Origin of the sequence: Microcoleus sp. AT8-A3, from assembly GCF_036705675.1 — a bacterium.
GTDB lineage: Bacteria > Cyanobacteriota > Cyanobacteriia > Cyanobacteriales > Microcoleaceae > Microcoleus.
Genome location: NZ_JAUBVD010000003.1, coordinates 57,672 through 115,342, shown reverse-complemented (window position 1 = coordinate 115,342; position 57,671 = coordinate 57,672). Strand labels below are relative to the sequence as shown.

Annotated in this window: 41 protein-coding genes, 1 other RNA gene and 5 pseudogenes (2 of these 47 cut by a window edge); 28 read left to right on the top strand and 19 right to left on the bottom strand. The window is 45.7% G+C overall.

Translation table 11 applies throughout. From position 1 onward, the window contains the following. Together QUB51_RS03095 and QUB51_RS03090 are read right to left on the bottom strand one after the other, a co-directional pair. Positions 1 to 97: the beginning of a polysaccharide biosynthesis tyrosine autokinase gene (locus tag QUB51_RS03095; RefSeq protein WP_333053700.1), read on the bottom strand. Its footprint begins 2,135 nt before the window's first position; only the first 97 of its 2,232 coding nucleotides appear in the window; the start codon lies at positions 95 to 97; the stop codon falls past the left edge of the window. 21 nt (positions 98 to 118) lie between these two features. Beyond that, a complete protein-coding gene (locus QUB51_RS03090) occupies positions 119 to 1,549 on the bottom strand; it encodes an SLBB domain-containing protein (RefSeq protein ID WP_333053699.1) in 1,431 nt (476 codons plus the stop codon). Between the two features lie 33 nt (positions 1,550 to 1,582). Here QUB51_RS03090 and QUB51_RS03085 point away from each other — a divergent pair, with 33 nt between their 5' ends. Further along, positions 1,583 to 2,938 (top strand): O-antigen ligase family protein, encoded by a 1,356-nt coding sequence (locus QUB51_RS03085; protein ID WP_333053698.1) that lies wholly within the window; start codon positions 1,583 to 1,585, stop codon positions 2,936 to 2,938. Between the two features lie 120 nt (positions 2,939 to 3,058). Here QUB51_RS03085 and QUB51_RS03080 read toward each other — a convergent pair whose 3' ends face one another. Together QUB51_RS03080 and purD are read right to left on the bottom strand one after the other, a co-directional pair. Beyond that, on the bottom strand, positions 3,059 to 5,224 hold the full coding sequence (locus QUB51_RS03080) for an ATP-binding protein (RefSeq protein ID WP_333053697.1): 2,166 nt from the start codon (positions 5,222 to 5,224) through the stop codon (positions 3,059 to 3,061). Positions 5,225 to 5,394: 170 nt separating this feature from the next. Further along, the gene (purD, locus tag QUB51_RS03075) at positions 5,395 to 6,675 is read right to left on the bottom strand and encodes a phosphoribosylamine--glycine ligase (RefSeq protein WP_333208178.1); all 1,281 of its coding nucleotides are present in this window, start codon (positions 6,673 to 6,675) and stop codon (positions 5,395 to 5,397) included. Between the two features lie 338 nt (positions 6,676 to 7,013). Here purD and QUB51_RS03070 point away from each other — a divergent pair, with 338 nt between their 5' ends. Both QUB51_RS03070 and ssrS read left to right on the top strand, forming a co-directional pair. Next, complete coding sequence (locus QUB51_RS03070; RefSeq protein ID WP_333259187.1) at positions 7,014 to 8,276, top strand: 5-(carboxyamino)imidazole ribonucleotide synthase; 1,263 nt, start codon at positions 7,014 to 7,016, stop codon at positions 8,274 to 8,276. A 50-nt stretch (positions 8,277 to 8,326) separates the two neighbouring features. Continuing rightward, a non-coding RNA gene (gene ssrS / locus QUB51_RS03065) (6S RNA) lies at positions 8,327 to 8,514 on the top strand. A gap of 73 nt (positions 8,515 to 8,587) precedes the next feature. Here the strand turns inward: ssrS and QUB51_RS03060 are convergent. From QUB51_RS03060 to QUB51_RS03050, 3 genes and pseudogenes are all read right to left on the bottom strand, one after another. Continuing rightward, positions 8,588 to 8,722: pseudogene (locus QUB51_RS03060) on the bottom strand (IS630 family transposase); the annotation flags it as partial. Positions 8,723 to 9,150: 428 nt separating this feature from the next. Then, a complete protein-coding gene (locus QUB51_RS03055) occupies positions 9,151 to 10,740 on the bottom strand; it encodes a hypothetical protein (RefSeq protein WP_333259190.1) in 1,590 nt (529 codons plus the stop codon). A 128-nt stretch (positions 10,741 to 10,868) separates the two neighbouring features. Next, a complete protein-coding gene (locus QUB51_RS03050) occupies positions 10,869 to 11,825 on the bottom strand; it encodes a hypothetical protein (protein ID WP_333053692.1) in 957 nt (318 codons plus the stop codon). Positions 11,826 to 12,079: 254 nt separating this feature from the next. Here QUB51_RS03050 and QUB51_RS03045 point away from each other — a divergent pair, with 254 nt between their 5' ends. From QUB51_RS03045 to QUB51_RS03030, 4 genes and pseudogenes are all read left to right on the top strand, one after another. Beyond that, positions 12,080 to 13,063, top strand: a complete 984-nt coding sequence (locus QUB51_RS03045) for an AEC family transporter (RefSeq protein ID WP_333259193.1) — start codon at positions 12,080 to 12,082, stop codon at positions 13,061 to 13,063. Positions 13,064 to 13,227: 164 nt separating this feature from the next. Continuing rightward, positions 13,228 to 16,056 (top strand): annotated as a pseudogene (locus tag QUB51_RS03040) (ATP-binding protein); the annotation flags it as partial. Positions 16,057 to 16,512: 456 nt separating this feature from the next. Continuing rightward, positions 16,513 to 18,309, top strand: a pseudogene (locus QUB51_RS03035) (GAF domain-containing sensor histidine kinase); the annotation flags it as partial. A 355-nt stretch (positions 18,310 to 18,664) separates the two neighbouring features. Then, positions 18,665 to 20,335: a calcium-binding protein gene (locus QUB51_RS03030; protein WP_333053689.1), complete on the top strand. Its 1,671-nt coding sequence runs from the start codon at positions 18,665 to 18,667 to the stop codon at positions 20,333 to 20,335. A 67-nt stretch (positions 20,336 to 20,402) separates the two neighbouring features. On the opposite strand, the gene QUB51_RS03025 is transcribed toward QUB51_RS03030, so the two are convergent. Further along, a complete protein-coding gene (locus tag QUB51_RS03025) occupies positions 20,403 to 20,765 on the bottom strand; it encodes a hypothetical protein (RefSeq protein ID WP_333053688.1) in 363 nt (120 codons plus the stop codon). A gap of 401 nt (positions 20,766 to 21,166) precedes the next feature. Between QUB51_RS03025 and QUB51_RS03020 the strand changes: the two genes are divergently transcribed. After that, positions 21,167 to 22,009 (top strand): photosystem II manganese-stabilizing polypeptide, encoded by an 843-nt coding sequence (locus QUB51_RS03020; protein ID WP_333053687.1) that lies wholly within the window; start codon positions 21,167 to 21,169, stop codon positions 22,007 to 22,009. A gap of 462 nt (positions 22,010 to 22,471) precedes the next feature. Continuing rightward, positions 22,472 to 23,245, top strand: coding sequence for an RNA polymerase sigma factor SigF (locus tag QUB51_RS03015; RefSeq protein WP_333053793.1), 774 nt, complete (start codon positions 22,472 to 22,474; stop codon positions 23,243 to 23,245). A 123-nt stretch (positions 23,246 to 23,368) separates the two neighbouring features. Here the strand turns inward: QUB51_RS03015 and QUB51_RS03010 are convergent, their stop codons facing one another. Then, a complete protein-coding gene (locus QUB51_RS03010) occupies positions 23,369 to 24,535 on the bottom strand; it encodes a pyridoxal phosphate-dependent aminotransferase (protein ID WP_333259196.1) in 1,167 nt (388 codons plus the stop codon). Between the two features lie 237 nt (positions 24,536 to 24,772). Between QUB51_RS03010 and QUB51_RS03005 the strand changes: the two genes are divergently transcribed. The 11 genes and pseudogenes from QUB51_RS03005 (at position 24,773) to nrdJ (QUB51_RS02960) (ending at position 39,552) form a co-directional block, all read left to right on the top strand. Next, the gene (locus QUB51_RS03005; RefSeq protein ID WP_333040475.1) at positions 24,773 to 25,285 is read left to right on the top strand and encodes an adenine phosphoribosyltransferase; all 513 of its coding nucleotides are present in this window, start codon (positions 24,773 to 24,775) and stop codon (positions 25,283 to 25,285) included. A 232-nt stretch (positions 25,286 to 25,517) separates the two neighbouring features. Continuing rightward, positions 25,518 to 26,558: an ABC transporter permease gene (locus QUB51_RS03000; protein WP_333259200.1), complete on the top strand. Its 1,041-nt coding sequence runs from the start codon at positions 25,518 to 25,520 to the stop codon at positions 26,556 to 26,558. A gap of 96 nt (positions 26,559 to 26,654) precedes the next feature. Beyond that, positions 26,655 to 27,617 (top strand): annotated as a pseudogene (locus tag QUB51_RS30360) (leucine-rich repeat domain-containing protein); the annotation flags it as partial. After that, a pseudogene (locus QUB51_RS30355) lies at positions 27,597 to 28,676 on the top strand (DUF6745 domain-containing protein). The pseudogenes QUB51_RS30360 and QUB51_RS30355, both read left to right, overlap by 21 nt. Positions 28,677 to 29,344: 668 nt before the next feature. Next, positions 29,345 to 30,298, top strand: coding sequence for an ABC transporter ATP-binding protein (locus QUB51_RS02990; RefSeq protein ID WP_333053682.1), 954 nt, complete (start codon positions 29,345 to 29,347; stop codon positions 30,296 to 30,298). A 193-nt stretch (positions 30,299 to 30,491) separates the two neighbouring features. Beyond that, positions 30,492 to 32,186 (top strand): hypothetical protein, encoded by a 1,695-nt coding sequence (locus QUB51_RS02985; protein ID WP_333053681.1) that lies wholly within the window; start codon positions 30,492 to 30,494, stop codon positions 32,184 to 32,186. A gap of 822 nt (positions 32,187 to 33,008) precedes the next feature. Further along, on the top strand, positions 33,009 to 35,171 hold the full coding sequence (locus tag QUB51_RS02980) for a DUF4394 domain-containing protein (protein ID WP_333231790.1): 2,163 nt from the start codon (positions 33,009 to 33,011) through the stop codon (positions 35,169 to 35,171). A 422-nt stretch (positions 35,172 to 35,593) separates the two neighbouring features. Then, positions 35,594 to 35,881, top strand: a complete 288-nt coding sequence (locus QUB51_RS02975) for a hypothetical protein (protein WP_333053679.1) — start codon at positions 35,594 to 35,596, stop codon at positions 35,879 to 35,881. A gap of 208 nt (positions 35,882 to 36,089) precedes the next feature. After that, positions 36,090 to 37,334: a ribonucleoside-triphosphate reductase, adenosylcobalamin-dependent gene (gene nrdJ / locus QUB51_RS02970; protein ID WP_333053677.1), complete on the top strand. Its 1,245-nt coding sequence runs from the start codon at positions 36,090 to 36,092 to the stop codon at positions 37,332 to 37,334. A 104-nt stretch (positions 37,335 to 37,438) separates the two neighbouring features. Continuing rightward, entirely contained in the window at positions 37,439 to 38,473 is a 1,035-nt protein-coding gene (locus QUB51_RS02965; protein ID WP_333053676.1) for an NUMOD3 domain-containing DNA-binding protein, read from the top strand. Between the two features lie 5 nt (positions 38,474 to 38,478). Further along, positions 38,479 to 39,552: a ribonucleoside-triphosphate reductase, adenosylcobalamin-dependent gene (gene nrdJ / locus QUB51_RS02960; protein WP_333208161.1), complete on the top strand. Its 1,074-nt coding sequence runs from the start codon at positions 38,479 to 38,481 to the stop codon at positions 39,550 to 39,552. Between the two features lie 82 nt (positions 39,553 to 39,634). Here the strand turns inward: nrdJ (QUB51_RS02960) and QUB51_RS02955 are convergent, their stop codons facing one another. Next, positions 39,635 to 40,921, bottom strand: a complete 1,287-nt coding sequence (locus QUB51_RS02955; protein ID WP_333259203.1) for a Glu/Leu/Phe/Val dehydrogenase — start codon at positions 40,919 to 40,921, stop codon at positions 39,635 to 39,637. Positions 40,922 to 41,236: 315 nt separating this feature from the next. Here QUB51_RS02955 and QUB51_RS02950 point away from each other — a divergent pair, with 315 nt between their 5' ends. Continuing rightward, on the top strand, positions 41,237 to 41,848 hold the full coding sequence (locus tag QUB51_RS02950) for a DUF4126 domain-containing protein (RefSeq protein ID WP_333259206.1): 612 nt from the start codon (positions 41,237 to 41,239) through the stop codon (positions 41,846 to 41,848). Between the two features lie 201 nt (positions 41,849 to 42,049). Here the strand turns inward: QUB51_RS02950 and hemH are convergent, their stop codons facing one another. Continuing rightward, positions 42,050 to 43,213: a ferrochelatase gene (hemH, locus tag QUB51_RS02945; RefSeq protein WP_333259209.1), complete on the bottom strand. Its 1,164-nt coding sequence runs from the start codon at positions 43,211 to 43,213 to the stop codon at positions 42,050 to 42,052. 173 nt (positions 43,214 to 43,386) lie between these two features. On the opposite strand from hemH, the gene QUB51_RS30350 reads away from it, so the two are divergent. Further along, positions 43,387 to 43,707: a hypothetical protein gene (locus QUB51_RS30350; protein ID WP_445299455.1), complete on the top strand. Its 321-nt coding sequence runs from the start codon at positions 43,387 to 43,389 to the stop codon at positions 43,705 to 43,707. After that, positions 43,700 to 43,957 (top strand): hypothetical protein, encoded by a 258-nt coding sequence (locus QUB51_RS30345; protein WP_445299456.1) that lies wholly within the window; start codon positions 43,700 to 43,702, stop codon positions 43,955 to 43,957. The genes QUB51_RS30350 and QUB51_RS30345 overlap by 8 nt, the downstream gene beginning before the upstream one ends. Before the next feature lie 276 nt (positions 43,958 to 44,233). Here QUB51_RS30345 and QUB51_RS02935 read toward each other — a convergent pair whose 3' ends face one another. The 3 genes from QUB51_RS02935 to QUB51_RS02925 form a co-directional block, all read right to left on the bottom strand. Further along, positions 44,234 to 45,355: a hypothetical protein gene (locus QUB51_RS02935; protein ID WP_333259212.1), complete on the bottom strand. Its 1,122-nt coding sequence runs from the start codon at positions 45,353 to 45,355 to the stop codon at positions 44,234 to 44,236. Positions 45,356 to 45,721: 366 nt separating this feature from the next. Next, positions 45,722 to 46,420, bottom strand: coding sequence for a GDYXXLXY domain-containing protein (locus QUB51_RS02930; RefSeq protein ID WP_333259215.1), 699 nt, complete (start codon positions 46,418 to 46,420; stop codon positions 45,722 to 45,724). A gap of 98 nt (positions 46,421 to 46,518) precedes the next feature. Further along, positions 46,519 to 47,919, bottom strand: a complete 1,401-nt coding sequence (locus QUB51_RS02925; RefSeq protein ID WP_333259218.1) for a DUF2157 domain-containing protein — start codon at positions 47,917 to 47,919, stop codon at positions 46,519 to 46,521. 191 nt (positions 47,920 to 48,110) lie between these two features. Here QUB51_RS02925 and QUB51_RS02920 point away from each other — a divergent pair, with 191 nt between their 5' ends. Next, positions 48,111 to 48,704, top strand: coding sequence for a Uma2 family endonuclease (locus QUB51_RS02920; protein ID WP_333259221.1), 594 nt, complete (start codon positions 48,111 to 48,113; stop codon positions 48,702 to 48,704). A gap of 310 nt (positions 48,705 to 49,014) precedes the next feature. Here QUB51_RS02920 and QUB51_RS02915 read toward each other — a convergent pair whose 3' ends face one another. Together QUB51_RS02915 and QUB51_RS02910 are read right to left on the bottom strand one after the other, a co-directional pair. Next, a complete protein-coding gene (locus QUB51_RS02915; RefSeq protein ID WP_333259224.1) occupies positions 49,015 to 49,974 on the bottom strand; it encodes a leucine-rich repeat domain-containing protein in 960 nt (319 codons plus the stop codon). Positions 49,975 to 50,440: 466 nt separating this feature from the next. Further along, the gene (locus QUB51_RS02910; protein ID WP_333259227.1) at positions 50,441 to 50,818 is read right to left on the bottom strand and encodes a hypothetical protein; all 378 of its coding nucleotides are present in this window, start codon (positions 50,816 to 50,818) and stop codon (positions 50,441 to 50,443) included. Positions 50,819 to 51,157: 339 nt separating this feature from the next. On the opposite strand from QUB51_RS02910, the gene QUB51_RS02905 reads away from it, so the two are divergent. Continuing rightward, a complete protein-coding gene (locus QUB51_RS02905; RefSeq protein WP_333259230.1) occupies positions 51,158 to 51,355 on the top strand; it encodes a hypothetical protein in 198 nt (65 codons plus the stop codon). 77 nt (positions 51,356 to 51,432) lie between these two features. On the opposite strand, the gene QUB51_RS02900 is transcribed toward QUB51_RS02905, so the two are convergent. After that, positions 51,433 to 52,143, bottom strand: a complete 711-nt coding sequence (locus QUB51_RS02900) for a DUF547 domain-containing protein (protein ID WP_333259232.1) — start codon at positions 52,141 to 52,143, stop codon at positions 51,433 to 51,435. A 148-nt stretch (positions 52,144 to 52,291) separates the two neighbouring features. Continuing rightward, a complete protein-coding gene (locus QUB51_RS02895; RefSeq protein ID WP_333259235.1) occupies positions 52,292 to 52,540 on the bottom strand; it encodes a pentapeptide repeat-containing protein in 249 nt (82 codons plus the stop codon). A gap of 255 nt (positions 52,541 to 52,795) precedes the next feature. Between QUB51_RS02895 and QUB51_RS02890 the strand changes: the two genes are divergently transcribed. Next, positions 52,796 to 54,274, top strand: a complete 1,479-nt coding sequence (locus tag QUB51_RS02890) for a bifunctional orotidine-5'-phosphate decarboxylase/orotate phosphoribosyltransferase (protein WP_333259238.1) — start codon at positions 52,796 to 52,798, stop codon at positions 54,272 to 54,274. 154 nt (positions 54,275 to 54,428) lie between these two features. On the opposite strand, the gene leuB is transcribed toward QUB51_RS02890, so the two are convergent. Then, positions 54,429 to 55,514: a 3-isopropylmalate dehydrogenase gene (leuB, locus tag QUB51_RS02885; protein WP_333259240.1), complete on the bottom strand. Its 1,086-nt coding sequence runs from the start codon at positions 55,512 to 55,514 to the stop codon at positions 54,429 to 54,431. A 119-nt stretch (positions 55,515 to 55,633) separates the two neighbouring features. On the opposite strand from leuB, the gene QUB51_RS02880 reads away from it, so the two are divergent. Beyond that, positions 55,634 to 56,455 carry a Uma2 family endonuclease gene (locus QUB51_RS02880; protein ID WP_333231829.1) on the top strand — a complete coding sequence of 274 codons (822 nt, stop codon included), beginning with the start codon at positions 55,634 to 55,636 and terminating at the stop codon, positions 56,453 to 56,455. A 126-nt stretch (positions 56,456 to 56,581) separates the two neighbouring features. After that, positions 56,582 to 57,671 carry the 5' portion of a DUF4336 domain-containing protein gene (locus tag QUB51_RS02875; protein WP_333259243.1) on the top strand. Its footprint extends 116 nt past the window's final position, so the window shows 1,090 of its 1,206 coding nt (coding positions 1-1,090); its start codon is at positions 56,582 to 56,584; its stop codon lies off the right edge, out of view.

Below are 57,671 nucleotides of genomic sequence, written 5' to 3'. Positions count from 1 at the left end.
CCTCTGCTGGGGTACTAGCTAGGTAATTAGCGGAGGGAGCAGACAAATATTGACCATTAAGGTCATTTTTGATGGAAGACAACAGTTTTTTATCCATAGCAAGAATCTTATTTAATTCCTAATTTCCGAATAGTCTGAGTAGCTCTATCAGTCTGGTGGGAACGAGAATTCCACCAATAATATTACTAGCTGGTGAGAAAACAGTATTAATGTTGTCTACGAATATAGCAGTCCTCGATCGTGCCACTATAATTATGTCATTATCTTGAATCAGTGGGTTGCTTTGAGCGTCGATTCCTTGATTAAAGTTAATTGATACTTGCGATCGAGATATCGTGCCATTAGGATTTAGCCTGATCAGTTCCACATATCTAGAGTTAGCGCGATTTGGTCGAAAACCTCCCGCACTCATAATTGCTTGATTTAAGGTAGTATTAGGAGGTAATTTGAGTCCACCCGGAGCATTGACTTCTCCGATAACACTTACTTGCAAAGTCGCCGGAGCAAAGCTAGCAGTAGCTAGAACAGAAACTTCTCCGGGGTCGATCGCCGTCGCTGTCGGGACAAAGATGATATCCCCTTCTTGTAGTATAGTATCTTGAGAGGTATCTTGTTCTTGCAAATATTGCCAGAGGTTAATAGTTCTAATTTGTTGTTGGCCACTTCTAGTATAACGTTGGAGTTGGATTTGCCGAATATCAGCGATTGATGTTATGCCACCAGCTAGTTGTAGAGATCGAATGATGGTCGGTTGTCCGCTGGTTCTTTCACCATTTCGGGTATCACCACCAATGGCTACATATCTACCCGGACGCTTCACCTCTCCGAATACTGAGACAGTACGGGGTTGATCTGCTGGTATAGAAAAATTAGATTCACTAAGTTGATTTGTTTCTGCTAAATTAATGGTTTCTTGAGGGGGAACCAAGATTTGATCTCCATCTCGCAACGTGATATCTTGGCTGCTCTGACCAGTTTGTAAATAATCCCACAGATTATAAGTGATAGTTATTTCTTTGTTAGCCGTAAGCCGACGCCGCACAATTACTCGTCGAATATCAGCGCTAGCTCGAATACCCCCAGCTTTTTCTAAAGCTTGAGGAAGCGTGGGAAACTGAATCGATGGTCTAGTTCCACCTCCATTAGCTAGGGGTAATAAGTAAGAGCCCGGACGACTTATTTCACCCGATAACCAAATATTAAGCGGGCGGGCAGCTTGTAAGCTGATTGTAACTAAAGGTCTTTTTACGACCTTACCATAAGCTCTAGTGATAACTTGGGCTGCCTGTTCTAAAGTTAATCCTTGAAGGGAAACACTACCAATAATGGGGATTTGAATAGCTCCCCCAGCGGGAATTTGATACTCCCCACTAAGCTGAGGCAGATCGTAGATATCAATTTTAATATTGTCTCCACCACCTAGATAGTAATCAGTATTAATACTTGTTGCGGGGGCTGGCGACTGAGCGAGGTTGGTTTGAGGGTAGGAGAGAGTGAGTACCAGCGCCAGCAGTGGCAGTTGTAAAGCACGGAGAGTAAGCCATTTCATAGGTAGTAACAAATTTATGATAGAGGTAAAGCCATGAAAGATATTTTAAGAATGCCGATGTTTGCGTTGATGCTATTGTGTTTAACGCTTATCGTGTTTGTGACTATTTATATTTTAGCTGCACGCCATCCGAAATTGAGTGGCACATTAGAAAAGATTTTTGTGGGCATACTTTTTTTTACCATCACTGGTGGTTCGGGGATCACGGCAATGCCCTTTACCAAACTCCATCCTAACGTTTTCTACAACTTAGAAACTACACCCCCAACGATGATTGCTCAAATTGCCATTTATGGGGGCATGATATTAATGCTATTTCCCCGCTTAACTAAAACTACCCAAAAAACAGTTTCTATGTGCATTAAATGGATAGCAGGAGACATTTTTTTAGGTTTGTTTTTGTTGATTATGACTTTATCGGGCTTGTGGTCACAAACTCCTGAAATTACTTTTAGGGCTATTTTTGCTATTTGGGTAGTAACACTGGCTTCTATTTATGTAGGGAAAGTGTATAGTTGGTTAGAAATTTATGGATTATTGAGATGGCTAACTGGTTTATTAGCTTTATGGTCACTTGTGAAAACAAATGCAGCGCCAGACGGTTGTTGGACAGGAGTTTTAGGTCATAAAAACCCTTTTTCTTTTCAAATGGCTAATACAGCTTCTTTATGGCTTTTATATGCTTTTAAGGATCGTAAGTATCGATATTTATCATTATTTATAACTTTAATAGCTTTAGTAGGATTGCAAAAAGGTTGTAGTGGTGCTAGTCGGATTTTGACAGTGGTATTAATCAGTTTGTGGAGTTATTTAGCCCTCTTAAAAAAATTACCTGTAAAATGGGCTTTTCTCTGCTTTATCTTATTTTTGGTCGGTAGTATAGGTATAAGTATTTTGGTATTAAATAATTTAGAGGCTATTATTGTGGATGGTTTGAAAAAAGATATGACTTTAACAGGTAGAACCGATTTTTGGCCTTTAATTATTGATCGAATTAATCAAAACAATCCCATATTTGGTTATGGAATACAAGGATTTTGGCAGTGGTGGCGTCGCTCGGAAAATCCCGCTTACGGAATTGTAGTAGCTAAAACTGGTTTTGTGCCACCCCACTCTCACAATGGTTTTATTGATATACTTTGCGAACTGGGTTGGGCCGGACTCTTGTTGTTTATTGGGTCATTTTTGAATAATATATTTAGAGGTATAAAGTACCTAGTTAAAGGACCTTTTCCAGAGTCAGGTTTGCCTTTGTATTTATTAACATTTATGCTAATGACCAATTTGACAGAGGGGGGACTATTGGGGGTTGGTACTTATTGGTGTTGGTATGTAGTTTTATCGGTAAAATTGAGCTTAGATAGGACAGCTAAGGATAATCCACCCTGATGATGTCAGCGTTTGGTCAGGCCTATTAGGAGAATCTTTACAAAGAATAGGCATATCCCCCACTTCTTAAAGAAGTCGGGGCTTTAACACCGATCGCGTTTTACGTTTAATTAAGTGGGCTCACTTAATATGACTCGCAATTGTTTCACTCTCCACCGTTGCTTCCACGGGCCAAGAATTTTCCATCTCTACTGTTTGTTGCGGCTGATAAACTGCCAAGTCGAACCAGAAAGTCGTACCCACATTAACTTCGCTAACTAAATTAATTTTAGTGTGGTGCTTGTCAATAATGTTTCTGACAATAGAAAGACCTAATCCCGTTCCTTCTAAAGTGTGTACTCGGTTTTCTACCCGGAAAAAGCGATCGAATATTGCTTGTTGGTCTTCAGGATCTATGCCAATCCCAGTATCAGAAATTTCGATCCGCACTACCGGAAAATGTTTAGCATCCGGTGACAAGTTTTGGTTGACGGATTGACCGTCTTTGTAGGTGGGCGTCTCCGACTCTAGCAAATACGCTCGAATTGCCACCTTGCCGCCGGACTCAGTAAATTTTAAGGCATTTCCTACTAAATTTGCAAATACTTGCAGCAGCAAATCGTAATGACCTAAAGCAGGCGGCAAATACGGGTCAACTTCTTGCTCTAATTCAATGCCTTTATCCTTAGCATTTAACTGATAAGTCCGCAGGGTTTGTTCCACAGCTTGCGGTAGGTCAACAGCTTCCAAGTGATAAACTCGACAGGATTCCAGTCGCGACAAGTCTAACACGTCGTTTACTAAACGAGTTAGTCGATCGGTTTCTCGATTGGCAATTTCTAGGAATTCCCGGCGCTCGCTTTCTAGAAGGTCTTCTCCGTACTCGTGCAGAGTCTCGATAAAAGATTTGATATTAAATAAAGGCGTTCTCAATTCGTGAGAAACATTGCTGATAAAATTGCTTTTAGCCTCATTTAGTTCTACTTCCCGAGTAATGTCCTGCACTGTCATTGCAATGCCTTTGAGACTTTCTCGGTAATTTCCGGAACCTTGATGCTTGGAGGTTTGCTCGTAGAAAGTACACTCTACAGCTACCGGGCGTTGTGGTTCGGTACAGGTATTTTGCTCGTGGCGGATGCAGCTTCTGCACAGCGGTTCGGCACCGGGCGCTTTGTGCAGAATGACTGTAGTTAAAACAATGCGAATTGTACGGTTAACTGGTTCGCTCATGGAGATGCGAAATTCGCCGCCGTCGCGATCGCCCGCAGCTATTTCCTGCAAAGGTCTAGCCAACTCCTGCTGCACTTCCGAAGGCAAAATGTTGAGAACATTTACTCCAAGCGCATTTTTGCCTTCCCATCCAAAAATCCGCATTCCCGTCGGATTAACTAAAATCACCTGCAAATTTGCGTCTAATAAAAGCGCGCCATCAGCAATCGTTGATACCAAAGTTTCTAACTTAGCTTTTTCCGCTGTCAGTTCTTCAATATTTTGTTCTTCATAACTTTCGAGTTTCTGGGCCATTTCATTAAAACTGCCAATTAACTCGCCCAATTCTCCGCCTAAAGGCAGGTCAACTCGCTGCTTAAAATTCCCGCTGGCAATGTTTTTGACCCCGAAGACTAATTGTTTTATCGGCTGAGTAATTGTCAGGGCATTAAATACAGCCCCCAAAATGACCATCACCCAAATAGTCACAAATACTGCTAAAGTGACATCCCTAGTCAGATTTGAAGATATAACTGCTGCGGGATTTGGGTTAATGCCGATCGCCAAAACTCCCAAATATTTGTCTTCATGAATTAACGGCACAAATACATCGGTAACTTCTCCATCGGGGGTCAAATGCTGCCGCACCAAAGGCAAAGAAGTTAAATTTCTCGCCTCAATATCGGCGAGAAAATTATCGGGAAGTTTGATCTGGCGGCGCAGTGTCAGGGAAGTCTCCACCTCGGATTCCGAAAAGGGTATCCCCAGAAAAATATCTCCCGCTTCGTCTGCGTAAAGCATATAGCGGACGCTGGAGGTGCTGCTGTAAAATTGGCGGGAAAAGCGGGCGACTTCGGAGCGATCGTTGTTGGCAATCAGCGGCGCCACATTTGCTGCCAACAGCAAGCCGAGGTCGCGGCCGTAACGAGTATCGTTAAGTCGGGCGTCTTGCTGGATAGTATTCACGGCCCAGAATGTCAGGCCACTCATAATTAACGACACTACGAGGGTAGCAGCGGCCATCAGGCGGGTCTGGAGGGTAAAATCCGACCACCAGCGGGCAATAATTTCTCCGATTTTGTTTAGTATGGCCAGCATTTCACCAGTTCACCCGTTCAATATTAAAAGCAAGATAAATTCAGTTGGCTTCAGATAAAATTTTCTGATGCGACTTGTCCGCTACCGCCACCGCAGAGATACCAAACTTCATTGTTACATTTCTACATTGAGATTGCTTGGCTTTCGGATGGCGGTCGATGTCGCAATTCCTAATTTTTATCGCCCAGAGCTCGGCGACCGATGTCCCGACGGCAGTAGACGCCTTCAAATTGGATGCAATCAACTGCTGCATAAGCTGTGGAGATAGCTTGTTCCAAAGTTTCTCCCGCTGCGGTGACGCCCAAAACCCGGCCGCCGTCGCTCACCAACTGCTGGTGCTTCAACTGGGTGCCGGCGTGAAAGACTTCTGCTCCTTTGGCTTCAGCTTCCTCGATACCTGTAATAACTTTGCCTTTTTGATAACTTCCAGGATAGCCCCCAGAAGCCAAAACTACGCAAACAGAGGCCCCCGACTTCCAGCGAATAGAAGATTCACCGAGACGCTGCTGACAGCAGGCGAGCACCAAATCTTCTAAAGGCGTTTCCAGCAGTGACAAAACCGCTTGAGTTTCGGGATCTCCGAAACGGCAGTTGAATTCTAAGACTTTGGGTTCTCCGTCGGGGGTAATCATTAAACCTGCGTAGAGTACACCCCGGTAGTCGATTTTGCGTTTTTGCAGTGCGGAGAGGGTGGGTTCGAGAATTTCTTCTTGAATCCTTTCCATGAGTTCCGGGGTGACAATGGGCGCTGGGGCGTAGGCTCCCATACCGCCGGTGTTGGCTCCCTGGTCGCCTTCGCCGATAGCTTTGTGGTCTTGGGCCGGCAGCAACGGTTCCACTGTGATGCCGTCGGTGAGGGCGAGAATCGAGACTTCTTGACCGGTTAAGAATTCTTCGACGACGACTCGGATGTTGTCGGTGCCGAATTCGCCTCGGAAAATGGTGTTGATGGCGCTGTGAGCCATTTTGACGGTGGTGGCAACGGTGACTCCTTTGCCTGATGCGAGTCCGTCTGCTTTAATGACTATTGGGGTTCCTTGTTCCAGAACGTATGCTTTGGCTGCTTCTGCGTCTGTAAATACGGCAGCTTTGGGTGTGGGGATGCCTGCTTCGAGCATCAGTTCTTTGGCCCAGGATTTGCTGGATTCAATTTGGGCGCCGGCTTTGGTGGGGCCGAAAATCATCATTTTTCGCTGTTGGAAATAGTCGGCGATGCCTAGCGATAGGGGCAATTCGGGGCCGACGATGACTAATCCGATGTTGTTGACCATCGCAAAGCGTTCGATGCCTTGGAAGTCGTCGATGTTGAGCGACAGATTTTGACAGCCTGGGGTGGTAGCTGTGCCGCCGTTCCCAGGCACGCAGAATACTTGTTTAATCCGCGTAGATTCTAGCAGTTTTTTTGCGATCGCGTGTTCGCGACCTCCGTTTCCCACAACTAAAACTTTCACAGTATCCTCACCTATAAATTGTGTTCCCTGAATGTCTGATTTTCAGTGTTGGCATCTGTCTATCTGCTTTTTGCAGTGCTGTCAATTATGCCATGCTTGGCGCTAGGGAATTGCTAGATGTGGCACTTTTCTGGAGGGGTGGGCTTCGACCGCTGTTTCTCAATGGCTGGGAGCGTGCAATAATTAAAGACTTTAGCTGCCCAATTTTTCTAGGTTCTGCCTCGATTTAATCCTGCAATTAAAACTATTTTCTGGCTTTTAACTCTGCAATTACTGTAATTCATCCGGCGACAAATAGCGATAAGATAGGCAGGTTGACTCTGCGGAATTTTACTCACATGAAATCAAATCAAACCGCTGCGAGTTCGTCTGCAAAATTTAAGCGGGTGGGCGTTGTCGGCGGCGGCCAGCTAGCTTGGATGATGGGGGATGCTGCTAGGGGGATCGGTATTGAATTGGTAGTACAAACTCCTAATGCTACTGACCCGGCAGTTTCTGTTGCTGCTGGTGCTGTTTTGGCTGCTGTTGATGATGTTTTGGCTACGGCTCAATTGGCGGATGACTGCGATGTTATTACTTTTGAAAATGAGTTTGTGGATTTGGATGGTTTGCGGCCGCTAGAAGAGCAAGGTGTGTTATTTCAGCCGAGTTTGTCGTCGCTTTCTCCTTTGTTGGATAAGTACGTTCAGCGCTGTTATTTACAAGGTTTGGGTTTGCCAACTCCGAGGTTTTGGGAATGGGATTGCAGCGCGGATTTGCCCCCAGAATTGTTTAAGGCGGTGGCGATCGACTTTCCGGCAATTTCTGTTTCCGACAGCGTGCAGATTGCAGGAGACTCAGATGCTGGATCGATCGACTTTCCCTTTGTTGTCAAAGTTCGCCGCCACGGTTATGACGGCCAAGGTACTTTTATTGTTAAGGATCGGGGGAGTTTTGAGTCAATTCGTGCTAAACTCCAAGGTCAGTCTTTGCTAGTGGAAGAGTTTGTGCCGTTCGATCGCGAGTTGGCTGTGATTGCAGCTCGATCGGCAAATGGGGAAATTGCTATTTATCCGATCGTGGAAACTCAGCAACAAAATCAGGTTTGTCATCTGGTGATTGCGCCCGCTGATATTAGTTTAGAGGTGAAAAATGAAGCTTGTGCGATCGCCCGCACTCTCCTCAACAGTTTGCAAGCTGTCGGCGTATTCGGCATTGAATTATTTTTAACCGCCGACAATAAGCTGTTAGTCAATGAAATTGCACCCCGCACTCACAACTCGGGACATTTTACGATCGATGCTTGCGAAACTTCCCAATTTGAACAGCATTTGCGCGCAGTTTGTCAACTGCCTTTAGGTAATTCGGCTCTGAAATGTGCAGGCGCTGTGATGGTAAATTTGCTAGGCTACGAGTCTGCCCAGTCCGATTATTTAGCAAAAAGACAACAACTGGCACAAATTAGTGGTGCTTTTGTCCATTGGTATGGTAAGGAAGTATCGCGTCCGGGCCGCAAACTCGGTCACGTTACAGTTGTGCTCGACGCGGACTTGGTGGCTCAGGGGCGATCGCAAGCACTGGCGATCGCTCAAACCGTAGAATCCATCTGGTATGCAAGTTAAATTGCTCGAAGCTTGCCAAAATCGGGTTAGTTGGTATATATTTAATAAAGGTTCTACTGCGACGTTGGTGACTGCCAATAATGTTTTTTTGATCTATAACTCTTAACTCTCGGGAATCAAGATGTTTGGACAGCAGTAAACTGGGCTTGTACCCAGAAACTTTAAGTCCGAGCCAACGGTACCCACCTGGTAAAATACCAGGTCAAAAGCTGAGGTAAGACGGCGTTGCGGGGAACCATTAAAATTTGGATAGAGATAGGCGCTGTGAAATATGGCTAGCCTATTTTTTTTTGAGATAAGCTGTTGCATATTTAAACTATACAAGCATTACCCTTGTTTTTGATTTGGCGACCCCATTTAATTATTAATTGTCCTTCATTTAAGAGGATCTGCAATAAATACTCCAGCTCTTCAATAGATGTAAAAAGTCGATTTGCAATATATTTTATCGAAAAATAACGGATATGGAATGAGAATTAAATAACTTAGAATGCGTGATGGTTCTTGTGGGTTAGGCGTCCCGCCCGCCCTGAATATACAATTTAAATGCGCGACAGCTTAGCAGTCTATTTGCAAATTTGAGATGTTCCCAATCATCTTGCGATCGCCCTGGTAATAATTTCCACAAACTGATGCAGTAAAGCAGTCATTCTATTTTAGATTTTAGATTTTGGATTTTGGATTGAACCCACGGATAAATTCGGGGGCTTGAGGATTTTAGATTTGAGATTTTGGATTGATTCCACGGATAAATTACGTGGCGGGTACCACCTTTGAAATTCTTGGTCAACTCTCAGCAAAATCTCCGGCGTGGAATCGATCGCCCTTCCAATAAAAATATTTAACCAAGGTGGGCAAAAGCCCACCCTAATTCCTACTTCCCTACAGTGAAATACTCATTCTTAGCATACACGCTAATAATGCAGTCTCCCACTTCAAAAAACATCCCCTCTTGCTCATCTTTAGAAAATTGCAAGTTGCCGTATTTAGAATTAATTTCCTCAGCAGTCGCCGCTTTTGCCTCCATTTCATCCGGGATAAGTCCAGTAGAACCGATATAGAAAACCAGCGGTGAAACTTTTTCCCTGTACACTTTTTCAGCATAAGCTTCCAGTCGCTCATTCGCATTAGCTAAAGCAGCGACAAATTCGTCTCGCTTGACATCTTCTCCCTGCCATTTCGCTTGCAAAAGGCGCAGCAAACTATCTGCACCCACTTTGGCTAAAGTAGCGCTAACAATTCCGTTATCCTCCAACCCCAAAAACTCATCAAAAATCAGTTTCATCAAGTCGTCAACTTTGGTGATTTTTGTTCGGGATGACAGCGTTTTGTGGGCGAAGACAACAGGCTCATCTAAGGTGATGTCAAATGTCGGTTTTGCTAGCTTTTCGCCCGTGTTTTTGTGGTAAACTTCATAAAGGCGATCGAGAAATTTGTTGGCCGAGTGCAACTTGCCGAAGTTGAGGATGTTTTTGCTGCCGATGTCGATTTTGTAGCTGACTCGCGAATCTACTGAACCGTTGGCGATCGCACTTTTTAAATCTGTGTATTCTGTCGTCGTCGGAAAGTTGATGTAAAGGCTTTTTGACAGATAATGCTGTTTCACTTCTTCCAATTGTTCCGCAGTGTAAGCCTCAGATTCCTCCTTCAAATGAGCCGAGAGAATGCTAGAGAGAATTTTGATTTCTGCTAGTTCCTCAAACACTCCGTCAATGCTGCCGTAACGCCCGTCAAAAGGCACGAGGGGCAAAGTATCTAACTTAATATCGTACTCGGAACGGAAGTCAAATTCTTGCACGGGCGAACCGTTTTTTTCAAGGAGACCGCATTTTTTGAGCAAATCAAACACAGGTTTGCTGCTGATTTTGGTTCGCAGCGACTTAATATTAACTTCGCCGTCGCTGACAATGGTATAATTGTTGAAAGTATTGAGGTCTGTAACTAGAATTCCCGCCACTTCGGCGATTAAAGTTTCATCCTCAACTTTTACCAGCTTAGCTTTTCGGGTAATCAGCATATTGATGGTAGCGGTATTTTGATTGATGGCAAATGAACCCATTTGCACGTATTCGCCACCATCTAAGAATTCAGTTTTCAGCCAAGGCTTGACAAGGTTGCCGTTTTCGTCTCGCTTTCCTTCAATTCGCTTCAAACCTTTTCGCTGATAATTTTCTTGCAAGTGTTTCAAGTTGATGATGATGCTGTTGCTGTTTTCCTCCAATATCTTGATTAACTCCAGCAGGGAAATTTTCTCGCTAACTTTTACCCGATCGCCAATTTCATGATTTTTCAACACATCAGGCGCAAAAACAGCCTGTTCCAAATCTTCCGTAAACTCGGCTATTTGGGCATTTGTCAAAGCTTTCGCGTGTTTTTCCGTCAAAGTAGCATCGAAGGTGCTCGCCAGCGCATACTTAGCCGTATTTAAATTGCCGTCAGCGAGGTTAGCTTTCGCAAAAGCCAACACCGACCACGAATTTCTTCATGTGGTACCCGCCACGTGATTTATCCGTGGAATCAATCCCAAATCGAAAATCGAAAATCACTTATTGCCCCCGCATTTATCCCTGGGGTCAATCCAAAATCTAAAATCTAAAATCTAAAATCGAATGACTCATCAGTTTGAGCAACGGGAACATCTAATTTGTCATACTCATCTTTGGCGACTTTCTGATATTTGTAAAACAGTCCGCGATCGTCTGCTTTCAGCCCGCAGATTTTCAGCGTACTCGATGAACCGTTGATTTTCTTGCCACTTTTGGAAACAAAAACTTGATAATCATATTCCTTAATTAACGGTTCTTCCAGCGGCGGTGCAACGGAACTGCCTAACAGTTTTGTGCTGTCGTAAAGAGCATCATAAACCATTTTAACTTCGCCCGCGCGGATGCAATTTCCCGATAATGTGTTGGCGATTTTGGAGAGAAGTTTGAAGTCAGCAGAGGCATAGGATATGGTGTTGGCAAACACATCCATGTCTTTGAGTTCTTCGCAAATTTCCCCTAGTTTTGCAGCTTCCGAATTGGCACTTGGGTCATTTGCATAGCCGTCTGTGTGCAAATTTATCGCTGTCATTTCTCCCGCTTTAACCAGAGATTTAGCGAGTTGCATCGACTGCGATATGCAGGTAGAGCCAGCCGTGTGGATTTTTTGAATTTCTTTGATGTATGGAGAGTCAAACTTCAGCACTTCTTGAATGGGAATTCGCTGGAAATGACAAATTACGTCCCCATTGCCAGCATAGGAAATCAGGCTGACGATTAGCTTGTAATTGTTGTACTCGTCTAAGGTCAAAAGCTTGATTAGGGTTTCTTTCAGCGGTTCTAAGTCATAATACATTGAGCCGGAACGATCGATGATGATGATGCTGTGAGCGACGGATTTTTCTGGGATATCGCCTGGTGTTCTCTCTAAATTAATGCGATCGACTAGATAGAATGCCTTGGCGTTTCCGGCAAAATTGTAGAGGGTAAACTTGGTGCGAGTATTGGAGGCTGCTTGGCTGCTGGAACGTTTGACTTGAGATGATTGTTTTGCTTGCCGTGCCATAGTTTTCACCTATGTTGACTTATTCATCAACTTAATCATGACACGCGCTTCTGTGGATGTCAAGGCCTGTGTGGAAAATTATCTGCAAAGCTGAATAAGCATTAATATTTAGCAAAGGTTGCCAAAAGTAGTGGATGTGCATCAAGGCCACAGAAACCGGGTTTTTTACCGAATCTGCGGGTAACAACGAAATATTTTCGTAAAAAAACCCGGTTTCTGACTATCGGCGCCAGTCCTAAAATATTTAGTCAATCATGGTTTATTTAGAAAATCCGCTGCTCAAACTTTATCTAAATGTAATCGGATGGGTGACGTTGGGATTCATTCTCGGCCGCCTGCTACCGAGAAGCTATTCTACATATTTAGCCAAGTTTCTTTTCTTCTGTGGCACGCCATTGAGCATTGTTGCTTTCATCCGCCGCGCCAATTTGTCGGGCGCTATTTGGATGGCGCCGCTGATAGCTTGGGCGGCAATTCTAGCAGGTGGAGGACTCGCTGGGATTTTGATAAATTTCGGTGTCGGCGAGGAACGTTTCAAGAGTCTTAATCCGGCCCAAAATAGCCCGGAACACACCAGCGCTTGGAGTTTGCCCACTAAAGGCAGCTTTTTATTGGCAACGATGCTGGGTAATACGGGTTTTTTAGGCATTCCCGTCACCTTGTCCTTATTAGGTTCGGAACACTTTGCCTGGGCGTTGTTTTACGACTTGCTAGGCACTACGATGGGAATGAATATACTGGGAGTTGCTATTGCTTCTCACTGCGGTAAAAGCGATCGCCGTCAGGGTTGGTTAACACCCCTGCTGGCAATCTTTCAGAATCCGGCACTGTGGGCTTTTGGTTTAGGATTTATCTCGCGCAGCTTGCCGCTGTCGGCACCAATCGCAGAATTGTTAACAACAGGTGCTTGGACGGTAATTACTTTAGCTTTAATTACGATCGGGATGCAGTTGAGCAAGTTGAATTCCTTGCACAACCTCAAACCAGTTTTGGCTTGTCTGGCGATTAAAATGCTGTTTATTCCCTTGGTAATTGGCACGGGATTAACGTTTTTTGGCATCGCAGGCGCGCCGCGACTCGTGCTAGTGCTGCAAATGGCGATGCCTCCTGCTTTTGGTACTACGTTGTTGGCAGAAGCTTTCAATCTCGATCGCGAATTAGCCGTAACTGCGATCGGTCTCGGCTGCGTTAGTTTATTATTCACTATTCCCCTATGGATGAGGCTATTTAATTTTTAATAAAAATAGCATTTGGTAAGTTTAAAAAGTGTATTATTTCAGTGATACCCATCACAATTTTTGAGCGCTATATGTCATATTAATTTAACAATCACTGGACAGGGAAAGTGTATTGGCTTCTCCTAATGTGGAAATAGCCCGTGGAGGACGGGAAGAATATAAGTATGGCAAGTATAAATTTTAGATTGACAGGTTATCAAATTCTCGATCGCATTTACTCAGGAACTCGCACCCTAGTTTATCGAGCTTTCCGTATTGACGACAAACAGCCAGTCGCCATCAAAGTCTTGCGGAGTCAGTATCCCAGCTTCAGCGAACTGGTGCAATTTCGCAATCAGTACACGATCGCCAAAAACCTCAACTTGCCCGGAATCATCGAAACCTACAGCTTAGAAACCTACCACAACAGCTATGCGTTGGTAATGGAAGACTTTGGGGGAATTTCTATAAAAGAATGGACGGAAGAAAGGGAAACTGGGCCGTCTCTGATGGAGTTTTTGCAAGTTGGGATCGACCTGAGTGATACATTAGATATACTCTATCGCCACCGGATAATTCACAAAGACATTAAACCCGCCAATATTTTAATTAATCCGCATACAAAACAAGTCAAACTCATTGACTTTAGTATTGCATCTTTGCTGCCGCGAGAAACTCAAACCCTGATGAATCCTAACGTACTGGAAGGAACACTGGGTTATTTGTCTCCCGAACAAACGGGAAGGATGAATCGCGGCATAGACTACCGCACAGACTTTTACTCTTTGGGCGTAACTTTTTACCAATTGCTGGCGGGACAATTGCCGTTTCAATCCAACGATGCGATGGAATTGCTACACTGTCATATTGCCAAGCAACCACCATCACTGCATCAAATCAATCCTGAAATCCCGCCCGTACTTTCGGAGATTGTCAGCAAATTAATGGCGAAAAATGCCGAAGACCGCTATCAGAGTGCGTTGGGGCTAAAATTCGATTTAGAATATTGTTTGGAGCAACTTGAAGAAAACGGTAGGATAAAGAGTTTTGCGATCGCGCAGAGGGATGTTGGCGATCGATTCACTATACCAGAAAAACTTTATGGTCGCGAAACAGAAGTAGAAACCCTACTCGAAGCCTTCGATCGCGTCAGTAGTGACCGAACTGAAATGATGCTAGTAGGTGGTTTTTCTGGCATTGGAAAAACTGCAATTGTAAATGAAGTTCAAAAACCAATTGTCCGCCAGCGCGGCTATTTTATCAAAGGTAAATTTGACCAATTTAATCGCAACATTCCTTTCTCAGCTTTTGTGCAAGCATTTCGAGACTTAATGGGACAATTGTTGAGCGAAAGTGACGAGGAGTTGAAAAAATGGCAAACTCAAATATTGCAAGCACTGGGTGATAACGCACAAGTCATTATTGAAGTAATTCCCGAACTCTAAAAAATTATTGGCCAACAATCACCTGCACTAGAATTATCAGGAACAGCGGCAAAAAATCGGTTTAATTTGCTGTTCCAAAACTTTATTAAGGTGTTCACAAAACCCAAACATCCCCTGGTGATGTTTTTGGATGACTTGCAGTGGGCAGATTCCGCCTCGCTGCAGTTAATGGAAATGCTGGTGGCCGATGCGACAATCGGCTATTTATTAGTAATTGGTGTCTACCGAGATAATGAAGTGTTTGCAGCACATCCGTTGATGCTGACACTGGATGCAATGGCAAAAGCTGGGGCGACGGTGAATACTCTGACGCTGGAACCGTTGAGTTCAGAAAGTCTCAATCATTTGGTTGCTGATACGCTCAATTGTGCTCCATATTGGGCAAAACCGTTGGCGGATTTGCTGGCACAAAAAACCCAGGGAAATCCCTTTTTTGCAACGCAGTTTCTCAAAGCACTGCATCAGGATGGGCTGATTGAGTTTGATCGGCTTGCTGGTTATTGGCAGTGCGATATTGTGCGAGTTAGGGAGGCAGCGCTGACGGATGATGTGGTCGAGTTTATGGCGTTGCAGTTGCAAAAATTGCCGCCAGCGACTCAGAATGTGTTGAAGTTGGCTGCTTGTGTTGGTAATCAGTTTGATTTGGGGACTTTGGCAGTTGTTTCCGAGCAATTGGAAACGGAAACGGCGGCGGATTTGTGGAAGGCTTTGCAAGAGGGGTTAATCCTGCCTGAAAGTGAAGTCTACAAGTTTTATATGGGGCGAGAAAGACAGGAGGACGCCGAAAATTCGGAGGTGGTGAATTACAAGTTTTTGCACGATCGCGTTCAGCAAGCTGCCTATTCTTTAATTCCCGAACAAGAGCGATCGCGCGTTCACTATCAGATTGGACAATTGCCGATCCAGCAAATTTCACCCGCAGCTATAGAAGAGGAAATTTTTTCAGTTGTCAATCAGTTGAATTATGGTATTGCGCTGATTGAAAACCAAACAGAACGATCTGAATTGGCGCAACTCAACCTCACGGCTTGCCGCAAAGCCAGAGGCGCTACTGCTTATCAAGCTGCTCGCGATTATGCTGCGATCGGGCTAAATTTGCTGGGAGAGAGCGCTTGGCAACGACAGTACGAGATGACCTTGAACTTGCACGACATAGCAGCAGAAGTGGCTTCACTCTGTGGTGATTTTGACCAGATGAATCAGTGGATTGACACTGTGATTTATCATACCAGAACTCCCCTAGAGCGAGTGAGCGTTTACATCGTCAAAATTCAGGCATTATCGTCCCAGAACAAGTTTTTAGAAGCAATTGCTATCGGTTTGTTGAGTCTAAAAGAACTAGGAGTTGAGTTGCCCGATCGCCCTACATCAGAAGATATTCAGCAAGCAGTGCAGGAAATTAATAGCTCGATCGGCGATCGACCGATTGAAGAGTTATTCGAGCTGCCAGCGATAGTGGATGCCCAAAAACTGGCCACCATGCAAGTGGCGGCAAGTATGGTGTCAGTTTGTTATGTGGTCGGTTGGTCTTTGTTTGCGTTGGTGACTGCCTTACAGGTAAATTTATCAAAAATTTGGGTTTAAAACCCTGTCCTTCTAGGACGGCTTTAATTTCTTAAAACTTCTTTCAACAAGTCCAGTAAGTTCCTATATTTGTGATATACTATAAAAGTCAAGGTTTAATTCCTTTACCATCGTAAAACAGTTAAGACACACTTTTAGGTATAAACCGGGGGACGCAGAGCAGCGAAAACTCTTTAAACAGCTAGAGGTTGAATTAAACCTTAAACCAGTTAAAACAAACTATTCTTTTAGGATTGTTAAGTAGGGTAGGGCATACCCAAACTCTAGGTAAATATCCTAGTACGCTTTTGGAGATAGACCCGCTGGGGTGGCTGCGAATCAGGCTCGTTAATTGGTAGTTTTCTACGGTTAAAAGGTCTGAATATTGCCTTTCATGACGCAACACTTAAAGGTTAGTCGCTGAATTAAGAATCCTCGCACTTTTAGGTCGGGGAGTGTCAATTGCATAAGTGGCAGTTGGTAGAAGCAGAGAAATACCGAGTTGCCAGACAGAGGGCAGAAGCTATTGAAATGTACGATCGCGCTATTTCTGGAGCGAAAGAAAACAAATACATCCAAGAAGAAGCCCTCGCTAACGAACTAGCAGCTAAATTCTACCTCGACTGGGGCAAAGAAAAAGTGGCCCAAGCCTATATGCAAGAGGCTTATTACTGTTACGATCGCTGGGGTGCAAAAGCCAAAATCGATGACTTAGAAAAACGCTATCCCCAACTTCTTGCTCCCCTATTGCACGCAATAGAAAACCGTTTGGCAATCAGCGAAACTCGCCTCCACCCAATCAATAAATCGTCAATCTTACCTCAAACATTCCCACGAATTTTATCGAGGTGCGACAGTATTTACGAAACCCTCGATTTCGCGGCTATTCTCAAAGCCTCCCAAACTCTATCGAGTGAAATTAAATTAGAAAAATTGCTAGCTGGACTGATGTCTGTGGTGATGGAAAATGCCGGAGCAAAAAAAGCAGTTCTCCTGTTGCTTAAGGATGGGAATCTCGCGATCGAAGCTGTAGCCTCCTTCCATCAAGATGTCATCTCAATATCTGTACCGCTGTCAGCCAGCGACGAGGTTCCCGCTGCTGTGGTCAACTATGTTAAGCGGACTTGGAAAACTGTGGTTTTGGATAATGCTGCAGTACAAAACGATTTTATTGCCGATCCGTATTTGATGCAGAAAAAGCCCAAAAGTGTGCTGTGCGTGCCAATTTTAAATCAGGGTAAATTAATCGGGTTGCTATATCTAGAAAATAACTTGACAATTGGTGCATTTACAGAAGATCGCACTGATCTCATCCAACTTTTGTGCGCCCAAGCGGCTATCTCTATAGAAAATGCTCGCTTGTACCAACAATCTCAAGCTTATGCACAAGAATTAGAGCGATCGCTCTTTGATTTGCAGCAAGCACAGTTACAGATCGTGCAAAGCGAAAAAATGTCCACATTGGGCAATCTAGTCACAGGAATAGCCCACGAAATAAATAATCCTGTCGGCTTTATTAGTGGCAATATTGAGGAAGCAACCACCACGATCAAATATCTGATTGGCCACTTAAAATTATATCAAGAAAAACTGCCAGATCCCGGCGAGGAAATTGAAGAAGATGCTGAGGATATTGATTTAGAGTATGCCTTAGAAGATTTGCCAAAAATGCTGTTGTCGATGAAAGTCGGGTGCGATCGCATTCGCGGCATTAGCACCAGCCTCCGCACCTTCTCCAGAGCCGATAAAGACTACAAAGTTCCGTTTAATATCCATGAGGGCATTGACAGCACTATCTTAATTTTGAAACACCGGCTGAAAGCCAACGAACACCATCCTGCGATCGAAGTCGTCACAGACTACGGCAATCTCCCTCAAATCGAATGCTTTCCCGGTCAACTGAACCAAGTCTTTATGAACCTGCTTGCTAACGCGATCGATGCTCTAGAAGAATCAAGCCAAGGAGGTAGTTTCGAGGCTCTGAAAGCCTATCCCCACTGTATCACAGTTCGTACCAGTCAGTCGGGCGATCGACACATCAAAATTCAGATTGCCGATAACGGGGCGGGCATGACCGAAGCAGTGAAACAGCGGATTTTTGACCATCTGTTCACAACGAAGGCAGTAGGAAAAGGCACTGGGTTAGGATTGGCGATCGCCCGCCAGATTGTAGTCGAAACCCACGGCGGAACAATTGAGGTGAATTCCCATCAGGGAGAGGGAACTCAATTTGAGATAGTGTTACCTGTTACCGAATAAAAGTTGACTGTTGACTGTTAACTGATGACGGTTGACGGTTGACGGTTGACTGATGACTGAGGAGTGTTGACTGTTAACTGATGACGGTTGACTGTTGACTGTTGACGGTTAACCGTTGACTAATGACTAATGACTAATGACTAATGACTAATGACTGATGACTAATGACTAATGACTAATCGGGCCTTATACCAGCCCCGATCGCAACTCCGAACAGGGACAAAACTTCCCGCGCCCCTTCGCCTGATCCCCACAATCTCAACTATGCTAACGTAGGCAAGCAGCAATCCCTTGTCACGAAGGTGATTAATATAATTTCAAACAATTTATTTGATTTAGGAGCGGTGTATCCCGTATGGCAAACCTGATCGGCACAGACAGCAACGACTTTATTCTAGGAACTCCGCTGAGCGATCGAATTCGCGGCTTAGATGGCGATGACACGGCCCTGGGTGCGGGAGGAGATGACACCCTAGAGGGCGACGGCGGCAACGACCAGCTTCTGGGAGGTGACGGAGCAGATTCGCTGATTGGCGGTGAAGGAAATGACGAACTTATTGGCAACCAAGGCCGCGATTTTGCTTCCGGCGGAAACGGCGACGACTCAATTCGCGGTGGTTTGGGCAACGACATCCTCGAAGGCAACGACGGGATAGACAGCGTGTTGGGAGACGCCGGGGACGACTTAGTTTTTGGCAACGGAGGCTTTGATGTAATTGCCGGCGGTACTGGTAACGACACCCTCACAGGGAATGACGGCGACGATTCCGTGTTCGGCAATGCTGATGACGACTTTCTCTACGGGAATGCGGGGAACGATTCTCTCAACGGCGGCAGTGGTAGAGATCAAATGTTGGGCGCTGAGGGCAACGATTATTTGACCGGCGGCGACGGCGACGACACTTTGTACGGCAATGCTGACAACGATTCGCTTTTCGGAGATGCTGGTAATGACCAGATATTCGGCGGCAAGGCTGACGATACAGTTTTTGGCGGCACCGGTTCCGATACCCTTCGCGGCGATGAAGCCGACGACTCGGTACTGGGAGATGAAGGCAATGACTTTTTGTTTGGTGGCAAAGGTAATGATGGTATCGACGGCGGTTTTGGCGATGACTCCTTGGCTGGAGGTATCGGCGACGATACAATTTTGGGCGGTTTCGGCAATGACAATTTATTTGGAGCAGAGGGTAATGATTCTTTAATCGGAGGCGAGGGTTCGGATACTCTGACTGGCGGCAGCGGCAGCGATGTCTTTGGATTGGGAGCCGGGCCTGGCAGTCTGGCTTTAATTACTGATTACAATGACACAGAGGATTTCTTTGGACTGCCGAGCAATTTATCTTTCGCTCAACTGCTAGTTACCCAAGGCAACGGTGCAAATGTCAGGGATACAGTAATTACGACGCTCGACGGCAAGCTTTTAGCAATTTTGATCGACACTCCGGCGGCGCTAATCGAAGCGAATGATTTTATCGCTGTGACTGGGACGGCTACTCCCAGGCCAACCACCATTACCACTACAACTACAACTACAGTTACAAGCACAATTACAGATCCAACTCAACCTCAAACTTCAACTACAGAATCACTTCCAACTCCGTCTCCAACTCCCACGGAAGCACCGACTCCAACTCCCACGGAAGCACCGACTCCAACTCCCACGGACGAAGCGACGCCTACTCTCACGGAAGCACCGACTCCGACTCCCACGGAAGCACCGACTCCGACTCCCACAGCAGCGCCGACTCCGACGCCAACTGCTGCGCCGACTCCGACTCCCACAGCAGCACCGACTCCGACTCCCACAGCAGCACCGACTCCGACTCCGACGCCAACTGCTGCGAGGATTCCTACTGCACCGACAGTTAGCCCGCCTGATGATTCGCCTCTGGTGTCAATGAGTTCTCTGGCCCCGACTCCGACTCCCGGACTATTGCCAATGCCGGGCCAGACGCCGATATTCCCGACGGTGCCGAACCTGATACCTTTTCCTACACCTGTCCCTCCACCTTTCGGGTTGTAGGTGCGATCGCGCAGTTTAGTGATGAGTTATGAGTTAATGTAAAACTCACTAAACTCATAACTCAAAACTATTTAACGTCCTGGGGAGTTTCGGCCGAGTCTTCTGGCGACTCGGCTGGAGAATCTTCTAGGGGAGATAATTGTTGGCTATACTCCAAGAGCGATCGAAGTTTCATGCGGTGGATGTAAGGCCAGCCGCCATTGGCTTCAATATTCCTGAGCAGTTTGTAAAGTGCTTGGCGGTTGTCGGGAAAAGACGCTTGAAACAAACCGTCCCGAATTTCCCGGTGCGAAGCTTCCAGCCTCCGCAGCAGGGCCAAAAGCAGCAGACTGTCTCCCTGACAACTTTCGCCTAAAGTCCGAATCGCCTCTGTCAGCGATTGCATTTGAGACTGCAACTTTTCTGACTCTAAATCTTTGCCGTTGTCCATACTGCTGCTTCCTTTGAAATCTACAAGGCCTTTGTCCCCAGCCTTTTGGTCAACCGACTAATCGAGCTAGTCGCGATCGCCATTCGGGGTCATAAGCAAAGTAACTTAAGTAGGTTGACTTAAGCAATATTAATTTGCAGTCCAAGTCAGGAAAAGAGCACAACCCGTCGTACCATGTGTATTGGGCTGCGATCCGAACATGATTGAGAAATCATAAGTTCATGCTTATTTTCACGACGCACTAGCTTGATTTTTTGAGTCAATGCCGGTCTCGGTGAAGCGAGGGATCAGGATCTAAATGCTACCCTAAGCGCTGGCCTAGCCTGCCGGCGGGCAATTATATTTTGCTCGAACTAGGGCTTTTTCTTAATATAATCCGATGTTGGATATTGAGGTTTGCAATGAAATATCGTGCTTTAATTGTTGCACTTTTAGCTTTTTGCATGAGTGCGCTGGTTGCTTGTTCTTCTGCTTCTGACACGACGGTGGCAACTACTGAGTTGCTCACCTACGACCAGATTAGAGGTACTGGCTTGGCTAATAACTGCCCTAGCTTGGCAGAAACTTCTCGGGGATCGATCCCCATCGAAGCGGGCGCCACCTATAAACTGACTGGTTTGTGTTTGCAGCCCACAACTTATTTTGTGAAGGAAGAACCAGCAAACAAACGCCAAGAAGCGGAATTTGTGCCTGGTAAATTGCTGACCCGGTTCACGTCGAGCATTGACCAAGTTCAAGGTACGCTCAAGGTCGGTACTGATGGAACTCTGACTTTCACAGAAGAAGACGGCTTGGATTTTCAAGCTATTACGATTCAATTACCGGGCGGAGAGCAAGTACCTTTCTTGTTTACCATTAAACAGCTAGTGGCAAGTTCCGAACCCGGAGTGGTTGCTATCAATACTTCCACCGATTTGAGAGGGGAGTTTAACGTTCCTTCTTACCGCAGCGCAGGCTTTTTAGACCCTAAAGCCCGCGGGGTATCGACTGGCTACGACAATGCTGTAGCGCTTCCGGCTAGTGACAATTCCAAACGGGTGCGGGCTAATGTTAAGGTTGCTGACACTCGCACCAAGGCCGGCAAAATTTCTCTCCAAGTTGCTAAAGTCAACAGCGCCACAGGCGAAGTTGGCGGGATTTTTGAGAGCACGCAGCCTTCTGATACTGATTTGGGAGCTAGACCGGCTCTGGACGTGAAAATTCGGGGTTTGTTTTACGCTCGCATTGAGCCTTCTGTGTCATAAAATTGGCTTTCAGGATCGATCGAATTTGAGCAGTTTCTGGCCGTAAAGCTCCTGCTCCCTCTTCATTAGCCAACAGTCTCGAGCAATATAACTTAGGACTGTTGACTAATGACTAAATTTATGGTTAAACTGTGGTCATTCGCAACTTATTAAGTTGGAATTTTTAATTAATTAAAGTATTGTATTAAAACCGCTTTCAGATTATAATATACTTGGGCAAAATCCCGGTTTAATTCTGGCTTGTCTCGAAAGTCTTCTACCTGATAAAGTTCTGCCTTATGCGGAAAACCTTCGGATAATTCAGCTAAATCCCTGCACCTTCGGAAAGTTAAACGGGTGTGTCCGCTATCACACCGATTAAGTGCTAGGATTACACTACCTAAAAGTGAATTTTTTTAGACTAGATTGGAAACTATATCTAAAGCAACTTCAGTCCTCTGCTCTACCAACCCTTATGTCACCATGTCTACCACAGTGCCGAACGAGCTAAAAAGCGAAAATTTGCAATTGTTGCGCGAGTACCAACTTTCTGGATCGAATGAAATCCGCAATCAGTTAGTTAAACTGAATGTTGGACTGGTCAGAAAAGAAGTTTACCACTGGCTCAACCAGTGCGGTGAAAGCTACGACGATTTGCTGCAAGTCGGATGTATTGGGTTGATCAGGGCGATCGAGCGGTTTGATATCGCCAAGGGACACGCTTTTAGTTCCTTTGCAATTCCCTACATACGGGGCGAAATTCAACACTACTTGCGCGACAAAAGCCCTTCGGTGCGCTTTCCCCGCCACTGGCAGTCCCTGGAACGCAAATCAGTAGCAGCGATCAAGGAGTTGCAGGTGCAGTTAAACCGGAAACCTACGGATGCTGAAGTAGCAGCAGCCCTTGAGGTTTCTGTACAAGAATGGCAAGAAATTAAGTTGGCCCATCTCAACAGATCGCCTCTGAGTTTGGACGCGCCGATGCAAGATGAAGACGAGGGGGCGACTTGTCTGGGAGAATTGGTACCCGATAGCAAGTATCGGAGTTTTCAGTTGGCGCAAGAGGATCAAATTCGCGTACAGCAAGCTTTGGCTATGTTGGAACAACGGACTCGCGAGATATTGGAGTTTGTTTTTCTCTACGATTTGACTCAGAAGGAAACGGCTGAACGCTTGGGTATCAGTGCGGTGACAGTTTCTCGGCGAGTTAAGAAGGGGCTGGATTTGCTCAAAGAGATTATGACTAAACAGCTTTAGTTATTATTAGTCAGTTGTTGGTTGTCAGTTGTCAGTTGTTGGTTGTCAGTTGTGAACAGTTAACAGTTAACAGTCAACCGTTAACAGTTAACAGTTAACCGTTAACAGTCAACAGACTAATTTTTAGATGCTGCGGACAAATTTATCGAGCCTTTCTACGGCTTTTTTAATGGTGCCTAAATCGGTAGCGTAAGACAAGCGAATGTGGTCATCTGCGCCAAAAGCAATCCCCGGAATAACTGCTACTTGCTGCTGTTCTAAGAAAGCGTCGCAAAATTCCAAAGAATTCATTCCAGTCTTGCTGATGTTGACAAACATATAGAAAGCACCGTCTGGTTTAATACAGCTAATTCCAGGGACAGCATCGAGTAATTCAAATATTACCTGACGCCTTTCGGCAAAAGCTAGACGCATTGTTTCGACAGACTCTTGACTGCTTTCCAAAGCTGCGATCGCACCGTACTGTGCAAAGGTACAGACATTTGAGGTACTGTGACCTTGAATGGTGTTGGTGGCTTTGATTAATTCGATCGGCCCGGCCAAATAACCGATTCGCCAGCCTGTCATCGAGTAAGCTTTAGCAAAACCGCTGCTGATCAGGGTGCGATCGAAGATTTCTTTGCCCAGGGAACCGATGCTGACGTGCTGGGCGTCGTCATATATAATTTTTTCGTAAATCTCGTCAGCAACGACTAAAATATCTCGATCGACTATCACCTCGGCCAATGCTTTGATTTCCGCCGGAGTATACACCATTCCCGTCGGATTAGAAGGCGAATTCAGTACAAATAACTTGGTTTTGGGAGTAATCGCTCGACTCAGTTGTTCCGGTGTAATTTTATATCCTGTAGAAGCATCAGTCCGTACAATTACTGGCTTGCCGCTAGCGAGTTTGACCATTTCTGGGTAGCTTAGCCAGTAGGGAGCCGGAATAATTACTTCCTCTCCCGGCTCGATCAGAGCCATCATCAGATTGTAGAGGGAATGCTTGCCGCCGTTGGTGACAATGATATTTTCCGGTTGATAGTTGAGATTGTTGTCGGATTGGAGTTTGCGCGCGATCGCAGCTTTTAACTGCGGTTCCCCAGCCACAGGGCCGTACTTAGTCTTCCCCGCGTCTAAAGCTTGTTTTGCCGCTGCTTTAATGTGTTCGGGGGTATCAAAGTCGGGTTCTCCCGTACTCAAACTACAGACATCAATCCCTTCGGCCTTCATGGCTTTAGCCTTAGCGGCGATCGCCAAGGTTATAGAAGGAGTAACCTCACCCACTCGTGCTGCCAACTTAATCATTGGATTTTAGATATTAGATTTTTGACTTTAGATCATAGGGCGACAAATCGTGATATTCAACCCTGTTGTTAGGGAATTATGACATTTGTTTACATAGTACGTAAAGGATTAAGCAATTAAAGAATAAAAATTAAAAAAGCTCTTAGTTTTAATTTTTATTTTTTAATTTTTCAATTTTGACGTTATTATTGTAGCATTTTTGATGCCTCGTTACCCTCAACGCCGATCTGCAAGCTTATGGATCTCAAATCTCTGATTCGCGACATTCCTGATTTCCCCAAGCCGGGAATTCTGTTTCGAGACATTACAACTTTGCTGCGCGACCCGCAAGGGCTGAGCTACACCATTGACAGCTTAGCGGAAAAATGCTCTGCAATGTCTGTTGACTATGTGGTGGGCATGGAATCGCGGGGCTTCATCTTTGGCGCGCCGTTGGCTTATAAAATGGGAATAGGCTTTATTCCTGTCCGCAAGCCGGGGAAACTGCCAGGTGCGGTTCATTTTGCTGAGTACGAATTGGAGTACGGTGTCGATCGACTGGAGATGCACCGAGATGCCATGACATCCGGCAGCCGGGTGCTGATTGTGGACGATTTAATCGCCACTGGCGGAACAGCAGCAGCGACGGCTAAATTGTTAGAGCAAGCTGGCTGCGAGCTTGTCGGTTTTGCTTTTATCATTGAATTGCAGGCCTTGGGCGGCAGGCAGAAATTGCCCGATGTGCCGATCGTCACGCTAGTGGAATATTAGTTAGTTAACTGTTGGCAGTTGACAGTTGACAGTTGACAGTTGACTGCTGACAGTTGAATAAAAACTCCTGACAAATAATATCCTTGACCTTTGCATCGCAATTATTTATTTCTCTCTTCTCTTTCTCTGCGTTCTCTGCGTTCTCTGTGGTTAAATCATTCCGATGCAACCGGCATTAATATCATTCACAATTCTTCAAATCTAAAATCTAAAATCTAAAATCTAAAATCCTATGACTTCTCTTAAATTGAATCAAAATTGGCGAGGGTTGAGTTCTCTGTTTAGCAGCGAGACATTTACTTATATTTTCAAGCGACTGTTGCAGGCACTTTTAACCCTATTTTTGGCATCGATGCTTTGTTTTGCAATTATTGAGCTAGCACCGGGAAATTACTTGGATACATTGAGCCAAAATCCCAAGATTTCGCCGGAGACACTCAAGCAACTCGAACAGCAGTTCGGCTTAGATAAACCAGCTATTGTGCAGTATTGGCTGTGGCTGCAACAAATTGTGACGCGGGGGAATTTTGGCACGAGTTTTGTGTATCAGCGATCCGTAGCTTCGCTGCTGTGGGAACGGGTACCGGCGACGTTATTAATGGCGATCGCATCTTTGATTGTAACTTGGGCGATCGCGATTCCCTTGGGAATAGTCGCCGCCGTCAATCAAAACCGCACAGTCGATCGAGTTTTGCAAGTAGTCAGCTACACCGGACAGGGATTTCCGAGCTTTATTACAGCTTTGTTGCTGCTATTTTTCGCACAAAATACTTCGCCTCTGTTTCCCGTCGGAGGAATGACGAGTATTGACCACGCAGACTTACCTTGGTGGGGTCAAATCCTCGATTACGGCTGGCACTTAATTTTGCCAACAGTCGCCCTCAGCCTTACTGGTTTTGCGGGTTTGCAAAGATTGATGCGCGGGCAATTGTTGGACGTGCTGCGTCAAGATTACATCCGAACAGCACGGGCTAAAGGTTTGCCGGACGATCGAGTAATTTACGTTCACGCTTTGCGGAATGCTGTTAATCCGTTGATTACGCTATTGGGTTTTGAGTTTGCTAGTTTGTTGAGCGGTGCGTTTATTGCGGAATTTTTCTTTAATTGGCCTGGTTTGGGAAAGCTGACTTTGGAGGCGGTGAACAATCAAGATTTGTATTTAGTAATGGCAAGTTTGATGATGGGTGCAACCATGTTGATTGTGGGGAATTTGTTGGCAGATTTGCTGCTCAAAGCTGTCGATCCTCGGATTAAGCTGGAAGATTTGAAATAGAAGACTTAATTGAGTAACAGAAGGTACGCAAGGGCGATTTGTAATAGTCAACAGTCAACAGTCAACAGTCAACAGTATTCCGATTATCCATGCCCCATGCCCCATCCCCCATTACCCATCTCGGAGTGTTTTATGTCAGAAAAACAACCAAAGGAGCCAATTAGTTTTAGCAGCTTTGCCGACTGGTGCAGGCATATTGACAGTCTTTCAGAATCGGCAAGGCACACAGTTAAAGTGTTGTTAAAAAAGGCTGGCACTGATGACCCACAAGGAGCGGAGCAGATACTTTCAAGCATGACAGAACTGGATCTGGGCAGCAATCAAATTACCGATATCAGCTTCATCAGCTTCCTCGGCTCGCTCACCAATCTGACAGAACTGAATCTCTACAACAATCAAATTACCGACTTCAGCTTTCTCGGCTCGCTCACCAATCTGACAACACTGTATCTGGACTACAATCAAATTACCGACATCAGCTTCCTCGGCTCGCTCACCAATCTGACAACACTGTATCTCAACTGCAATCGAATTACCGATATCAGCGCCTTGCGCTCGCTCACCAATCTGACAACACTGAATCTGGGCACCAATCCAATTACCGATATCAGCGCCTTGCGCTCGCTCACCAATCTGACAACACTGGATCTCTTCAACAATCGAATTACCGACATCAGCTTCCTCGGCTCGCTCACCAATCTGACAACACTGAATCTCAGCTTGAATCGAATTACCGACATCAGCTTCCTCGGCTCGCTCACCAATCTGACAACACTGGATCTCTACAACAATAAAATTACCGACTTCAGCTTCCTCGGCTCGCTCACCAATCTGACAACACTGAATCTGTGCGGCAATCAAATTACCGACATCAGCTTCCTCGGCTCGCTCACCAATCTGACAACACTGTATCTGGGCACCAATCAAATTACCGACATCAGCTTCCTCGGCTCGCTCACCAATCTGACAACACTGCATCTGGACTACAATCCAATTACCGATATCAGCGCCTTGCGCTCGCTCACCAATCTGACAGAACTGAATCTCTACAACAATCAAATTACCGCTCTGTGCGTGTTAGGCGAACTCGCACAGAAACGTCTTACTCTCTCGACTAGACCAATTGATGGTCAAAAAGCCACAGAAGCCATCAAAGTTGCCTATGCCGCTATTGGCCTAGAAGAACCCGAAGTTATTATTTGCAGCAGTCCCCGCGACGCTTATCCCCAAATCTTCAACTTGCTCAAACGCGACCATTCACAAAACTGCTCAGACGAATACAGAAATAGATTGGGGAAAAATCTAGACCGGAAATGGATGTCCCCTGGGGGAGAATTTGCAAGTCCGGCGGTGTGGAAGTATGAGCTCGATAGCATGACGATGGAGTCCGAAGCAGACAGTACACTGAGTTCGCTAATGAACGAATTGGTTCACAGCTATGCGCGATCGGAACAAAGGAGCGGGAATGTTTTTCCCGGTCTTTGGTTCCACCTGTCATTCCGTGAAACCCCCACGACTTTGTTTAAAGAAATCTATTTGACCCAATTGTATATATCTTCATTAGGCGTCAATCTTTCCCAAAAGGCACAAGAAATACTTCGCTGCCAAAAGCTGCTTTTCGAGCATTGCGGTTGGATATTTCCCTTTGAAAAGATTTGCGCGGTGTGCGATCGCCCCCGCCACCTTCGCTTTGACAGTCAAAACCGCTTGCACGCGGAAGCAGAACCTGCGATCGAGTTTGCGGATGGATGGAATTTTTACTATTATCACGGCGTCAGATTGCCTTAAGAATACGGCAAAGTCCACCCAAATAAATGGCAATCGCAATGGCTTTTAGCAGAAGAGAATGCCGAACTTCGGCGAGTGTTAATTCAAGGAATTGGTTACGATCGCATTTGTCAAGAGTTGCAAGCAAAACAAATAGATAGTTGGCAGGAATATGCACTATTACAAATAGATAACGCCGATGTCGAGCCGATTTGTTTGTTAAAAATGACTTGTCCGAGTACGGGATTCATTCACGCTTTGAGAGTTCCACCTAACCTGACATCAGCGAGGGAGGCAATTCGCTGGGTAAATTGGGATATCGATCCAGAGGAATTTTCCGTGCAAACTTGATATTAGCAAGGATTTCAGCGATCGAGAATGTCCTTGTTTTAATTTCAGAAACGAGATGACAATTCCTGGAAGAACGAGCTAGGCTAGCTGTAGACATCTATTTCGATCGGGATTTACGCACGGGTGGCCAGAAACCGGGTTTTTTCTGAGAAGACGTGTTATACCAATTTTTTATCAGGTTGCATAGAATCCGATCCCCCCTAGCCCCCCTTAATAAGGGGGGGACAAGATTCCGATCAAAGTCCCCCTTCTTAAGGGGGATTTAGGGGGATCGAGATATGTGCAACTTCACATTAAATTGGTATTATAGCACCCAAAAGCGACAAAAACCCGGTTTCTTTGGTGTTGATGCGTAATATCCTGTGCGGTAGATTAGCGATTTGTCGTCGAGGGGGGCAGGTTTATGAGATTGTCGGTTTTCGGCAATTATTGTCGGTGAACCTGCCCCTACAAGACATGGCGTTTGTAATAACGGATCGGATCTATCTGAGATATTGCAGCATTCTCCATTAGCTGTAGGGGCGGGTTCGCCAGTAGGCTTAAACGTTTGCAGACAGGTTAAATAAACCCGCCCTCCCCCACGAATAATCCCCTCAAGTCAATCGGACTCGATATAACTCCTATTATTCCCAGGAATGCACAGATAAAATTTCATTCACCCTCCAAACATGGCAAAACCACTAGCAATAGAAACTCGCGGGCTGACGAAACAATTCGATCGCCATATAGCCGTCAATGACATCGATTTGCAAGTAGCAGCAGGCGAAGTATGCGGACTGATCGGCCCCAACGGTGCCGGGAAAACTACTTTGCTGCGGATGTTGGCGGCGGCCCAGGAACCGACTACAGGGGAAATTTACATCAACGGAGATAGGTTATTGCGCGATCGATCGCACCCGATTCTCAAACAGCGCATCGGCTTTCTTCCCGATGACTTTCCCCTCTACGACGACTTGACTGTTTGGGATTATTTAGACTATTTTGCCCGACTCTACAACCTCCAGCAACCGCGCCGCCGAGAGCGAATCAACTCCGTGTTAGAACTCGTGCAACTAACCAACAAGCGCAACAGCTTAATTTCCACCCTTTCGCGGGGAATGAAACAGCGCCTGAGTTTGGGGAGAACTATTATCCACGAACCGCTATTGTTGTTGTTAGACGAACCGGTTTCTGGCTTAGATCCGATCGCCCGAATGCAGTTCCGCGAAATTATCAAACTTTTGCAACAAGTGGGCATGACTGTAGTCATATCATCTCACGTCCTCAGCGACTTAGCCGAACTTTGTACCTGGGTTGGTATCATGGAACTCGGATATCTGGTCGAAAGCGCACCTTTACAAGAACTTTACAAACGCCTCAGCCGCCAGCAAATTTTGATGTCGGTTTTAGGAAATAAATTAGAAGCGCTAATATCCGAGTTAAAAAACTTTCCTTGGATAGAAAATTGGGCAATAATCCCGGAAACTCAACAGGTGTGCGTTGATTTTTCAGGAAGCCCGGAAGATGCAGCCAATTTATTACGCGAACTCGTCGCCGCCAACATTCCCCTAACCGAATTCCACTGCACTCAAGAAGACTTAGAAACCATCTTCCTCAAGATGGGACACCAGCAAGCATCTTAATTTAGTCGTTTCCATAATCAAATTAATTCTTTGTGGAACGGGCATCTTTCCCGTTATTGAAAATAATTCAACAGTGAGTTATAACTGAGTTATATTCTTTACGGTTGGACCGGAATTATTTAACCGCAGAGAGCGCAGAGGACACAGAGGAAGAGAAGAGAGAGAATTACCAATTACCAATAACTAATCAACCATGACACTCAACTTACTGGACAAAGTCGGCAACTGGAATCCCCAGTTATTTCGAGAAATCAAAGGCCGCTTGAATATTGGCAATATGGCGATCGCATCTGCTTTCTCGTTAGGGCCTCAACTGCTGCTGTTCATGTATTACAGCGCCCAGTTACCCGTTGCCCTTCGTAATGTCGATCGTACTGAACCGATTTATAACAGATTTTGTGTTTTAAAGACGACTACTAACACAAAACAAGGAACACAATGTCTCACAGATGCCTTGGGTAATATAGTAATTGATTGGCCCAAGTGGTGGGTAGAAATATTTATTTGGCTGAGTATATTTAGCGTGTTAGTCCTATTAGTAGCAGGGACTTATATGCTCGTCAGTGACTTAGACAAGGAGGAACGCCTGGGTACGCTCAACTTTATTCGCCTCAGTCCCCAATCTGCCAACACCATTTTTATTGGCAAAATTCTCGGTGTCCCTATTTTAGTGTATCTAGCAGCAATTCTGGCGATACCACTACATCTATACAGTGGATTAGCTGCTCAAATACCTTTGAATGAAATTTTATGCTTCTACATGGCGATTGCAGCCAGTTGTAGTTTATTCTACAGCACTGCGATGCTATTTGGATTGACAACCAGTTGGTTGGGAGGATTTCAACCTTGGTTGGCTAGCGGTATCGCTTTGTTTGTGTTTGTAATCTCTACCATGAAGTTAACAGTAACTGCTGGGGATTTAGGAACATTTGTATCTGCCATTGGCATCCTAAGATATCTAATTGTTGGAAGAATGGATAACTATGAATTTAATTCATTAGGTGCAGACATACACCAGTTACAATGGTTTTACTTGCCCATCGGTAAAAATATTGTAAGTGGCATTATTTTGTCTCTGTCAATTTGTAGTATCGGAACCTATTGGATGTGGCAGGGATGGCAGCGCCGTTTTCCCAATCCCACTACTACAGTTTTGAGCAAGCGACAAAGTTATTTTGCTGTTATCTGCTGTCAGCCCATTATCTTAGGCTTTGCACTCCAATCTGACCCCCTAGCCTACGGTAAAACTTTTCCTTTGCTAACATTGAATTTGGTGATGTTCTTAATTGTAATAGCATCTTTAACATCTGAGAGACAATCTTTGTATGATTGGGCAAGGTATCGGCAACAAATTGTTCCCAGCGGTCACAAGTTGTGGCGACGTTACCCACTACTCGATTTGGTTTGGAGCGAAAAAAGTCCGGCTGTAGTTGCGATCGCGATTAATCTTCTCAGCTCATCCTTCATTTTACTCAGCGGACTAATTTTAATAGATCGGGGCGAGTTTGAAAAGTCTCACACAAGCATATTTTGGAATGTAATTCTCGGTATCAATCTGATCCTCATCTACGCAACCATCACCCAACTATTCCTATTTCTCAAAACCCGCAATCAGGAAATTTGGGCCGTAGGTACTATCAGCGGTGCTATCTTGTTACCACCTGTGATTTTATCTATGCTCTTGCTCACTCCAGAAAAAAATCCTGTCTTCTGGCTATCTTCAACCTTTCCGATTTTTTGGTCTTTTTCGCCTGACATAGGATCTGGAACTACGATTTTGATTTCGATACTCAGTCAGTGGACTGTGTTGCTGTTGTTGAATCTCAAATTGCGATCGCAACTGAGACTCGCAGGGGAATCAGCTTCTAAAGCACTGCTGAAAGCTTGAAAAAGCAGGGGAAACTTGAAACTCCGATTCAGGCCGGGATTTAAACCCCTGCCTGAAACCTTAAGTCGTCTTCAGACGACTGTTCAACTAACTTAGGAGCGCGAATTAAATAACTTACAATTTTAATTGTTATTGTGGGATGGGCGTCCCGCCCGTCCACTCATGACGGGCGGGACGCCCATCCCACTTTCAAGAGTGGAAGTTATTTAATTCTCATTCCTTATTATGCCAATTCCGCATTTATACTCGACTTTATATTAAGCGATAGCGGTCGCCGCTACATACAAAGCTCACCTTCGCAGGCTTTAAGATTAAAGTTGAAAAAAAAATCTGACTGTAAGCTGTTCGACATTTAAAGGACGATTGTAGGGTGCCCAGCGTACATAAGCGTTTCCCTTGTAAGCGTAAGTGTTCGCGAATGGCGCACCTTACCTGGTTCGTTAGTCGTTTAAATGCTCCACAGCTTACAGATCCAAAATTATAGAGTCAGCGTATATTACTAATGAACGCAGTACAAAATTTCATAGGTTCGCACCGCTAAAAATTTCAGCTTGCCTGTTTGGAGTTGAGCCGCGCTCCCCCGCCAGCTACACACCCAACTATAAAATACGGCTAAGCGATCTGTCTTTAGGACTGGGTTTATTTGAATCCGGGGGCGGGTTTATATATCATTTTAGCTGCCTGTAATACTTGTATGGCAAGCCCCCCCCTACAGCCGAAAATAAGAAAAACTATCCTAAAAGTGCGAATTTGTGATATTTTGACTGAGAATACCACCGCCGTTAGGCAACAAAAGTATCAAATTTAGAGGGTGATTAGAGCATGGCAGAAATTAGAGGCACCGCCCAAGCAGACTTGCTAGCAGGAACTCCAGAAGATGACCTGATTTTTGGTTTGATGGGCACTGACACCATTGCCGGAAACTCTGGTAATGACAGTATTTTTGGAGGTAAGCAAAGCGATTTAATTGATGGCAATTCTGGTCAAGATTCGCTTTTTGGAGATTTAGATAACGACATTATTAACGGCGGCGAAGGTAACGATTTTTTAGTGGGCGGAAAAGGCAGCGATTCCATATCGGGCAACTCCGGCAATGATGTTTTGTCGGGCGATCGAGATACTGATATCCTGATAGGCGGAGACGGGGCAGACCTATTTGTTTTGAGGCGCTACGCTGAGGCTGACCCTTTCCGTACCAGTGGCGGTGTTAGTTTGGCAAATGCGGACGCGATCGCCGATTTTACACCCGGTACAGATTTAATCGGTTTGGGGGAAGGTCTCAGTTTTAGCGACTTAAATATTTTGGAAGCTGGAAACAATACTGTTATTCAAGACCGGGTAACAGGAGAATTTCTCGCTACTCTCCAAGGAGTGAGACAAAGTGCGATTAACCAGGCAAGTTTCACTAATAATATTAGCAGCGTTGTTCCCAATCCCCCGCCTCCAGCGCGGACAACGGCTTATGCTTTAACTCCTGCTAATCGGATTGTCGGTTTTAGTCTTTCCAATCCCGGAAGTGTCCTCACAGATTTGCCCGTAACTGGATTGCCAGCGGGAGAAAGTTTGCTGGGAATTGATTATCGGCCGGCTAATGGTGTGCTTTACGGTGTGGGTTCTAGCAATCGCTTGTATACTATCAATCCGATGACTGGGGAAGCAAGTCCAGTCGGTAACGGGCAGTTTGCTGTTCCTTTAACTCCGGGGGCTGCAGGTTTTGATTTCAATCCGACAGTCGATCGAATTCGCTTTGTCAATGAAGGCGATCAAAACGCCCGCCTCAACCCGGATAACGGGGCACTTGTGGATTTTGACACGGTGGCGGGGGGAATTCAACTCGACGGGAATTTGGCTTATGTTGCGGGCGATCGCAATTTTGGGTCAAATCCGGCGGCAGCAGGGGCTGCGTATGTGAATAACTTTGCCGGGGGAACTTCGACAACCCTGTTTGTAATTGACAGCGATTTGGATGTTTTGGTGCGACAAGATCCGCCGAATAATGGAGGGTTGAATACGATCGGATCTTTGGGAGTTGATGCGAATAGCGTTCTCGGCTTTGATATCAGGAGTATTGGCGGCCGCGAGGTGGCTGTGGCGGCGCTGGAAGTCGGTGGCATTTCCGGCTTGTACAATATCAATTTAAGCAGCGGTCAAGCTTCCTTTGTCGGTCAAATTGCCGACGGAAGACAGATTAACGGTTTGGCTTTGCCTTTGCCTACAGCTTACGCCTTAACTGTCAGAAATGGCGCTGAAACAATTGTCGGTTTTAACGAAGCGGCACCGCGGGCGATTCTCAGTGACGTGTCAGTTACAGGGTTGCAGCCCGGAGAAAGTTTGCTGGGAATTGATTTTCGCCCCGCTAACGGTGTGCTATACGGTGTGGGTTCTAGCAATCGCTTGTACGCGATTAATCCAGTTACTGGGCAAGCCAGTGCCGTCGGTAGCGGGCAGTTTGCTGTTCCCCTAACTCCGGGGGCTGCGGGTTTTGATTTCAATCCGACAGTCGATCGAATTCGCTTTGTCAATCAAGCCGGTCAAAACGCCCGCCTCAACCCGGATACGGGGGCAATTGTCGATGTTGACACGCTGACGGGGGGAGTTCAACTCGACGGGAATTTGGCTTATGCTGCGGGCGATCGCAATTTTGGCAATCCCGGCGCGGCGGCGGCGGCTGCGTATGTGAATAACTTTGCAGGGGCAGCTTCGACGACACTGTTTGCAATTGACACCAATTTAGACATTTTGGTGCGGCAAGATCCGCCGAATAATGGGGTGTTGAATACGATCGGATCTTTGGGAATTGATGCTGGTACTGTTCTCGGCTTTGATATCAGGAGTGTTGACGGTAACGAGACGGCTTTGGCTGCGATCGATGTTGGCGGAGTTTCCAGTCTATACAATATCAATTTGACGACTGGTCAAGCTTCGATTGTCGGTCAAATTGGTGACGGGCAAGGGATTAAAGGCTTAGCACTAACTTTGATTTAAATGGTGCAGTCCGACAGTCCCGCAGTCCAACAGTCCGACAGGGGTTGAAACCCCTGTCTCATAGCGAAAGTCCTCTAAAGAGGACTAAAAATTAGCAACTAAAAATTAGAATTTGAGTCGGTTTTTAACCGACTTTTGCTATTAGCCAGGGAATTCATTCCCTGGCGGGTTTCGGGAGAATGGAACAGCCTTTTTTCTTCAGGAAAGTTGGAAGGTATCGAGAATGTACCTCACACGCACGCAATCCGCTATCAAATAAATTCATCGTTAATTTGATAATAATATCAAGTCGGGTCGATCCATTATAATATAATGCCATATCTTGTAGGGGCGGGTTCACCAGTATTCTCTCCCTCAAAACCAACAAATTCATCAACCCGCCCCCGCCCATAGCAACACTAATCGATCGGACACAACATAAAATGTTATCTCAAGTTTTTTACTTGCTACGTTCCCGCAGTGACGGCAAATATCTGTCCGCGAATCCCAATCCAGATGCGGCAGTGAGTTACCTGCTGATGTTTCGCGAAGACTATGACGCTTTGAGCTATCTCAATGCCCACGCTGCTGATGTTGCCGATCGATTCGGAGTAGAATCGATTTCCGGTTCTCAGGTAAAAAAGCTACTCGAACGTTGGGGCTTTAACGGCGTGGGGGTTGTTCAAGACCCGCTGTTACCGAATATTGAGTTTTTATTGACAAATAATTGACAATTGACAAGATTTGCGCTTCACCCGGTTTCTGGAAGAAATCGGGTTTTTTTGTCAAGTTTTGAGCCGATCGCCCGATCGAGTTTGTACAGTTCTGTGCCCCATATCTAGTGCAAATTGTCAAATATATTAACCTTTTACCCTAAATCTGAATCCTGTTGTATATTCGTAGTCTGTTGATTTATTCCGACACGTCAGTACACAACCTATGGTTAGAGAATTAGAGCGATCGAGTGCCAACGAGAAACGCAACCTGTCCGATTTCCCCGAAACAGCACCCGCCGCCAATCCCGTATTTTTTAGGACTTACAGCCGCCGTACCGAGACGGGAAGGGAGACTTGGGCCGAAGTGTGCGATCGAACAGTCAAGGGGCTGCAAAAGCTGGGAAACCTCACCCCCGAAGAAACACAACTGCTGCACCGAATGCAAAACCAGCTCAAAACCCTCGCTTCAGGCCGCTGGCTGTGGGTAGGTGGCAGCAAATGGATCGAGCAACCAGAGAATTTTTCCGGCGCATATAATTGCTCCTCAACAAATATTCTCGACTGGCGTTCCTTTGGTTTGTTAATGGATTTGGCAATGATGGGCTGCGGCACCGGCGCAGTCTTGGAACCACAATATATCAACCAACTGCCGCCGATTCGCAACCGTTTAACCCTAACCATGCAAGGCGAAATCGGCTCTACACCCGCCCAGTCGCGCCGTCAAGAAACAGAAGTAAAAATAGCAGAAAAAACCGCAACTATTTATGTCGGAGATTCTCGCCAAGGTTGGGTACAATCCTATCAAAGTTTGCTGGAATTATCCACAGATGAAAGATTTGCAGGAGAAGTTCAAGTTTTCATCGATTTGAGCGATGTTCGCCCGGTGGGAGAACCTTTAAAAGGTTTTGGCGGAGTAGCAAATCCGGTGAAATTGCCCGACCTTTATCAGCGCTGCGCGGCAATTTTGAATAAAGCTTTAGGGCGGCAGTTAAATTCAGTTGAATGCTGCGTGTTGATTGATGAAGCGGCGGTCACGATCGTCGCCGGCAACATTAGGCGCAGCGCGGGGATTCGTCAATTTGATTCGAGTGATGAACTGGGCGCAAATGCTAAAAATAATTTGTGGCAGCAAGATGAAAATGGCAACTGGAAAATCGACCCCGATCGAGATGCTTTGAGAATGGCAAATCACTCTCGCGTTTTTCATCATAAACCGACGCGGGAAGAGTGTATTGATGCCGTTCGCCAACAGTATTATTCTGGTGAAGGTGCAATTCAATGGGCTGGTGAAGCTGTAGCTAGAGCTAACGTTGATTTACTTTCAACACCGAGTCTTAAACTTGAGTTTTTGAAAGCTTACGACGAAGGAAAAGCTAAACAGTGGTTCCAGGAACGCTATCCTGACATGACTGCGGAAGAATTAGAACACCGGTCAGTTCGTTTGGGCTTAAACCCGTGTGGTAAGTAATTTTGCCTCACGTTAAAAACCTCGCAAATACGGGGAAAGCTGAAATGCTAATCCCGTGGTAATCAGAAGAACTAAAAAGCTTTTGACACCGTACAGCGTAGAGAGTGAAGCTAGATTACAATGAAAAAAGCAATCTAGAATATAATCTCTCCAAGAGTGTGGGGGCGCGTATGACAAGCACCTTTTATGGCTACTCAGGTTTCTACGGTGAGCATTGTTTAAGGTCAAGTCTTGAGTACATTTACGCGAAATACCTGGACTACATGGAAATTGGCTGGACATACGAAGATAAAACCTATCTACTCTCGAATGAAGTTCGGTACAAACCAGACTTCCTTCTAGAAAATGGTGAGTATGTCGAAATTAAAGGCGTTTTTAATTATCAAAGCGACTTGCCAAAAATTCAGCGATTTGAGTCTGAGTACAATGTAAAAGTTACTATTTTTCAAGAAAAAGATCTAAGACAACTCATTAAGGATACTCCTTTTGTATTTGAGCATTTGAAACAGGAATGGAAATCTCATGCTAAGGTAAGAGGCATGGATAATTTCGGAAAGAGAAACCCTATGTATGGCGTTACTCAATCTGAAACCACCAAAGCCAAAATCAAAGCTAAGGCGAAGGCAAGATTTGCAGATCCTAGTTTCAAGGAAAAGTTTGTCAATAGTGCCAAGCGAAAAGCATACCATGAGTCACGCAAGGGCAAGAAAACAGGTGCATTAGTACCTAGATTTATTCTTACTTGCGAATTTTGTCAGAACAGTTTTGAAGTTATACAACACAAAGTATCGAAGCGTCGTTTTTGCTCCAAAAATTGCTCTGTTCAGGCACAGCATGGAAAAACTTCAACAACTAATTCTGATATTCAAACATTAGCTCATGCTTTTGCCTTGGATAATTATGAGACACTCTTATCTGTAAAGTTGAATAACCTAAAAGAGCTTTTTCAAGCTTTACAGGACTCAATACAAAAAGAAAATAACATTCTGGATATCCGAACAATATGTCAGATTGTTACAGGTAAACCATGTAGCAGAAAGGAACTCCTCTATTATTTGAGGGAATACGCGCAAAAGGTACGCGGAGCTACTGCGAAAAATAAAGCAGTAGAACTAGAGGATAAAAAGCCTTTAGGATAACAAAAATGGAAATTATCGGTTCTAACTTTCACTGTAATTTGGCGGAGGTTCACCTCAATCAAATTGACCCTTACAACTTCAAAGAACAGGAGGAAGCTTTCAAGGCTGCGGCTCTATCTGTGGCGGTACTTCTCAATCACAAATTTCTTGAACCCCGCTATCAATACAGCCGCGAACTCGACCCGATTGTCGGCGTCTCTTTCACGGGATTGTTCGATTTCTTCGTTCACGCTTTTGGCGTTGAGTGGCTGCGCTGGTGGGTGGAAGGTCGCCCGCAAACTCCGCAAGGAATCGCTTTTAAACAGCGGGAAGAAGAGTATTTGAGTGGTTGGCGCGAGATTGTGAATCGGGTAGTATGGGATTATTGCGATCGCCATTCCTTAAAACGCCCAAATCGCTGCACAACGGTTCAACCATCGGGTACTAAATCTCTGCTGACAGGTGCTTCTCCCGGCTGGCATCCGCCGAAAGCCCAGCGTTTCATTCGCCGAATCACTTTCGGCAAAAACGACCCCGTAGCCCTCGCCTGCATCGACTACGGATACAACGTGATTCCGTCTCAATCTGACAAAGATGAAAACGGCAATTTGCTGAACAATCCCTTCGATGAACGCTGTACAGAATGGCTGGTAGAAATACCTGTTGCGGTAAGTTGGGCTGACTTGCCCGGTGCTGATGAAATTGACATTAACAAATTCTCAGCGGCGGCACAAATGGACTTTTATATGCAAGTGCAAAAGTTCTATGTCAGACATAACACTTCTGCCACGATTGAACTGCGCGAAAATGAAGTGGAAAGTTTGGGGACTCGGATTTATGAAGCGATTCGCGATGATGAAGGCTACATTTCCGCAGCGCTTTTAGCTCGGTTTGATGCTCTTGAAACTTTCCCGCGTCTGCCCTTTGAACCGATAAGCAAGGAAACTTACACCAAGATGGTGGAAGAGAGTTTAGCGCGCCGCCAAATAGATGTTTTTCATGCGGCACTGAGTCGCTATGACTTGGGTGAAATGATGGATTCAGGGCCGGCGGGCTGCGATTCCGATAAGTGTTTGATGCCAGAGACTAAGGCTATGTAATAGCCAATAGCCAAATCCCCGACTTCTGAAATTACTTCGATATTTCACGAAAATAACCAGAAGAAGTCGGGGATTTTATTTCTCAACCCTTCACATAATAATCCCGCGTTCCCTTCGCATTCATCGCTTCTCCGAGTCGATTTAACCCGTACACGTAAGCAGCAGTTCTCATGGAAACTGACAATTCCTGAGATTTTTTCCAAATTGCCTCAGTCTCTTCGACCATTTTATGCTTCAACCGCTGGTTGACTTCCTCTAGTGTCCAATAAAGTCCGCTGCGGTTTTGCACCCACTCAAAATAACTAACCGTTACGCCTCCGGCATTGACTAAAATATCAGGGATTACCTGAATTCCCCTCGCTTCTAAAATCAAATCAGCAGCAGAATCAATCGGCCCGTTAGCTACTTCAAAAATAAACTTAGCCTTAATATCATTAACATTGGCTTCTGTTATTTGATTCTCCAAAGCTGCTGGAACCAGCACGTCTACATCTAATGCTAAAAGTTGCTCATTGGTCAAGATTTCGTGTTCGATAATATTGCAAACAGAACCTTCGCAGTAAACAGCTTTGATACCTTTGTTAGAGTCTTTAAAGCCTCGAATACTGGGGATATCCAGCCCTTGTTTAGCATAAATTCCCCCTTGGGAATCACTGACAGCAACAACTTTGTAACCTGCTTTCCAGAGCAGTTCTGCTATTTCTGCACCCGCATTACCAAAACCTTGTACTGCGACAGTTGTATCTTGAGGATTTAGCTCAAATTTGGGTAGAAGAGTTTGTACTACAAAAAAAGCACCCATTGCTGTGGCCGTATCTCTGCCCAAGCTGCCACCAATTGTCACTGGTTTTCCAGTCACCACGGCTGGAGAAAGCTGCCGCTTAATAATATTGTACTGATCCATCATCCAACCCATAATCATGGGATTGGTGTAGACATCCGGCGCGGGAATATCGACATCGGGCCCGATGAAATCTGCGATCGCATCGACATAGCCCCGGCTCAACCGTTCCAATTCCAGTTTGGACAATTCCTTGGGATTGAGAGTAATTCCGCCCTTGGCTCCTCCAAAAGGCAAGTTCAAAACTGCACATTTAAAAGTCATCCAAAATGCTAAGGATTGCACTTCATCAAGGGAGACTTCTGGATGATAGCGCACTCCTCCTTTAGACGGGCCTCTGGTATTGTCGTAGCGCACCCGATAACCTTGAAAAATTCGCAGGGAACCGTCGTCCATCCGCACGGGAATCGATACAATTAAACTGGATTTGGGGTGTTTCAGCCTTTCAATCGTATCCTCGGAAAGGGACACATATTTTAAGGCTCGTTCTAATCGGCGGCTGGCATCGGCAAATAATGAATCAGACATAAGAAGTTAGTTGACTGTTGACTGTTGACTGTTAACTGTTGTCAGAAGAAGGCTTCGGGTGCTTAAGCTAATTTAATCACAATCCTGGTTGAATGCTGCCTCCTTTCTTCTGACAACAGTCAACTACTTTGTGTCGATCGACAATATCGCAGTGCCAAGCAGCGATTAAGCAGATACACTTACAATAGAGGGTGATATTTAAGCTCAAGCCACAATTTGAGTTCGATCGCTCAAATCACAGCCAGCCATCAGGGGAATTAAATTCTGAAATAGCTCGATGCTTTAGCTGACGTTAGAAACTGAATTATTATTATTATGGTTGGACTCCTAGCCGCACTCTCTGCGTCTGCGGCAGGGGGTATGAGAATTGCCCTGCCCCTGCTGTTAATTGGTTTGTTGCGGATTGACAAACTTTGGTCGGAAATACCTCTATTGTCGGGGGTTCCCCCCCAGGTGGCTATCACCATCTTGGTGAGCTGGTCGCTATTAGAGTTATTTGCTTCTAAAACCTTTGTGGGACAGCGGGTGCTGCAAATTGTGCAAATTATTTTCAGTCCTATTGTAGGAGCAATTATGGGAATTTCGATCGCTCAACTAAGTTCGATCGAGGAAATTATTGCTCACCCTTGGATGCTGTGGATAATTGGTATTGTCGGAGGTTTGTTGGCTTTAGTGCTGCAACTGGTACAAGCTGGATGGTTTTATCGACTGCGGGGTTTGCCGATTTGGGTGATTTTCCTCCAAGATGTTCTGTGCATTTCCTTGGTTTTGTTTGCCTTTGACGCACCACGGCAGGGAGGGTTAGTTGCGATGACGCTGCTGTGGCTGGCAATTCGCAGTTCTAAAGAGTGGTATTGCTGGTACAAAAGTCAGGGAATACCGGGCGATAGGGGAAATCCCCGCCGCCACAAGCGCGATCCTGATTAGTTAGTGATGAGTTATTGGTGATTAGTAATATCGTTTACGGTTGTTTCGGAATGATTTAACCGCAGAGACCGCTGAGGGCGCTGAGGAAGAGAAGAGAGAGATGAATAATTCCGATCCCAACTGATTTTATATCATTAGTCATTTGTAACAACAGTCAACAGTCAACAGTCAACTGTCAACTGTCAACTGTCAACTGTCAATTTAAAGCAATCCGATCGAGTGTAGCGGGCCCTGACCCGTAATTAACTCCAGCAATAGTGCCACAAAACCAATCATCGCCACACGACCGTTCCAGACTTCCGCCCCCGTGGTCAAACCCCACTCCCACTGCTCTTGAGGGTACATTTTCACTGTCTTGGAAGGACGTATAACATCCGAGAATTTAACGTTGGGAGATTCGATCGACTCGATGACTAAATCAGCCAAGGCTTCAATAAACACCGGATGAGTATTCAGTGCGGGCACTCGGTAGAAATTTTCAATTCCCGATTCTTCTGCTAATTCTCGATACTCCATGTCAATTTCTTGTAGAGTCTCGATGTGTTCGGAAACGAAACTAATCGGAACTACCAACAAATCTTGCACTCCATTTTCTGCCAATTCGGTAATGGCGTCTTCGGTGTAAGGCTTGAGCCATTCCACCGGGCCAACCCGACTTTGATAAGCTAGAGTGTGTTCGTTCGATCGATTCAAATGTTCCATAATCAGACGAGTGCAATCTTCAATCTCGCGCTGATAGGGGTCTCCAGCCTCTTCTACGTAGCTGAGGGGGACGCCGTGGGCGCTGAAAAAGATGTGAACTCGATCAGGATTCGGATTGTGGTCTAGTTGTTGGGCTATCAATTCCGACATTGCCTGAATGTAACCAGGCCGCTGATACCAAGAAGGAATCGCGGTATATTGTATATCCTTGAGGTCAGGATCTTTGCCCCACATTTCTTCTAGCTGCCGGAAGCTAGAACCGCTGGTGCTGATGGAAAATTGAGGATACAGCGGCAAGATTGTCAAATGTTCGATACGATCGCGCTTTATTTTGGCGATCGCCTCTTCGGTAAAAGGATGCCAGTAGCGCATCCCCACGTATACTCGAGCATCTTGTCCCTTGGACTGCAATCGTTCTTGCAGGGCTAGGGCTTGTTCCTCGGTAATTCGCCGCAAAGGAGAGCCGCCCCCGATTTGGCGGTAGTTTTCCTGGGATTTTTGAAAGCGCAGGGTCGAAATCAACCAGGCGAGCGGTTTTTGCATCCACGGAAACGGAATGCGAATGATTTCCGGGTCAGCAAACAAGTTGAACAGGAAAGGACGGACATCCTCGATTTGATCTGGCCCGCCCAAGTTTAATAGCAATACTCCCACACGACCCATAGCGGTTACAGCTCTCCCATCGTCTCAGTTCTGTTACTTATCTTTATCATATAATTTAATAATATCTTAAGTCGATAGCAAGGTATACATAATTTTGACTATAGCAACAATTTTTAGAGATTTAAGTTATCGGTTTCAGTGTCTCTAGGATTGCGATCGCACCTCTGGCTGCTTTGAGCGTAGGTTGCCATCCTCGTTTGGGCCAACTAGCCTTACAAAATTTGACCGTCAGCGCGGAAACTAAAGTTTTAGACCGTTGCTGCTATAGCGGTCAAACTAGGCAATTTCTGGTGCAATATTCCCAGGATGTCACAGGGCTTGACGCTTCGCCATTATCTCTGCAACGGGCAAGGAAAAATGTACCATCAGCCAATTATTGTTTAGAAGCTTTTGCCCACTGTCAGTTTGACAGGAGTACACAGCAGCGTTGCGATGCACAAAATGCGATCGGCGCAATTGCCACAGATCTTTCAGGAAGTATACCGCGTGCTTAAGTCCGGTAGTCTATTCATTTTGGTAGATTTTCATCGACCCACAAATCCGGTATTTTGGCCAGGGTTGCCTGTATTTTTGTGGTTGTTTGAGACTGAAACTGCTTGGAAGTTGATCGAAACTGACTTGAGGAGTTTGCTGGCAGAGGTGGGATTGCGATCGTACAATTCCGAAGTAACTCCACAACCAAAACTTTATGCTGGCGGCAGCATTCAAGTAATCCAAGTTCAGAAGTCATATCAAATCCGGTAACATCGTCGGGCTTCAAATCCAGTCAACCGCCAACCATCACCGAGACTGCAACCGGAATAGATCTAATTTATCTGCGTTAATCTGTGTTTATCTGCCTGTATCTGCGGTTTAAAAAAGAGAAATTAACCGCAGATGACAAGGGATTGACGCAGATTCACGCAGATAAAGAGAATAGATATCTGAATAATTCCGCTATTTGCGTTTATCTGCGGTTTCCCTATCAATCCCAAAAATCTGCAATAAGTCTACTCATGACTAATGACTAATAGCTAATGACTAAACAAACTTTTTCGCTTCTGCCAAAGCCGCCTCAAACTTTAGCAATACATCCTTTTCGGTGTGAATAACTTTCTCTTGTTCCAGCAGCGGGCGGCCAAAGCGAAAAATGCCGTCCTGTTCTACGTGTTCGACATAAGGCAGCGTTTCTGGATGCGGCAAAAATTTTCTGCCTATTGGGTACGGCGTGTGGAAAGAAAAACTAAAATCGGGAAACTTGTCGCTTTTGATTTCGAGATAGTAAAGCGAGTAATAATCTTTGGTTTCGCAGTACACACACTCGCGGCACTTATTTACAAGTTTGCGGTTCTGATAGAAAAAATCCCACTTATCCCAAAAGTAGGCATCTTTCATCATTTCCTCGTGGTCGTCGCACAGTTCGAGATATAATTTGTCAGAATCCGCCGGACGGTAGAAGTAAAGCATGGCGTAGGGCATTTCAATCAGTAACTTGACTGCTTGATTTTTTCGCTGGTACCATTCCTGCTGGTGAGTTTCGTAGACTTCCTTATATTTAATTGCTTTAAAGCTGTTGAGCTGATTTTCTTTGGCCCAGCGCGACGCCCAAACTGTCCAGTAAGCTAGCTGGAAGGTTGCTGAAATTTCCGCCGAACCTTGTTCTTTCCAGTCGGAAATGATTTTTTCCCAAGCTGAACTAAAAGCTAATCGCGATTGTTCGTTTTCTTCAGGCTTTTCTGTATTGATTGGGGTGGGTATTTGGTGATTATTTTTAATCAGCCCTTTGGGTTCTTGGCGCCAATTATTAATATCGGTTGGCGTTAGACTTAAGATGAATCTTCTGTCGTGAACGGGATATTCTAGATGGATTCCTGATTTGCGGAAAGAGCGGTATTCTAAAATAGGGAGTTTGTCTTGTTCAATCCACTGCTGGCGTTCTGCGGGCGAACACTTGAGTATTGTTTCTAATTCTACCGGATCGACGGCTAATTCACTTTTGAATGTCTCCCAAAATCTCTCTTGTTCGGCGGGATTTGCTTCCAGCAGGGATACAATTCGGTTGACGAGATGATCTGTTTGGTCTGGGCAATTTTCGGGAAGTCCTAAGAAGTCGAGGAGTTTGGTCTTGAGTATTCGTCTGGCTGAGATTAGCTCGGCTAACATGAGAAGCTCCAGTAGAGTCATGACTTGCGCCCTTGAACTGGCAAGATTTGCACAAGTCTTATATATCTTAATAGATTCTCCTGGGTTGTCGGCAATTGAAATGTCTGCGCGAGCGAAGCTATCCCCAACGTGCCTGCGGGCCCGTTGCGGTAGGGAATCGCCGAACCTCGGCGCCATGCCTAAGCCAAAATACTCAAAACAAGGGCAAAAGGCCGATCGACCTTTTGGCCTGATTGGCTAAAACTCATATGTTGCACCATTCTCAATTACTTGTTTAGGAACAGGCAAGATGCCTGTTCCACAAGAAAATTTATATTTTGTGGAACAGGCATCTTGCCTGTTGCTGACTATGGTGCGAGATATCAGCTAAAATCGATAATTACGATCGCGCACCCACAAACTCACAGGCACAGCATGGCCTGTTTTGTCAACCTTTACTTCTACCAAAAAAGATTGTCGCTGGTTCCTTTGAGCTTCGCTAATCTCCTGATTGACTTTTTCCCTTTCATCCTCTGGCATATAATAAGTTTCTAAGCCGTATTCCATCTGCCAACCGTTATATTTGCCCTTAATTGCGATTTGATTGGCGGCCAAATTGGCGGGATTTTCCAGACTGACGCGGACAGGTTTCCAAGCTTGGGGGCGGCCGGGATTAGTCGCTGCTTTTGGCGCTTCTAAGATTACATAAAAACTGGTTTTTGCCTTGACATTGTGCGTATTTTGTGGACAAGCAACTCCGGGCGGACAATATATTTTTTCCGTCGCTAAATCTTTCCAGCCGGGGAGATTTTGGAGATTTGTGCGATCGGAAATATCATAGCTCAAAACTTGGTAATATCCGCGCAAAAAGTCGTAAGGATCTACTGGTGCTGTTTGCAGGACAACTGTTTTGCCAGTAATAAAAGTGTAAACTGCGGTGGCGGGTACGGCGGCAATTAGTCCGATTTGCAAGAGTAAAGGAACCCACATTCGCCACGCGGGAAGGCGTTTTGCTTCCGGGGGAAGCTGAAACAGATTTGTTGTATCTGGATTGTTAACTAATAAGTCAATGTTGTTTGTGTTCATGTTATGTATGGGTTATATTGTTTACGGCTGTTTCGGAATGATTAAACCACCGAGAACGCAGAGGGCGCTGAGTGAGAGAAGAGAGAGATGAATAATTTCTATTCATCGGGGATTTTTGCGAAGTGGCGCTCGAACCACAAACCCGCAGCAATTACGCCAATTCCGCACAAAACAAAGACAAAAGATTTGAGCAACAATCCTGTGTTATATTCAAAGACTCGGCTGATAATTTGCAGGGTTATTAATACCATTCCTCCCCAAAAACTCCGGCGGTTTCCTAATGCTAAACCTTCTCGGATTAAGCCGACAGCGAGCAAAAATGATAAAACATTGAACAGAAAAGTTGCTAATTGAGGAAGGGGAGTAAAATTGAGGTGAATAAGCGGTATTAAGGCGCTGGCGAGAATTAAAATGCCGATCGCACTTGTAGTCAAATCCACTGCTTTTTGTTTTGGCCGCCGGAGTTCCAAACGTCCCAAACGCAGCCATTCAAACAGCGTGAAACCGCCCAAAACAGCCACATTTGCCAGCAAAACCCAATCCGGATCAGTTGGCGCAGGATTCGGCGAATCCGGCCAAAACCCGTAGAAAGAAAGAAAATAAAACAAACCGGCGAGAAACAGCAGTGCTAAACTGCGGGCGGTAGGTTGAAACAGCCTGCTGTGTACTTTCGGCCAGATTGCATCGTCGTATCCCCACAGCAAAGCGGGCGGTAGGGCGCAAAAAATTGCAGCAGCCCAGGTTGGATTTAACCCTTGGACAATAGAAACTTGTAGGGAAAAAATTATCGCGATCGCACCTAGGGCAAAAATAGCACGCGATCGACACCAATAAGCCAGCGGCACAAACATTATACTGGCTGCGATCGGCATTTGCCGCACCAAAACTTCCAGCCAAGAAAACTCGACTTTGGAAGACCAATCTAACACGGCAAGCCAATAGCCCAAACCGATTAAAAGTGCGGACAAAACGCCCAAGGAAGTCAACCGCAAACTGTAAGCCATTCCGAGCACGCCGATTCCCCAAGCAAGGAAAAGTCCGTAGGAAGAACCGCCAATGTGGAACATTTGCGCCATCAATGCCATATTTGCTCCTAAAATCAGAGCTCCTAACAGCAACAATCCTTCACCTAGGAGTTTGTTTCGCCCTTTTGTTGCGGGCATATTGGGATTGGAGTTTTTGCTTCGGGATGGGGGAATTCGCCACAGATAGAAACCTGCTGCATTGACTGCTACGAAAAGACTTAGCAGCAGTGCAACTCTCACTTCGCGCGACCAAACTTGCCAGTTTGCGGCTACAAAGGTGAGGACTCCTATACCGAGGAGAATGCCGCCGAGACTGATGAGAATGCTGAGGAATCGGTTGCGGGAGGCGGTTTCGAGTGTGTTGAATTGGTAGCGTTCGGAAAGTTGTTGGTAGAATGAAGTGTCGATGAGTCCTTCTGCTTGCCAGAGTTTGGCTTGTTCTCGCAACTCGCGCCGAAATTTATCTGAAATCATTTTTAATATTCCAGAGGATTTGAACTGTGATAGTTTTTAATATGTCACTTGTGCGTCGATTGTCGATGGAGGCTGGGACACCTGCTGAACTAGCACAGCAGTTTTGATTGATATCCTTCGGCTGTTGAAACCGTTTCTAGATAAACAAACTCCCAGCAGAAAGAAACGAATAAATCAAGGAATGTAATATTATGGTACAAGCTCACTCTAAAAAAATAACTTTTGACGAGTACCTTAATTACTCAAATGATACGGGTCAACGCTATGAGTTAATTGATGGGGAGTTAATAGCTTTGCCACCAGAATCGGAACCTAATAATTTCGTTGCTAACTATCTATTATTCTATTTTGCTAGCAGCGGGCTAGTGCCACTCAGGCTGATTAAAACGCATAATTGCGAGGTTCAAGTTGCGGTTTTGCGATCGGGAGATGCCGCCAACCGCTACCCCGATTTGATAATTCTGGAACCTGAACATATTCCGCTGACAGCAACCAGGCTAACTATCACTTTCGATATGCTGCCTCCTCGGTTTGTTGTGGAGGTAGTCAGTCCGGGTAGAGTGGGCAGGGATCGGGATTACGATCGCAAACGAGCCCAGTATGCAGCGCGGGGCATCGCAGAGTATTGGGTTATCGATCCAATTGAACAAGTTGTGACGGTTTTGCGGCTTGATGAGGGGCAATATGTTGAGGTTGGGGTATTTCGGGATGGAGAGGCGATCGTATCTCCGATGTTTCCACAGCTAAGTTTGACGGTTCAACAGATTTTCAGTGGAGAGGTTTAAGGGCGGATCAATAGCTAATTGGTTAGCATTCATCTAACCACCCACCGATTAGTGAAAATCTCCACCCTCAACCTGATTGAGGCCATGTTTCAATCCCTGATAGGGATTTAGGTTGATTGCAACCTGTAAGTTTCGCTCTAACAGTCACACAATTTTTAGATAGTGACGTAAGAATATCATCAACCTTACTTTGCTAAATTAATCTAGGCGGGAAAACTCTATTTTCCCAGTCTAGGGCTTGTAACCATTGCAGCTACGTCAGAATACTGCAACTCCCCGATTCGCCTTCGCCTACAATCAAAAGTTTGACTTAGCTGAGTTCTTCTGTATCGTTGGAATCACGGGTTTGGAAGTAGAAGTCGAGAATGGTAAACAAATCGCCTGGTTCGTAAGACTCTTCGCCTTGGAGAATTTCGGGAGGAATTGGGATCGGATTTCCCCGTAAGTCGAGTATTTCCAGCTTTTCCATGTCACGAATCGCCTCCGGGATTTCAGCAATCTGATTGTCACGGAGGTAAAGCCATCTCAGATTGGACAGTTGACCGAGCGCTTCTGGGATAGAGGTAATCTGATTGTGACTAAGGGAAAGGTTCGTCAGGCTAGACAGTAGACCAAACGTATTTGGGATGGAGGTAATCTGATTGTGACCAAGGGAAAGGTTCGTCAGGTTAGACAGTAGACCAAACGTATTTGGAATAGAGGTAATTTGATTGTAATGGAGGAAAAGCGTTGCTAGGTTAGACAGTAGACCAAACGTTTCCGGAAGAAAACTAATGTGATTCTCCTCGAGTCGCAGCGATGTCAGATTGGACAATTGCCCAAATGTTTCTGGCAGGGAGGTAATCTGGTTGCCCCAGAGATTAATCTCTCTCAGATTCGACAGTTGCCCAAATGTTTGTGGGAGGGAGGTAATCTGATTACAGCTAAGAGAAAGCTCTCTTAGATTTGACAGTTGCCCGAAGGCATCTGGAATTCCAGTAATCTTATTATTCCAGAGGTCAAGCGATGTCAGATTCGACAATTGCCCAAGCACCTCTGGGATTTCGGTAATCTTATTACGACAGAGGTCAAGTTTTGTGAGACTCGACAGTTGACCAATTGCATCTGGAATTTGGGTAATTTGATTTTCACGTAGTGAAAGGTGTTTCAAATGTCTACAACTGAAAATTTCACGTGGCAATTCTTTCAGATCTAGTCGTGACAAATCTAGTTCAGTCAATTTTTTAACGGCAACTTGCTCAATTCTTTGGACTGCTTTTTCTCGTATCATCCCCTTTATCTCCCCATAGTATTCATTTTATGATGACAATTAAATCTAGCTTATGGGGAAAAATGACAGGAATCAGGATACGACCCCAAAAAAACACACTAATGCGGTTTCCCCAAAAATTAATCGGGCAATAAATATGTTCAAGGAAGGCAAAGAGCATTTTCTGAGTCCAGACTGAAAAGTGCTACAGCTACATCAGATTATTCCTATTTTCCCATCTATGACTTGCAACCATGGGAACTGCGTTGTAATAGGCACCACACTAGACAAGCGCTAGTATGTTACTAGACAAATGCTAGTAACATACTAGACAAGTGCCTGGGCAAGCAGTTCTCGCTACTTAGAAAACTGCGTTTACAACTTCATCAGAAGATTAACCTATTCTGACGTAGTTTTAAAAGTTGCAGACCCCAGGTTGGGAATTCGAGTTATAACGTCTAATGTCTGTCCTCCCATCAATCTTAACTTAGCGATAGAAGTTGGTCTTATAGGCTTCGGTCACAATTCTGCGAATTTCAGGCTCAGCAGAACGGAGTATCTTTTCCTCAATTTTTGATAAGCCACTTTCTTCAAAAGAACGAATTATGTCAACACGAATTTTTCCCTTTCTATTTCCCTTTCTCTCTACGGACAGAAATGCAACACCCCGAATTCTGAAGCCCTCAATCGTAAAAGCTACGCACCGTTCACAGTCTTTTATTCCGGCCTCTTCGCGTTGACTTGGAGTAATGGTTCCTTCTTCGTATAAGTTCATGAATTTTCCCAGTTGAATCACTGGTTTTGGCTTCTTATGTTCCTTCCCGTAGTTAGGATCTTCCTGTTTGCGCCGTTTCGCTTCACCCATCGTCTATGCTCCTTTTTTGAGATTAGGTTGTACAGCAGAGTATTTCATAGACATCACAATTGTTTCATGCTATTCGGCTGCTCGCTCGTATAACATTCTGTACCTTAATGTCGATTTTAAACAGTCTGTTCCTCCCAGCCCATCTTTTCGCCGACCGCCCTTGATGTTAGCTAGAGAACCTGTAAACAAGTTTTCTTTATTTGCCTGTAAACAAGTTTAGAGGTTTAAAACTTGACTACAAAATGCTGATTCCTCCTTGCGAATCTGATTCGGGATCTCCAACCGCTCCGACCTGCCACCGCTCCAACAATCCGATCGCTCCGACCGTACCGCTAGACCGTGCCAGCCTCTCGAACCGTGCGAGCCGTGCCTGTGGTGCAATTATCACCCCTTCAGCCGTGCCAGCCATCCAATCACCCCAAAACCCCACACACCGCCCTAAATGCTGCATTTTTCACCCGTGCCAGTGCCAGCCGTCCGATCGCCTCTCACCTGGTCACAGTCGATCGCCTCGGAGTCATCCGATCGCCCTGTTGAATCTGGCAATTTGAAGGGGTAACGACAGCCGAAAAAAATTACCCCCTCAAAAAAACACCTACCCATAGGCGCAAATTTTATCCATCAACCCGATTCAAATTCCAGTCGTAAGGCAAAAAAACGATCGCCCATCCATCACCCACAGCCGCCTCCGGCCCCAAATAACCGCCCACATACTCAGCCACCGAACCCGCCGCTTTTACAAAATCCTCGCCGTACCACTTCAAAATCTTGCTCAAATAAAGCGTCTTTTTCTCGGCATCATATCGCACCTTATCAGGATTGTGAATAAAACGGCTGGCATCCGCTTCTAGTTGAGTCCGTACCGACTCCGGGAAATAAGCCCCCCGGCGCAGCAGCGGGCACCCGACTGAAGCGCAAACTAATGCAAAATGGATGCGCGGTTCGGCAAATTCCGGCCGCAAAATTGCGTGTTCGATTTGATTGAGACTGTGCTTTTTGCCGCCAATAATCACATTTGAACGAGTGAAAAAATCCAAAAAACTCAGCCAGTTGGGAATTCCCAAAATTTTGGGACGGATGGACGCGATCGGATATACTTCCAGAACTTGAGAAATTGCGATCGCATTATACGCATTCAGCCACAACGCCAGCCGCGCATCCGCATCAGTACCATCCGCCAAATCCACATCGGCCAAACTTTCCAGCCACCCTCTCAAAACATCCGCCCCCTCAGCTTTCCAGCCCCGATAATTGACGCGGCCGAAATCGTCAACGTAGCGTTGCAGCAACTCGTCCCAAATCGTAAAGTCGATCGTACCGATCATTTATTACTATCCCTAATCTAAGGCGGGCATTGCTTTAGCTTCTGCTTCTATAGCAATCCTAAATCATTTGTGAATTTCTTACTCCCTCCCCTTAGCAAGGGGAGGGTTGGGGTGGGGTTAAAAATTTACGACTCCTGCAAGGATTTCTCTATTTAATACTAGCCTCAACCCAAATAACACCTGCAACGGTAGCATTTTTTAGATTAACCCCCTCAAACGGGCTCTGGATTAAATTAGCTTGAGTAAAATTAGCGCCTTGTAAATTAGCTTGCCACAAAGAAGCACCGCTCAAATTTGCCCCCGATAAATTAGCTGCCCTAAAATTTGCTTCTCTCAAATCAGTCCCTTGCAAATTGGCATTTGCTAAACTCGCGTACCGCAGGCGAATGCCGATCAAATCGCCGCCCGGACACTGGTTAGTTTACCGCAACTAATTGATTTGCTGCGGGTTAGGTGCAATCACTGGTGTAGCCAACCCGAAAATCATTCCCCCTGAAACTGCTCCCAAAGTTACAGATTTCCTGCTCTTTACATTCTACAATCTTAAAAGATTCTTAATTTCAATTTCAACGGGGATCGGTTTCTTCCGGCACAACACCAATCCCACTTTGAGCTGCATTTTTTTAAATTCCCCTTACCTCCATAACACACTATGACGGATCAAACCAACTTTTTCGATAAACTGTTAGCTGCTGTTGAAAGCAATCAAAGTTTGCTTTATTTAGCCCTCGACCCCGACCCGGAAACCTTGCCCGCGCTGGTTTCCATGACTGGGGAGGAAACTCAAACTTTTGTAACTGAGTTGTTGTCAAAGCTAAAAAGTGCGATCGACCAAACAGCCGATTTAATTTGTGCCTGCAAAATCACCCTCGGTTTTTACCAATCTCTCGGTATTCCCGGTTGGGCTTTGCTGCAAGAAATTTTAACAATTATTCCCCCTCACCTGCCAGTAATTTTAGATGCCAAACACTGCGATTTAAATACCAGTACAGTGTTTGCCAAAATTGTATTTCAAGACTGGCGAGTTGACGCTATTACTTTAAGTCCCTATCCCGGATTCGACCAAGTAGCGCCTTTTTTGTTATACGCGGGAAAAACTGTTTTTGTCCTCTGTGCCACCGCCAACCCGTCAGCAGCGGCTGTGCAAGAATACCCGACGCCAAACAACCCTTTTTACTTGCAATTAGTCCGACTCTCTCAAACTTGGGGAACTCCCGAAAAAGTCGGTTTAGAAGTAGGAGTATTGCCGGATATGTTAGCCCGCATCCGCAAAGAGGCTCCTGAACGCCTAATTTTAGTCGAAGGAGACATCGGCGAAGAAAATGACCTCACAGAAGAAAACGACCTCGCACAACTGCTGGCGGCCGGTTTAAGCAAGAATGGTGAAGATTTGCTGCTGCCAGTCCCCCCAAGTTTATTAGCGGGGAAAGAGCCGCGCCGAGAAATTGAGAAATTGCGGGATAGTATTAATAAACAGAGGCTGCGGGCGATCGAAGGTAGTCCCACTTGCGAACTGTGGCTGCCGGATGTTTGCTTTTTGCAACCGGAACCTCACCGCGATTTAATCTTGCAACTTTATGACATCGGCTGCGTAGTTTTTGGCGACCACGTACAAGCATCGGGAGCCGTATTTCCATATTACATCGACTTGCGGAAAATAATTTCTATTCCGCAGATTTTCCATCAAATTGTCAGCGCTTATGCAGACATTCTCAAGGATTTAAAATTCGATCGCATTGCGGGAATTCCCTACGGTTCTTTACCCACAGCAACTGGTTTAGCATTGCGGATGGAACGCCCGATGATTTTCCCGCGCAAGGAGGTGAAAACTTACGGTGCAGGCAAATTGATTGAGGGGCATTTTCAGGCAGGAGAAACGATTGTCGTAGTCGATGATATTTTGATTAGTGGCAAAAGCGTGATGGAAGGCGCGGCTAAGTTAAAATCGGCTGGCTTGAATGTGGAAGATATTGTGGTATTAATCGACCACGAACAGGGAGTCAAAGATAAGATGCAGGCCAACGGTTATCGCGCACATTCTGTGCTAGCGCTTTCGGAAATTGCTGAAGTTTTGTATCGAGCAAATCGCATCGATACCGAGCAATTTCAGCTTTTGACGGCGGAACATTAAATTATAAAATATCTAGTTACCAGGCTATGCCTGGTAATTAATACCCGGAGGCTCTGCCTCCAAAATTCTGTCTCATTTGGCTTGTTTTAATGGAGGCAGAGCCTCCTCAAATGCGTTACCAGGCAGAGCCTGGGAACGAGTAAAGGTAAATAAATCAACCTTGCAGAACTTCAATTAAAGCATTGCCCATCGCTCGACAGCCGACGAGTTTCATGCCTTCCGACATGATATCGCCAGTGCGATAACCTCGATCCAAAACTTCGACAACGGCTTGCTCGATTTTATTAGCAGCTTCCGGCTGATTTAAGGCGTAACGTAGCATCATTGCCGCACTCAAAACTTGCGCGATGGGATTGGCTTTATCTTGTCCGGCGATATCTGGTGCGGAACCGTGCACGGGTTCAAAAACTCCCGGCCCGCTTGCTCCCAAACTAGCAGAAGGCAGCATCCCAATACTACCAGTTAGCATCGCCGCCGCATCGGAAAGAATGTCGCCGAATAAATTGCCGGTGACAATCGTATCGAACTGTTTGGGCCAGCGAATTAACTGCATGGCTGCGTTGTCAACATAGAGGTGAGAAAGTTCGACATCAGGGTATTCTGAAGAAAGGGCAATAATGCGATCGCGCCACAGTTGCGAAACGTCCAGAACATTCGCTTTATCAACGGAACACAGCCTTTTCCCCCGCTTCCTGGCCGTCTCAAAAGCAACTCGCCCGATTCTGTCAATTTCTGACTCAGTGTAAGCCATCGTATTAACGCCGCGTTTTTCGCCTGTTTCCGTCTCAAAAATACCTTTTGGTTTGCCGAAATAAATGCCGCCTGTGAGTTCGCGGATTACCATAATATCCACGCCCTCGACAACTTCCCGTTTCAAACTAGAAGCATCAACCAATTGCGGTAAAATAGTCGCCGGACGCAAATTTGCAAACAATCCCAATCCGGCGCGCAGTCCTAATAATCCAGTTTCCGGGCGCTGTTCGCGGGGCAAATTATCCCATTTGTAACCGCCAATTGCTGCTAACAATACTGCATCGCAGTTGCGGCATTTTTCTAGTGTTTCTTCTGGCAGCGGATTGCCTGTTGCGTCAATAGCAGCGCCGCCCATTAAAGCTTCTTGAAATTCAAAGCCGATGTCCAATTGTTTGCCGACAAGTTTCAGGACATCTACCGCCACAGCGATAATTTCAGGGCCGATGCCGTCTCCTGGTAAAAGAGTGATGCGGTAGTTTTGAGTCATATCGATTTTGGAGTTTTGATTTGAGATTTGAGATTGAGAGTTAATGGGAATTCTTTGGAAATGCAAGACATTCTCACAAGGCTATAATCATATCAGGATAAGCAACCTCAGAATTCATTATGACATTCCCGACTTACCCGCCTGCTCAAGCTGAACCGCCTTTAGACCCCCGGCAGAGTTTGCCAACAATGTACGATTTACCTAGCGAAGACCCAAAGGAGCCCGGTTTGCCCGATACATTTCATTTAGATCAGCCGCAACTCTTGGAATTCACCTTTTTGCCGCCGGGATGGGATGCGGAACAAGTCTTTACAGCCAGTGACCTAAATTTGTATTACGATGCAACACAACCGCGCTGGCATAAACGCCCGGATTGGTTTGCTGCGGTGGGTGTGCCAAGGCTTTATCAAGGGCGCGATATGCGTTTGAGTTATGTAGTTTGGCAAGAACGGGTAAATCCGTTTGTGGTGGTGGAATTGCTATCGCCGGGCACTGAAGATGAAGATTTAGGGCGGACTGTTCAGCAAGCTGGGGAACCGCCGACTAAGTGGCAAGTTTATGAACAAATTTTGCGGATTCCTTACTATTTTATTTTCAGTCGCTACACGGATGAATTGCGAGCTTTTCATCTTGTAGGAGGCCACTATGAACAGGCAGAATTAATTGATGGGCGGTTATTTATTCCTGAGTTGCAGTTGAGTTTAGGTTGGTGGCAAGGCAGTTATAAGAGTATGAATCGGTTGTGGTTGCGGTGGTTTACGGCCCAAGGAGGGTTGATTTTGAGTCCGGGTGAAAGAGCAACGGCGGCGGAACGGCAACTGATAGAATCTCAACAGCAAGTTCTAGAATCTCAACAGCAACTCATAGAATCTCAACAGCGAGAGGAAAGACTAGCGGCGCGGTTGCGGGAACTAGGCATCGATCCTGAAAAGTTGGTTTAATAGTTCTCGCACCCAGGCCTGGTGAAACCCGGTTTCAACTCCTCGAATCCGCGCAACAGGAGTGAAATAAGATAAAAATAGTTCGATCGCACGCACGTACAAAAAAATCGGCAAGGAGTCGCACCAGTGGCAGAGGGCGAAGGCATACCAACATCAGCACAGATTGATTCTAGGGACTATTCTTGGGCATTTTGGCCAGTCGTCCCCCTCTATCCCTACAGCAAGCGGCGCACTATCCGCAAGGAAATAGTCAAGGATACAATCTGGACTTTTGACCAACTACAAGGCATTTTTTACGTTGTCGTCCCGATTCGGATGACAGTAATTAAACTAGAACCCGAAGGCCTTCTCGTCTACGCCCCCGTTGCACCGACTCCTGAGTGCATCCGCTTGGTAAAAGAGTTAGTAGCAGAGCACGGCGAGGTGAAGTACATCCTGCTGACAACGGTTTCCGGCATCGAGCACAAAGTTTTTGTCGGCCCCTTTGCGAGGTGTTTTCCCGAAGCGCAGGTGTTTGTCGCCCCGCAGCAGTGGAGTTTCCCCGTGAATTTGCCGCTGAGTTGGCTGGGTTTGCCCACGAAACGCACTTCTGTACTGCCCTTTGACAGCAGCAACACCCCCTTAGCCGATCAATTTGACTGGGCAATTCTCGGCCCCCTCGACCTTGGTTTGGGCAGATTTGCTGAAGTTGCCTTATTTCACAGACGATCGCGCACGCTGATGTTAACAGATTCCATAGTTTCCATTCCCGAAAATCCTCCCGCGATCGTCCAACTCGACTCGTACCCGCTGCTGTTTCACGCCAAAGACAGCGCCTCGGACACGGTGGCAGACACCCACGAAAATCGGCGTAAAGGGTGGCAGAGAATCGCCTTATTTGCCATGTATTTTAGCCCCAGCGTGCTGGAAGTGCCGCCGTGGTCGGAGGTATTTGCCAGCGCACGCAAAGCGCCAGAACGCTCTAGGAAAGCTTATTTCGGGTTGTATCCGTTCAAGTGGAAAACAGATTGGGTGCGATCTTTTGAGGCTTTGCGGGGAGGAGGGCGGTTGTTGGTCGCGCCGATTTTGCAGACATTGATTCTCAACCGCGCGCCGCGGGAAACTCTCGATTGGGTGGATCAAGTGGCGAGTTGGGACTTTGAAAAAATTGTACCTTGTCACTTCGATGGTGCGATCGACTCCCGGCCGCGTGAATTTCGCCAAGCATTCTCGTTTC

Bases quoted from the DNA above. Each gene is read 5' to 3' on its own strand.
- QUB51_RS02990 (WP_333053682.1), top strand. From the start codon at position 29,345: ATGGCAAAACCACTAGCAATAGAAACTCGCGGGCTGACGAAACAATTC.
- QUB51_RS03080 (WP_333053697.1), bottom strand. From the start codon at position 5,224: ATGCTGGCCATACTAAACAAAATCGGAGAAATTATTGCCCGCTGGTGG.
- hemH (WP_333259209.1), bottom strand. From the start codon at position 43,213: ATGGGTCGTGTGGGAGTATTGCTATTAAACTTGGGCGGGCCAGATCAA.
- QUB51_RS03010 (WP_333259196.1), bottom strand. From the start codon at position 24,535: ATGATTAAGTTGGCAGCACGAGTGGGTGAGGTTACTCCTTCTATAACC.
- QUB51_RS02925 (WP_333259218.1), bottom strand. From the start codon at position 47,919: ATGATTTCAGATAAATTTCGGCGCGAGTTGCGAGAACAAGCCAAACTC.
- QUB51_RS03025 (WP_333053688.1), bottom strand. From the start codon at position 20,765: ATGGACAACGGCAAAGATTTAGAGTCAGAAAAGTTGCAGTCTCAAATG.
- QUB51_RS02910 (WP_333259227.1), bottom strand. From the start codon at position 50,818: ATGGGTGAAGCGAAACGGCGCAAACAGGAAGATCCTAACTACGGGAAG.
- QUB51_RS02920 (WP_333259221.1), top strand. From the start codon at position 48,111: ATGGTACAAGCTCACTCTAAAAAAATAACTTTTGACGAGTACCTTAAT.
- QUB51_RS03005 (WP_333040475.1), top strand. From the start codon at position 24,773: ATGGATCTCAAATCTCTGATTCGCGACATTCCTGATTTCCCCAAGCCG.
- nrdJ (WP_333053677.1), top strand. From the start codon at position 36,090: ATGGTTAGAGAATTAGAGCGATCGAGTGCCAACGAGAAACGCAACCTG.
- QUB51_RS03050 (WP_333053692.1), bottom strand. From the start codon at position 11,825: ATGGCACGGCAAGCAAAACAATCATCTCAAGTCAAACGTTCCAGCAGC.
- QUB51_RS03020 (WP_333053687.1), top strand. From the start codon at position 21,167: ATGAAATATCGTGCTTTAATTGTTGCACTTTTAGCTTTTTGCATGAGT.
- QUB51_RS02955 (WP_333259203.1), bottom strand. From the start codon at position 40,921: ATGTCTGATTCATTATTTGCCGATGCCAGCCGCCGATTAGAACGAGCC.
- QUB51_RS02900 (WP_333259232.1), bottom strand. From the start codon at position 52,143: ATGATCGGTACGATCGACTTTACGATTTGGGACGAGTTGCTGCAACGC.
- QUB51_RS02890 (WP_333259238.1), top strand. From the start codon at position 52,796: ATGACGGATCAAACCAACTTTTTCGATAAACTGTTAGCTGCTGTTGAA.
- QUB51_RS02975 (WP_333053679.1), top strand. From the start codon at position 35,594: ATGTTATCTCAAGTTTTTTACTTGCTACGTTCCCGCAGTGACGGCAAA.
- QUB51_RS02985 (WP_333053681.1), top strand. From the start codon at position 30,492: ATGACACTCAACTTACTGGACAAAGTCGGCAACTGGAATCCCCAGTTA.
- QUB51_RS02980 (WP_333231790.1), top strand. From the start codon at position 33,009: ATGGCAGAAATTAGAGGCACCGCCCAAGCAGACTTGCTAGCAGGAACT.
- QUB51_RS02880 (WP_333231829.1), top strand. From the start codon at position 55,634: ATGACATTCCCGACTTACCCGCCTGCTCAAGCTGAACCGCCTTTAGAC.
- QUB51_RS03015 (WP_333053793.1), top strand. From the start codon at position 22,472: ATGTCTACCACAGTGCCGAACGAGCTAAAAAGCGAAAATTTGCAATTG.
- QUB51_RS03030 (WP_333053689.1), top strand. From the start codon at position 18,665: ATGGCAAACCTGATCGGCACAGACAGCAACGACTTTATTCTAGGAACT.
- nrdJ (WP_333208161.1), top strand. From the start codon at position 38,479: ATGGAAATTATCGGTTCTAACTTTCACTGTAATTTGGCGGAGGTTCAC.
- leuB (WP_333259240.1), bottom strand. From the start codon at position 55,514: ATGACTCAAAACTACCGCATCACTCTTTTACCAGGAGACGGCATCGGC.
- QUB51_RS03090 (WP_333053699.1), bottom strand. From the start codon at position 1,549: ATGAAATGGCTTACTCTCCGTGCTTTACAACTGCCACTGCTGGCGCTG.
- QUB51_RS02935 (WP_333259212.1), bottom strand. From the start codon at position 45,355: ATGTTAGCCGAGCTAATCTCAGCCAGACGAATACTCAAGACCAAACTC.
- QUB51_RS02950 (WP_333259206.1), top strand. From the start codon at position 41,237: ATGGTTGGACTCCTAGCCGCACTCTCTGCGTCTGCGGCAGGGGGTATG.
- QUB51_RS03045 (WP_333259193.1), top strand. From the start codon at position 12,080: ATGGTTTATTTAGAAAATCCGCTGCTCAAACTTTATCTAAATGTAATC.
- QUB51_RS03070 (WP_333259187.1), top strand. From the start codon at position 7,014: ATGAAATCAAATCAAACCGCTGCGAGTTCGTCTGCAAAATTTAAGCGG.
- QUB51_RS03000 (WP_333259200.1), top strand. From the start codon at position 25,518: ATGACTTCTCTTAAATTGAATCAAAATTGGCGAGGGTTGAGTTCTCTG.
- QUB51_RS02915 (WP_333259224.1), bottom strand. From the start codon at position 49,974: ATGATACGAGAAAAAGCAGTCCAAAGAATTGAGCAAGTTGCCGTTAAA.
- QUB51_RS03085 (WP_333053698.1), top strand. From the start codon at position 1,583: ATGAAAGATATTTTAAGAATGCCGATGTTTGCGTTGATGCTATTGTGT.
- QUB51_RS02930 (WP_333259215.1), bottom strand. From the start codon at position 46,420: ATGAACACAAACAACATTGACTTATTAGTTAACAATCCAGATACAACA.